Origin of the sequence: Streptococcus parasanguinis (genome assembly GCF_001069785.1) — a bacterium.
Classification (GTDB): Bacteria; Bacillota; Bacilli; order Lactobacillales; family Streptococcaceae; genus Streptococcus; species Streptococcus parasanguinis_T.
Window position 1 is genome coordinate 1 of sequence record NZ_JVSR01000093.1, and the last position, 57,671, is coordinate 57,671.

A 57,671-nucleotide genomic window follows, 5' to 3' on the forward strand; every position below is an offset into this window, starting at 1 on the left:
GTGGATAAGGTGATATCCTTTACCCCGACAGAAACAGGGGACTTTGAGTTTTCATGTGGAATGAAGATGCAAAAGGGTTCCTACACGGTTGTGGAAAAACGCCGTCGTGTCTTAAGTTTACGGGATCGCTTTTGGATTACTAGTATCTTTACCCTTCCTTTATTAATCTTGATGATCGGGATGTGGGCAGGATTTGTCTCCCATCCAGTCAATCGCTGGGGAAACTTTCTAGCGACAACGCCGATCATGTTGGTAGCAGGAGTTCCTTTTATCAAGAGTGCCTGGGCCTCATTTAAGAAGCACCATTCCAATATGGATACCTTGGTAGCTCTTGGAACCCTGGTAGCCTATGTCTATAGTGTATTTGCCCTTTTTACTGGTCAGCCAGTATACTTTGAGGCTGCGGGTTTTATCATCTTCTTTATCCTCTTAGGGCAAATCTTTGAAGAACGGATGCGTAACAATGCCTCCGAGGCTGTGGAAAAATTGTTGGATTTGCAGGCAAAAACGGCTCAAGTTCTCCGTGATGGGAACTATGTCGAGGTGGCGGCAGAAGATATCCAAATTGGTGACTTGATTCGGGTCCGTCCTGGGGAAAAGATCGCAGTTGATGGGACGATTGTAGAAGGAAGTACGACCATTGATGAGTCGATGGTGACAGGTGAAAGCTTGCCTGTGGAAAAATCAGTTGGTGATGCAGTGATCGGCTCCACTATCAACAGCAATGGGACCATTCTCTTTAAGGCTGAAAAAGTCGGTAGTGAGACCCTCTTATCTCAAATTGTGGACTTTGTCAAAATGGCCCAATCCAGTCGTGCTCCTATTCAAGATTTGACGGATAAGATTTCAGGTATCTTTGTTCCAGTGGTGACGATTTTGGCCATTGCGACTTTCTGGGTTTGGTCCGTGCTTCTGGGCGCGTCGCTTCAAGAGGCCATGCTCTATGCAGTCTCTGTCCTCATTATTGCCTGTCCTTGTGCCCTTGGTTTAGCAACCCCAACAGCCCTGATGGTCGGAACCGGCCGTAGTGCCAAGATGGGGGTTCTGATTAAAAATGGAACAGTTCTTCAAGAAGTGCAAAAGATTCAAACCGTTGTGTTTGATAAGACAGGGACTATTACTATTGGTCAACCACTTGTAACCGATGTTGTAGGAGATGAAGCGCGTGTCTTGACACTGGCTGCTAGTCTTGAAACTTTTTCAGAACATCCACTAGCCCAAGCGGTGTTATCCCAAGCAGAAGAAAAAGGTTTGGTGTTATCCCCTGTGGAAAACTTCCAAGCGATTGAAGGAAAAGGGGTCCAAGGTCAGATCGACCAGCAGTTGGTGACCTTGGGAAATGGCAAACTTCATGACGGGACAGCGATGGATCCGGAGCTTGAAAAACGGATGGTAGAGTTGCAAGAGCAGGCCAAAACAGTGATCAGTTTGTCTGTGGATGGGCAAGTGATTGGCTTGATTGCCATTCAAGATGCTCCGAAGGCCAGCTCAAAAGAAGCGATCAAAAAGCTCAAAGAACGGGGCTTGAAAACGGTCATGTTAACGGGGGATAATGAACGGGTGGCCCAAGCTATTGCTAAGCAAGTGGGAATTGACACCGTCATTGCTGATGTCCTTCCTCAAGAAAAAGCTAGCGCCATCCAAAAACTGCAAGAAGCTAGCAAGGTCGCGTTTGTTGGAGATGGGATCAATGATGCTCCAGCTCTCTCGATCGCGGATGTGGGGATCGCTATGGGATCTGGAACGGATATTGCGATCGAGTCCGGTGGCATCGTGCTCACGCAAAATGATTTGCTTGGCGTTGTGCGCGCCTTTGACATGAGTCAAAAGACCTTCCGCAGGATTTTACTCAATCTCTTCTGGGCCTCTATCTACAATCTCCTTGGGCTTCCAATTGCTGCTGGAGTCTTTGTAGGACTGGGATTGACCCTCAATCCAGAACTAGCAGGTCTTGCCATGGCCCTTAGTTCTTTGTCTGTTTTGATTAGCTCTCTGCTTCTCAATGTTGCGAAAATTGATTAAATGAAAATAAGAAGTGATACAGAATTCTGTATCACTCTTTTTCTCTTTTACCTAGAGCGACGAGGGAAAAGAGGAGGTATCAAATTATAGTAAAATACCCTATTGTAGGATAGTTTGTGAAAATTTCTCAAAAAGAGCATCTGTTATGGAATAGGGATTGAGCATCTCTGAGCAGATCCTTATACATGTGAATCTCTTTGTGATAAATTAATACTGTAATCGTTTTGTAAATCGTTTTCATGAGAAAAGTCAGAAAAAACTCATTTTCAAGGCGAGATGATCGCAAAGATGAAGTAGAAGCGCTATGCTGCATTTTAAGGGATCAAAATAGAATTAAAGGAGAGTTAGAATGACTCAAGGAAAAATTACTGCATCTGCAGCAATGCTTAATGTATTGAAAACATGGGGCGTAGATACGATCTACGGTATCCCATCTGGAACACTTAGCTCATTGATGGACGCTTTGGCTGAAGACAAAGATATCCGTTTCTTGCAAGTTCGTCACGAAGAAACTGGTGCTCTTGCAGCGGTTATGCAAGCTAAATTTGGTGGCTCTATCGGGGTTGCAGTTGGTTCAGGTGGACCTGGTGCGACTCACTTGATCAATGGTGTTTACGATGCAGCTATGGATAACACTCCATTCCTTGCTATCCTTGGATCACGTCCAGTTAACGAATTGAACATGGATGCCTTCCAAGAATTGAACCAAAACCCAATGTACAACGGTATCGCTGTTTACAACAAACGTGTAGCTTATGCAGAGCAATTGCCAAAAGTGATTGACGAAGCTTGCCGTGCTGCCGTTTCTAAAAAAGGTCCAGCAGTTGTTGAAATTCCAGTAAACTTTGGTTTCCAAGAAATCGACGAAAACTCATACTACGGTTCAGGTTCATACGAGCGCTCATTCATCGCTCCTGCTTTGAACGAAGTTGAAATTGACAAAGCTGTTGAAATCTTGAACAATGCGGAACGCCCAGTTATCTACGCAGGTTACGGTGGTGTTAAAGCTGGTGAAGTGATCACTGAATTGTCACGTAAAATCAAAGCACCAATCATCACAACTGGTAAAAACTTTGAAGCTTTCGAATGGAACTACGAAGGTTTGACAGGTTCTGCTTACCGTGTTGGTTGGAAACCAGCCAACGAAGTTGTCTTCGAAGCAGACACAGTTCTTTTCCTTGGTTCAAACTTCCCATTTGCTGAAGTTTACGAAGCATTCAAGAACACTGAAAAATTCATCCAAGTAGATATCGACCCTTACAAACTTGGTAAACGCCATGCCCTTGACGCTTCAATCCTTGGTGATGCAGGTCAAGCAGCTAAAGCGATCCTTGATAAAGTAAACCCAGTTGAGTCTACTCCATGGTGGCGTGCTAACGTGAAGAACAACCAAAACTGGCGTGATTACATGAACAAACTCGAAGGTAAAACTGAGGGTGAATTGCAATTGTATCAAGTTTACAATGCCATCAACAAATATGCTGATCAAGACGCTATCTATTCAATCGACGTAGGTGATACTACTCAAACATCTACTCGTCACCTTCACATGACACCTAAGAACATGTGGCGTACATCTCCACTCTTTGCGACAATGGGTATTGCCCTTCCTGGTGGTATCGCTGCTAAGAAAGACAATCCAGATCGCCAAGTATGGAACATCATGGGTGACGGTGCATTCAACATGTGCTACCCAGACGTGATCACTAACGTTCAATACGACCTTCCAGTTATCAACGTTGTCTTCTCAAATGGTAAATATGCCTTCATCAAGGACAAATACGAAGACACAAACAAACACTTGTTTGGTTGTGACTTCCCTAATGCTGACTATGCGAAAATCGCTGAAGCTCAAGGAGCTATTGGATTTACAGTTGACCGTATCGAAGACATCGACGCAGTCGTTGCAGAAGCTGTTAAATTGAACAAAGAAGGTAAGACAGTTGTCATCGATGCTCGCATCACGCAACACCGTCCACTTCCAGTGGAAGTTCTTGAGTTGGATCCAAAACAACACTCAGAAGAAGCAATCAAAGCCTTCAAGGAAAAATACGAAGCTGAAGAGCTTGTACCATTCCGCCTCTTCTTGGAAGAAGAAGGGTTGCAATCACGCGCAATTAAATAATTCCTCTCACGGAAATTAAAAAGATCGGAGTCATCCGGTCTTTTTATGGAGATAGTAAATGAATTTAAATCAAATAGATATCATCGTTTCAAATGTTCCCCAAGTCTGTGCTGACTTGGAGCATATCTTGGATAAAAAGGCAGATTATGCTGATGATAGTTTTGCTCAGTTCACGATTGGCAGTCATTGTCTAATGTTATCCCAAAATCATTTGATTCCTTTGGAAGATTTTCAGTCAGGAATCATTCTTCATATCGAGGTTGAGGATGTAAATCAGAATTACCAACGTTTAAAAGAGATCGGTGTCGAGATTTTACACGGTCCTTGTGAAACGGATTGGGGAACAGAGTCCTTATTAGTTAAAGGTCCTGCTGGTCTAGTCATTGATTTTTATCGTATGAAATAGGATGCTTAGTCATTTGAAGTTAACCATAATTATTCTTAAAACAGAATATGAACTATTAAAAGATCGGAGTCATCCGGTCTTTTTGTGTTGCATGAAAGCGATAGTTGCCTTAGAATAGGTTCGGTTTTTCCTAGGATCTTGTAAGACTTTTGGGTTAGAGAGGGGTATAATAGAACTATCAAATCAAGTGAGGTAGAGAGATGACCGACAAACTTCAATTTCCAGATGGTTTCCTTTGGGGTGGAGCGACGGCTGCTAACCAGTGTGAGGGAGCTTATAATGAAGATGGCCGTGGCTTGGCCAATGTGGATGTGGTACCAATTGGGCCTGATCGTCATGCGATTATTACGGGTCAGAAAAAGATGTTCGACTTTGAAGAGGGCTATTTTTACCCAGCTAAAGATGGCATTGATATGTACCATCGCTACAAGGAAGACATTGCCCTCTTTGGGGAAATGGGCTTTAAAACCTATCGCTTGTCCATTGCCTGGTCTCGGATCTTCCCACAAGGGGATGAATTGGAGCCAAATGAAGCGGGTTTACAGTTCTATGAAGACCTCTTTAAGGAGTGCCACAAGTATGGCATTGAGCCCTTGGTGACCATTACCCACTTTGACTGCCCCATGCATTTGATTACAGAGTACGGTGGCTGGCGTAGTCGCAAGATGTTGGAATGTTATGAACGTCTCTGCCGAACCCTCTTCACTCGCTATAAGGGCTTGGTCAACTACTGGCTGACCTTTAATGAAATCAATATGATCCTTCATGCGCCTTTTATGGGAGCGGGTCTCTACTTTGAAGAAGGGGAGAATGAGGAGCAAGTTAAATACCAGGCAGCTCACCATGAGTTGGTCGCTTCAGCCATTGCTACCAAGCTAGCCCATGAGATTGACCCTAACAATAAGGTCGGCTGTATGCTAGCAGCAGGGCAAAACTATCCGCATACCTGTGCTCCACGAGATGTCTGGGCTGGTCTAGAAGAAGACCGCAAGAACTATTTCTTCATCGATGTGCAGGCGCGTGGAGAATACCCTAACTATGCCAAGAAAGAGTGGGAGCGTCAGGGAATCACGGTCGAGATGACGGAGCAGGACCTGCAATTGTTGAAAGACCATACGGTGGACTTTATTTCCTTCTCCTACTATGCCAGTCGGGTCGCTTCTGGGGATCCAGCTGAAAGGGAGAAAACAGCGGGCAATATCTTTGCCTCTCTGAAGAACCCCTACCTAGAAAGCTCGGAATGGGGTTGGCAGATTGACCCTCTTGGTCTCCGCATTACCCTCAACACCATCTGGGATCGTTATCAAAAGCCTATGTTTATCGTAGAAAATGGACTGGGCGCCGTTGATACCCCAAATGAAGCCGGGGAGATTGAGGATGACTACCGGATTGATTACCTGGCTGCCCACATCAAGGCCATGCGGGATGCCATCCATGAAGATGGTGTTGTCCTCTGGGGTTATACGACTTGGGGTTGTATTGACCTGGTCTCTGCCGGGACTGGAGAAATGAAGAAGCGCTACGGTTTTATCTATGTCGACCGGGACAATGAAGGCAAGGGAAGCTTGGAGCGCTCACGTAAGAAATCCTTCTATTGGTACAAAGAAGTTATTGCGACCAATGGAGCTTCTGTTGAATAAAAGTTTTCGGTACTTGCTGGCCAACTCTCTCCTATAAACTAAAAAGCTTAGAATCCCAACCACAAGCTGGGGTCCTAAGCTTTTTGTATGTAGTTTAGCCAAGTCCTTACGGATTTACTGGTCGTAATCTAAGACATTGTTCTCGATGACAAACTTAGATTCAGCGGAAATGTTGGCTGCTCCTAGTTGCAACTGCGAACTTCCGTCTGGCTTCATGATGTGCCACTGACCGTCCTTGTGGGCAAAGATGGCCTCAAATGTGACGTTATTGCTCTTGTCTCGAATGGGTAGAACAAATGCTTGATCTGTATTCTCTAAGAGAATCTCTTCTTTTTTTTCAAAGTTATAGATATAAAATTGTCCAGTTCTTTGTCCCAAACCATGAAGTTCATCGACTTTTTGCCAGTTCTCAAATTTTGTCCGAACAAGGGATTCATTATAAATCTTGTTGAAGGTTTCGTTGCGTTTCTTCGTTTCTTCCTCGTCTAGTGTTTTCTGAAACTCTGCAACCTTTTTAGTCGTTTGGATGGTTTGTTTGTTTTGCTCCCTGATTTGTTGTCGGTGGATGACTCGCATCATTCTTGCAGCAACGCCCAGGATGACGAGGATGGATACAAGGCTGATTTTAGTTTTGGCGTTATTTTTCATAGATGATTCTCCCTATTCTATCATTGGTCCTATTATACCCTTTGAAAGAAAGGATAGTCAAGTTCATCTTGTGATGACCTAACATGCAGATTTGCAGGGGTACTATAGGATTTTATCAGATTTTCATTGACGAAGGTCCCTTTATTTGATAGGCTAGAGGAATAGAAATGATTTGGAGTTCAAAGGAAAAAGGAGTGAGGCAAGTGGCACGGGTTTTATTAATCGAGGATAATAATGATATCCAAGAAATTTTATACAGTCTCTTAGGTGAAGAACATGAGGTCCTTCAGGCTTTTTCAGGTACAGAAGGGCTGCGGGTCTTCCAGCAAGAAGCCATTGATTTGGTCCTTCTCGATATCATGCTTCCTGGGAAAAATGGGGATCAGGTCCTGGAGGAGATCCGTTTGCAGGGTCAGGTGCCAGTCATCATGATGACCGCTCTTGGAGACAAACACCTCATTAGCCAGTATCTCCTTGCAGGTGCTAATGATTATATCGTCAAGCCCTTTAATCTGGACGAAGTGGCAGCTCGGGTAACGGTGCAGCTGAGAAATAACAACACTCCGGCACAGGAACCTCCATCATCGAAAAAGCTGACTTTTAAAAATCTGGTCCTGAACCCAGAAACCTTTGAACTGGAATCTGGAGAACAGACGCTTCGCTTGGGCAAAAAAGAATTTCAAATTTTTGAGACCTTACTGGCGCATCCAAAGAAGATTTTTACCAAGGAAGAGTTGTATGAAGCAGTCTGGGAAGAAGTTTATCTGCCTGGAGACAATACGCTCAATGCCCAGTTGAGCAACCTCCGAAAGAAAATTGCTCAGCTCGATCCAGATGAGGACTATATTGAAACCGTCTGGGGCTTGGGAGTTCGCTTGAAAGGAGACAAGTAATGTGGGGATTGGTTCTAGTTCTAGTCGTCCTTGTCCTTCTCTTGGGACTAGGTTACCTTCGCCTACTCTCTGCCCTCAAAGATTTGCAGGAGCAAATTCAAAAGAAGCTCCAAAATGGGAGTGGGGTACGGTTGACCTCTCAGGTCTCAAAAAAAGAATTGGTCGCCTTGACCAAGCAGGTCAGTGATCTGTTTGAACAGATCGAGCGGACCAATCGGATTGCCTTTCAAGAGAAGAAAACCTTGGATATGGCCATCAGTAATATTGCTCACGATATCCGGACGCCTTTGACCATTGCTTCGGGCTATACCCAACAAATCATCAAAGGAGGGACGCAAGAAGAGGAAAAGCTGAAGAAAATTGCTTCCAATCTTCAAGTTGTCTCCAAACGCTTGGAATCTCTCTTGGAGTACAGACGCTTGATGGAGGGAGCCATCCTGCCTCGGATTTCAGACGTTCATCTCAGCCAAGTGCTAACCCAGCAGTTATTCCAGTATTATGATAGCTTGTCTGAGGCGGGGATTGCCTTAGAGGTAGAGCTAGAAGAGCATCTCCATTATGCTACTGATCCTGAGCTTTGGGAGCGCCTCTTGCAAAATATGCTCAGCAATGTCCTCAAGCATGGAAAGGAGCAGGCCCGTTTGACCTTGACCTCAGACGCGGACACGATTCGAGTCGAGCTGCGCAATATTGTGCAACAACCGATCCAGCACTTAGACCAATTGGCTAGTCGATTCTACTCTGAAAATCTCTCGGATACAGAAGAGTCATCTGGCTTGGGTCTCTATATCATTCAAAATTTTGTAGAGATCTTAGGCGGGGACTTGCAACTGGCAACGGAGGCAGACTGGTTTATCTTGACCATTACACTAAGAAAAAAGGCTTGAGCACTGCTCAAGTCTTTTTGTTATAAATCTTTGTGTTTAAAAGTAGCCAGTCCTAGGAAGCCGAAAACAAGGATGAATCCAAGAGCAATCGAGAGGGTGTTGGTTGTTGCTATCGTACTTTGGACCATGGAATATTGGAATTCCAAATTTAGATAGTGGAGAAGATCAATATCTTTAAAGAAGAGCGCCGGAAGGCTTAAGAAGATATTTCCAATGAAGTAGCCAACGAAGGCCAAGGTGATGGATTGGCTGGCATAAAGAAGGAAGGAAATGATGCTGACCCAAGCCAGGGTGGAAAGGAACTGAATCAGCACGGTCAGTCCAAAATGAGCAAGGAAGTGCTCTGGCATGGTGCCAAGTCCATTGTAGAGCGTCGCGATCAAGAAGACGAGACCATAAGAAACAAGAAATTGGAAGAGAGCAATGGTCAGAACAACGGCGCTTTTGGCAAAGTAGTAACTGGTGCGCGAAACGCCATAGGCCAGACTATTCTTGTATAAGTTTTGCGTTAAGTCTGTTCCCAGGACCAAGGTGATGACAATAATGGTAAAGAGGATAGTCACACTGATGCTGGAAGAGTAGTTGGTCAAAGCTTTAAAGCCTGTCCAAACTTCGGTCGCTTGGGGCAATTTGGATTCCGTATTGACGCCGACGTGGCCAGTAGCTCCAAAGATGACTCCAGACAGGATGTTGAGAACGAGAATGGCTTCTGTAATCCAAAAACCTTTGGAGCGAAAAAGTCTGTAAAAATCTGCTTGAATGGTATGCAACATGATAAATCTCCTAAATGAAATATGTGGGATAGGTAATAGAGGAAGACGGTGATTGGACTAGTCTACCAAGTCCGTAAAGAATTTTTCCAGATCTTGGCGGGCATAGTAGATTTCGTCCACGTCAATATCGGCTTGAACGAGGGCTTTGACAATGACTTTAATATCGTGAGTCTGTCCGAAGATATGGATTTCTCCATCCTTATCGATGACCTTGATGCGGTGATGGAGTTGATCCTGGATCAGTTGACTCGCAAGGGCTAGCTGACTTGTCTTGAGGATGATGTAGTCTTCTCCTTGTTCTTCGAATTCAGCCTTGCTAATTTCTTTGATCAGGCGTCCTTGGTCGACAATGCCAAAGCGATTGGCAACCAGATAGAGTTCGGAGAGGATGTGACTGGAAATGAGGATGGTCATGCCGAGTTCATCATTGAGGCGTTTGATCATCTGACGGAATTCCTTGATTCCGACTGGATCAAGGCCATTGATGGGTTCGTCCAGAATAAGGAAATCTGGCTTAGCAATGAGAGCAATCGCAATTCCCAACCGTTGTTTCATCCCGAGTGAAAAATCACGGAATTTCTTCTTACCCGTATTATTCAGGCCAACATAGTTCAAGGTTTCTTTGATGACCTGGTCGGGATTGGGAATATGGCGAGCCTTGCAATAGTAGACCAGGTTTTGATAGGCGGTCATATGCTTGTGAGCCACGGGACTTTCAATGACAGATCCAACCCGTTTCAAGGCTTGGGTCCACTGGGAGCGATTTGTAGAAGCAAAGAGAGAGACGCTTCCGTCAGTTTCCTGAATTAGTTGGGTGATGACCTTGATGAGGGTGGTTTTCCCAGCCCCGTTCTTACCGATGAGTCCGTAGACGTCGCCTTTGCGAATGGTGAGATTCACATCATTTAAGGCGTATTGTTGACCGAACTTTTTACTCAAATGGGAAATTTCTAATACTTTTTCCATGGTTTTCTCCTTCGTCCAAATGACTAGTTGTTTTCTTTACACTCTTAGTATACAGCTTGCTTTTCAAATAACTATCAAGCAATTCTCAAATATTTCTAAAAAATTGCGGTAAAGACTTCTTATAAAATAAAAATGTTGAATAGGTGACTCTACAAAGAAATAAAAAGAATTTCTAATGTTGAAATTCAATCCAAAATATATTAAAACTTTCCGCTGTGAGAAAAGTGCTAGAAACGATCATGTTTCTAGCACTCGGGAGTTTTGGAACCTTAGGTCCAAAACTAAGTCATGGAACTTCTTTGAAGTTCGCTGACGTCCGTCCTCACCTAAGGAAAGTTTTAAAAATGACTTTATATATATTAAGAGCAACTGTTCTAAAAGTTAGCCTCTTCATTTTAAAACCCAGCGACAAACTCCTTGATGGCTTGCGCGAGTTCATAGGGTTTCTCGGTATTGAGTAGATGACCTCCGTCTGCGATTTCTTGATAGCGGCCTTTTGGCAGGAGCTTGGCCAATTTTTTAGAAGAAGATTGATTGGCCCAATCTTTGCTACCACAAATCACCAAGCTAGGAAGAGGGCAAACTTTAACGGTATCGGTTAAATTGAGCCCTTTTAATTCCGTCAAGATTTGAAGCATCTGTTGTTTATTGGCATCTTGTTTTTCAAAGACATGCTTGGGAAGTAGACGAAAAAGGAGAATCTGGAGCCGATAGAGGGGATTGGTGTTGAGTTTGTATTGTGTTCCTGCAAGGACCAAGCCCTTGAGTTGCGGGAAGTCTTGTCTGGAGAGATCAAGAGCGAGCACGCCACCTAGTGAGAGTCCTACCAGAATAAAGGGTTCGCTTTCTTGCTGGAGGCGCTCCATCAACCTTTCTTTGACTTCCTGATAGCTTTCTTTTGGATGGGAGAAAATATCAAAAGTTTTGGAGTGCAAGGGTGAAAGTGCAAATTGGACTCCTTGCCAAGAGAGGACATCCTGCCCTAGTCCATGTAAAAAAATAAGTTTCATCAGGAATCCTTTCTTTGAAAATTGAGTTCGTAGAGACCACGAAGAGCATTGCAGGCATAAATACGATCAGCGTCTGTTAAATCGTTCAGAGTTAAGAGTTTTTCTTCCACCTGCTGGGTCTCAAGAAGATGGCGCCGATAAATGCCATCGAGTAAGGGGAGGTGAGCTGGTGGGGTATAGAGTTGTCCCTCTATCTCCAGCACCAGATTGCCAATCGTCGTCTCTAGTAAGGTTCCATCTGGCAGATGGAAAATTTGCTCGTGATCTGACTGGCTGAGATGGTCTCTCTGACTCGTTTTGAAATAAGTAAATGGCGTCGCTAAATCAAGCTTTTGCTCGGTCAGTTGGGCCTGTAGATAGCTAGCGGGCAAGTCTGTCAGCTCCGTGATTACTAGGTGGAAGGTACCGTTTTTTTGCAAGGCAATCCGACAACGATAGTCAAGGTTGGACTCCAAATGAGCAAGCTCTTCTTGAAGTTCTTTCAGGAGTTTTTGCTCATCATAAGGATAGGCAAAGTAGCGACTAGCCTCTCTCAAACGGGTTAGGTGTTGCTCCAGGAAAGTCAACTCTCCTTGGTGGATGTGGCCAGTCGTTAGGAGCTCAAAGCGAGGCTCTTGCCGGTAAAGAACAGCCGATTTTTGCTTGGTTTCCTGGTATTCACTTTCCCACTTACTGTCCCAAGTTATGCCTCCTCCTACGCCATAGATGGCTTGATTTCCTTGCATTTGAAGGGTCCGGATGGCTACATTAAAAATCCGTTTCCCTTTTGGAAGAAGGATGCCGATCGTACCACAGTAGACTCCACGAGGAGCAAGCTCTGTATTTTGGATGATTTCCATAGTAGAAATCTTCGGTGCGCCTGTGATCGATCCACAAGGGAAGAGGGCTTGGAAGGCTTGGACCAGATCGACTTCGGGTCGCAAGCGGCTTTCAATAGTCGAGGTCATCTGCCAAACGGTGGAGTATTGCTCGACTTGGCAAAGACGGGTCACCTGCTCACTTCCAATCTCCGAAATCCGGTTCATGTCATTGCGGAGGAGATCCACGATCATCATGTTTTCTGCTCGATTTTTTGGATCGGCTTCTAGCCAAGCAGCTTCTTGAAGATCTGCTTGGTTAGTGAGACCACGGCCCGTCGTTCCCTTCATAGGGCGCGTGGTCAGTAGTCGGTCGTCTTGCTCAAAAAAGAGCTCAGGACTGATGGAGAGGATGGAGACATCATCGTGCTGGATGAAGGCATTGTAATGGGCCTTTTGCTCAACCACTAAGCGGTTGTAGATAGCCAAAGGGTCAGACTTTAGCTCTTGAGAAAGCTGGACGGTGTAGTTGACCTGGTAGGTATCTCCCTGGCGGATATGGTGATGGATGGTCTCGATGGCTTCTTGATAAGCAGGTGCCTCTACCTCTTCCTTCCAATTGGCTGGAAGATCCACAGCTTCATAGTGCTCTGGGAAAGGAAGGGTTTCGACCTCCTCGTGGATAGTAAAATAGAGGAGATACTCTCCCATAAGAGGTGCTGGATGGACAGCAAACTTCTTCTCAAAAGCAGGAGCAGCCTCATAGCTGACATAGCCAACCGCATAAAAGCCTTGCTCCTGGTATGCTTCGACTTCTCTAAGAAGAGCCTCTACCTGGTCGAGGTTTCTAGTTTTTAATTCCTTTATGGGCTTGGTGAAAAGGTGTCGCAATCCAAGCTCTTTAAAATCAATAATGGTTTGTTTATGCATGCTTTGAGTATATCAAAAATAGAGGAAAAAAGGTAGATAAGGATGTAAGATTCCTTGCTTGGCCTTCCCTTTCATGCTAAAATAACCATAGAAACTGCTTTGGGCAAGGAGTAGGACTATGCAAAAGAATCCCCTCTATAACACCTCTAGTATCAGCTTTTTTCAATACCTCTTTGCGATTGCAGTGATTTTGGTGCATAGTGGTCGCTTGACCTCTTATGAGCCACTGCATTTTGGTCTCAAGAGTATGCTTGGCCGGCTAGCAGTGCCATTTTTTATCGTCTGTGCCAGCTTTTTCCTCAAGCAATCACTAGGGAATTCTAAGAAAATGAAGACCTATCTGGCCAAAATCGTAAAAACCTATTTGTTTTGGAGTTTTGTTTACCTTCCTTATGCCTGGCTCTTTTTCTCTAGTCTCCATCTTCCTATCTATCTTTTTCCAGCAGGTGTTCTCATTGCACTGATCTATCTGGGGATGTGCTACCAACTCTGGTATATCCCAGCCTTTTTGCTGGGTTTGTTTTTGGTCAATCAATTGGTCAAACACCTAGGTATGGTTTGGACGGGGGTGATCACCTTTCTTCTTTACTGCTGGGGCTTGATCGAGACCTATTCGGCTTATCTGGACACCACAAGTCTTCTCAAAGGTTACCAGCTCTACAGCAATTTATTTTTTACAGCGCGAAATGGTCTCTTTTACACGCCCATTTTTATTTATATGGGTTATTATCTGTATGACCATTTTCATGCACAAACTTTTAGAATTCACCGTTGGCAAAAGCTAGCTCTTGCCTTTGGATTGCTCTGTCTAGAAGGGATCATTATTTTTCAACACGAAGGAATTGATAAGAACTTTTTCTTTCTTCTTCCTTTTGTGACCGTTTATTTTGTCAATGCCTGCCTGCGATCGTCCTTTTTGAAAAGCTATAATTTACAGTATTTAAAGCAAATGAGTATAGCTCTTTACTTTTCGCATCCGATCTTTATCGAGTGGGCTCGCTATGGCTTTAGCAGCCTCCCTCTCTCTTATCCAGACAGGGGCAAGCTGATTTTTGTGACTGCCTTGTTTGGTAGTCACCTTTTTGGACTAGCTATGCTGTGGGTACGAGAGAGAAGGGAAAAACAAAAGATTCCTTCAAATGGTGAAGAGTTAGATAAAATAATCAACCAATAGTAGGGTGTACAAAACTCAAGCAGATGTGTTTGAGTTTTTTTGTATGAAGAAAATCAAGGAAGAATAAGAATTGGCAGACTGCTCCTCCTTGTTTATAAATGTTTTATTTTCTTGCCCTTGGATAGAAGAAAGGGGAAATCAGTACCAGATAGTGATTTATAATATAGACATCATTGCAAATAATGTCTATATTATTGAATAGTGATGATTTAATTTGAAAAGCAAAGGATATTTTAAAAAATAAGTGATAAAATTAAAGGGAGGGCCTTTTGTAAGGCTAACAAAAGTAAAGGAGATAAGACATGAAAAAGCTTCGTTCATTATGGAAAGACTTTTTGAAAAAAGGTTTTGCCATTTTAACAATTTTCATGATGCTAGGCCAGCTTGGTCAAGGGGCGATCACAGCCTTTGCCAATGAGCTAGCAGTCGGGGATAATGGGGCCTTGGATGTTACCCTTATGTATGGGGATAAACAGAACCATCCAGATGGGATGTCCTATTACACAGGGGATACCATGTCTGGTTATATCCAGATCACCCCTAAGAATTTGACAACGGATATTAATGAAGTAACGGTGACCTTGAAGGTTCCTGGAAAGTACTTACGAGAAGTTAGTTTCCCTGACTTCAATAGTGCTTCAGAGCATGACAAACCAACGGTTACAAAAGTTGGAGATGATTATCAAGTCACACTTCACTTTAACAATTACCAAAAGTCAGAGGTCCTGACTTTACCATTTATTGGAAAATTTAAAGTCGGTTATGCACCGACCAATTATTCATTGGATATTACGGGTACCTTGAATATCAATGGTCAAGAAGCAAAACTCAATGATATCATTTGGAAACCCAAGTACAATGACTATCGCTTAACCAAGTATATCAACCAAAACTTGAACGAAGCCATGTCCAAGGACTATGCGGAAGCCATGCCTGGTGTTGTCAAAGGGGCTGACGGAAAAAATTATATTGAAACCCCATCATCTGTTCCATTTGCATTTCAATTGGAGGGAATGCAAGGACAGTATGGGGGACAATATCGTCAATTAGAATCAGTAACGCTTACCGATAAGTTGCCAACCTATACAGATAAAAATGGCAATACCCGGACAGCAGTTTTAGATACAGCTAAGTCTGAAGGCTGGGTAGATAATGGAGATGGCACCGTTTCTAAGACGTTTACAGCAGATGCAAACGGTAATCCAGCAGCTTATCACCAAGAATTCATGGCAAAAATCAAGAATACAAGTTACCTTTACTTGAAGTTTCCTGATTTAGTTTTGGAAAAGGACCAGACTCTCAAAGACGTCCTTAGTAAGGATTTGACAAACTCAGGAAGTATTGTGGGAATTCCTGCCAATCGTGGAGAGGGAGAACCGGATATTACAGCTGAAGATTCTCTTATTTTCCGCTTGACCTCTCGTGACCTGGAAGGGGCTGGGAGTTTTGCCAAAAAAGCAGATGGTGATGTCTATGATTCAACTGAATATAAAGCAGCAAACTATAAATGGATCATCGCTTTTGATAATAAAACTCCTTCGACACAAAAGAATTTTGTTTTCTATGATGAGACAGTGGACTCTCGGTTAAAATTCACCAAGATTGATTACGCTCGTCTTATGCAAGGAAATTACGGTATTGGTGAGTATATTAGCAAATATGTGAAACGCATCATCCTTACTTTAGAAGATGGTAGTCAAAAAGAAGTTCAGCCAGAAACCGATAAAGACGGCAATGGTTTTATCGACTTAACCAAGTATGGAACCGTTGTCGGTTGGCGGATGGAAATGAAGGATGATTTTGTCCTAAAATCTGGTCAAGGAATTCGCCTCAATACCTATACAAGCTTCAAAGATCCAGAAAAGACTCGTTACGATGAAAATGATGCGACCAAGAATGAATTCAAGAATACAGGTCGTGTCACTTATCAAACACAATCAAATATTGCTAAAGACCAAACATCAGATTGGACCTTTAAGCTGATTCCTTTGAAGGAAAGCTTTGAGATTTCAAAAACGACGGATTACAATGATGTTCGTTATACTGATGGACAAAATATTCGTTTTGGTTTGATGGCAACGAAAGTGGTCTTGGATCCTGATAAGGATTATGGAGACCTGCGAATCATTGATCTTTATGATCCAAATACCCTTAAAGTCGACTATAAAGATTTTGAGAGAAACCTTGCCTCTAATGAAAAAGGGATGAAATTCTTAAAGAGCTACGATGTCATTGAAAACTACCACAATTCTGGACGGACAGCTCTCATCATGCATTTGGATCAAAAAGAGTTTATTAAAGCTTCTCTTCAAGATCTTAATCGCGTGCGTTTACCATTTATCGTGGCCGATCTGAAAGGGAAAGACGATGGTGGGACCTTCACCAATAAAGTTTATGTCGCTGGAAATGGGATCCACGATCTTGAAAATGCCAACCCTGATCGGGTCACGGAAGATGTGTATGATCTGAACGGAAATGGTTTAACAACAGATAAGATTCCATATGCCCAATCAAACTATACGATTGTTGCTGCTGAAGGAATCTATGCACGCAAATATATCGCTAAAAATGATGACCTGTCAGACGCTTCGATTGTGACACGTACCTTCAAACCAGGTGAAACCTTTAACTACAAACTCACCATTAAAAATAATACGGATAAGGCAGTAGAAGACGGAGTCGTCTATGATGTCCTACCAAAAGTAAAAGACGTTAACACACTAGACGGATCTGGTCGGATGACAGAATACACGGTCAGCCTTCGTGGACCAGTGACAGCTCCAGAAGGATGGACGGTCTACTATACAACTGATACAGGCGTTACGACAGATACCATGGCGCAAGCTGCTGACAAGGATATCTGGACGACAGCTGTGGCTGATTACAGTCAAGTAACAGGAATCAAGTTAGTTGCAAATGCTGGTGCTACGATTCCTGCGCGTGGCGAAGCAAGCTTTGGTGTCCCAGTTGTAAATCCAAGTGAATTGACTGATGAAGTCAAGGCTTTGATGCAAAAACGCACCAAAGATAATGAAGATAACGGCGGTCGTTCTGGTCTTGTTCAAGCCCATAACCAGTTTGGTTACAAGGCGAAAGGTCATGAAGGAAATCGTGAGTCTAATACCGTAACTGCACAAATCTTCTCGGCTGCTTTCCACGTCAAGAAGGTGGACAAGGATGATCCTAAGAAAGTTCTTGAAGGTGCTGAATTTACCTTAACTGATGCAAATGGCGCGGTTGTTGCGACGGAAACTTCTGATAAAAAAGGGGAACTTTCCTTTAACACCTTAACAGAAGGAACCTATACGCTCAAAGAAACCAAAGCACCTGAAAACTACAAGTTGGATGAAACAGAACATGCTGTGGTTGTCACCTATGATGCGGACAAACAAATCTACCACGTCACGGTGGATGGAAAATCAGTCGGATCAAAAGCAGTCCCAGTTGAGATCGCTAATGAAGCAGATATCAAGTATCTCGATCTTGAAGCTTCAAAAGTTTGGGATGACCAAGACAACCAAGAAGGGCTTCGCCCAGCAAGTGTGGAATTCCAACTCTATAAGAATGGCAAAGCTCAAGGGAAACCAGTCACGGTTTCAGCCGCAACAGACTGGAAAGCTCACTTTACGAATCTTCCAGATAAAGACAGTGACGGCAAGCTCAATACCTACACTGTTAAAGAAGTGAAAGTTCCGACTCATTATACGGTCGATACAGAAGAAGCCAGCTTCACAGATGGAAAAGCCACCATCACCAACAAGCGCACTCCTGAGACCACGACGGTAACAGTCAAGAAAGTCTGGGATGATGCTCAAAACCAAGATGGTCTTCGCCCATCTACCATCAAAGTTCACCTCTTGGCAAATGGAACAGAGGTGCAAGCACTTGACCTGACTGGTGAAGGAGATGAATGGACTCATACCTTCACAGACCTGCCAGTCTATAAAGATGGTCAAAAAGTTGTCTACACAGTGACAGAAGACAAAGTGGACAATTACACAACTAAGATTGATGGAACTACGATTACCAATACTTACAAACCAGGTAAGACAAGCCTTACTGTTACGAAAAACTGGAAGGATGCCAATAACCAAGATGGCCTTCGTCCAAAAACAATCAAGGTTCAATTGTATGCTGGTGATCAAAAGGTTGGTAAGGCGGTTGAATTGTCAGCAGATAATAAATGGACTCATACCTTCTCAAACCTAGACGAGAAGAAAGCTGGCCAAGTTATCAACTATACAGTAAAAGAAATCGATGTTCCAGAAGGCTACACACAAGCCTTCGAAGCTACGAACCCAGGTCAAGTAGTCGTGACCAACACGCACGAACCAGAAAAGACCAAAGTAGAAGTGAGCAAGAAATGGGAAGATGGAGACGACCAAGATGGTCTCCGTCCAGCCAGCATTCAAGTTCAATTGTACAAAGATGGCCTTCCAACAGACCAAGTATTAGAACTTTCAGCCGCGAATGACTGGAAAGGTGCATTTGAAAACCTTGATGCCAAGGCAGCTGGAAAAGCAATTGCATATACAGTCAAAGAAGTAACTGTCCCAGATGGTTACAAAGTAACGGTAAATGATAAGGACAAGGCTAATGTTGTCTTGACCAACACGCATGAACCAGCTCTTACAGAGATGAAAGTCACTAAGAAATGGGAAGATGCCAACAACCAAGATGGTCTTCGTCCAAAATCCATTAAGGTTCAACTCTATGCTGGGGATGAAAAAGTAGGAGACCCAGTTGAATTGTCAGCGGACAATCAATGGACTCATACCTTTAGCAAATTAGCTGAAAAGAAAGCTGGTCAAGCTATCAGCTACCGTGTGGAAGAAGTCTCTGTTCCTGAAGGCTACCAAGTCACTGCCGATACCTCTGACGCTGCTCATACGATCTTGACCAATACGCATACGCCAGCGGTGATCGATATTCCAGTGACCAAGATTTGGAATGACCAAGACAATCAAGATGGTCTTCGTCCAGCAAGTATCGTTGTGAATCTTCTTGCCAATGGTGAAAAAGTTGCTCAAAAAGAACTCACGAATGCGACAGATTGGAAAGAAAGTTTCACAGGTCTACCAAAATTCAAGGATGGAAAAGAAATCGTCTATACTCTTCAAGAAGAGAAGGTAGCTGAATATACGACTACAATTGATCAGGCTGCTTATACCATTACCAATACCCATGCACCTGGTAAGACAAGCGTCACGGTCACTAAGAAGTGGGATGATGAGAATGACAAGGATGGAATTCGTCCGAAGAGTATTCGCGTTCAACTCTATGCCAATGATCAAAAAGTCGGTCAAGAAGTAGAATTGTCAGCTGAAAACAAGTGGACCCATACCTTTGCAGATTTAGATGAAAAAGCAAATGGAAACACCATCACTTATACAGTGAGAGAAGTCAGTGTTCCAAAGGGCTATGAAGCTCGTAACGACGAGGATGGTAAAGGAAATGTTGTGATTACTAACAAGCATGTTCCAAAAGAAACTCCAAAACAACCAACTCCTCCAAGTTCATCTGAACCAAAGAAACCGGGTCAACCTGAACCTAAAAAACCAAGCCAACCAGAGCCGAAGAAACCAGGCAAGATCTTAGGATTCTTACCAAATACGGGTACGACCATCTCTATTATTAGCCTAGTTTTAGCCTTTTTCTTGGCAAGCATTGCAGCTTATATTTTGAAGAAAAAGAAAAAATAAGCTAGTGCTTCCTTTATAATATGAACAAACACCAGAGATGGTGTTTGTTCATATTAAAGACAAAGTCATCTTAGAAACTTTCCATAGGTGAGTGCGGACGTCAGCGAACTTCGAAGAAGTTCCATGACTAATTATTGAGCCTAAGGTCTCAATAATTCCGAGTGCTAGAAACATTATTGTTTCTAGCACTTTTCTCACAGAGGAAAGTTTCAGAAGATGGTCGAATAATACTAATAAATAAAACTTTATAGAAGTTATTAGATTTATATAAAAGAACAGTTTTTCTCTGTTCACAACAAACACCAGAAATGGTGTTTGTTTTTTTATAGTGGCCTCTTATAATTGTCTAGCGATCGTTCTCATGGGCGCTTGCTCTATTTTTCAATTCCCGAACGTTTTCAAAAAAAATTCAGAAAATTCTTGACTTCTATGAAAATCGGAGTATGATTAGTCGTGAACTGTTGAACAATCATTTTCAAGAAAATCCCTGATGTCGACTAAGGGATCTGTGAAAGGAGAAGCGGTTCAAATCAAAAATCTATAGAGCGTTGCGTCCGAAAGTCTAAACAGACACGGCTCTTTAAAAACAAAAGGAGAAGATTATGAAAACAGAACCGATTCATCGTACCAGTATGTGGAAATTTAAGTTAAGTGCTGCCACCATGACTTTGATTCCCGCTGCCGTGGGGATTAACTATGTTGCCAAAGCCTTGGCGGAGGGGTTAAAGTTGCCCGTTTGGCTGGGGTCTTTGGGAACCTTTCTTGCCAGCATGTTGGCTGGGCCGGTTGCCGGTGCCATCAGTGGTTTCATCAACAACGTGATCTATGGGCTGACCTTATCGCCAATTTCAACCGTGTATGCGATTACCAGCATCGGAATTGGGATTGCTGTCGGAGTTTTGCACGCCAATGGGTGGTTCTCGTCAGCGCGACGAGTATTTGTTTCTGCTATTATTATTGCCATCGTTTCAGCTGTCATTTCAACGCCACTCAACGTCATCTTTTGGGGTGGTCAGACCGGTATCGCTTGGGGTGACTCATTGTTTGCGGTAATGGTCGCCAATCATGCACCAGTGTGGCTGGCCTCATTTATCGATGAGTTTGTCTTGGATATTTTGGATAAAGTCTGCGTGGCCTACCTGGCCTTCTTCATCTATCGTCAGCTGCCGAAGCGGATGGTGCACTTCTTTAGCGGTGATAAATGATGACTGATCAAACATTGATTTCTGGAGCGCCACGGGTCAAGCTCAAGTGGTACCAGGTGATCGATCCGATTACTAAGCTCTTGTTCATCGTGGACATGACGTTGTTGAGCTTTGCCAGTATGAATTTATTGCTTCAGGCCGGATTAATTCTTGTCGCAACACTGCTATTGTTATTTTCCAAATTGAGTTCTACCATCTTTAAGGCGCTGGGATTCAGCTTGTTTCTGATTTGCACCATGCTGATCATCCAAGGGTTATTTTACAGTCGGAATCAAACTGTGCTGTTTTCTGTGCTTGGGGTGTCGTTCTACAAAGAAGGCCTGATTTACGCCACCACACTGGGTTGTCGAGTATTGGTGATTATTTTGACCAGTGGCTTTTTTATGGTGACCACGAGTATTTCAGAAAACGCGGCCTATTTGGAACTGTCCGGATTGTCTTATAAAACCGTCTACGTTCTGATGTCGGTGTGTTATATTTTGCCGGAAATGATGCGCAATATGCGGAAAATCCAGCAGGCACAAAAAGTTCGCGGAACCAATCCGCAAAAAACGTTGATTCAGAAATTAAAGTCAGTCCTGCCGGTTCTAATTCCATTGGTGATTAAGACCTTGGATCAATCGATGGCGCGGTCGATTTCTCTCCAACTGAGAGGTTTTGATAATCTCAACCGGACTGTCAGAACCTCCCAGCGCGTGTATCGCCTGTCGCGGACGCTGCACATTGGTCTGACTGGATTGGCAATTTTATTGATTGGGTGGAAGATATGGACGAAGATAAACGGATTGTAATTGAAAATTTGACCACCCGTTATCCGGGTACTGAGCAACCACAACTGCGTCAGATTAACGCGGAGGTTCATACCGGCCAGGTGGTTGGGATTATCGGGAATAGCCACTCCGGCAAATCGACTTTGTGCCATGTGCTGGCAGGGGTCATTCCCAAAATGGTGTCTGCTGAGATTGAGGGCGACTGGCACATGTTTGGCCAGCGAGTGTCCGACAATTGGCCCGTTTATAATGCCATGAATGGAGTTGTACTGCAAAATCCAGCTGGCCAACTAAGCGGGTTGGCAGACACGGTTGCCGATGAAATCGCCTTTGACTTGATTAATCAGGGAATGGCTGAAGGACTGATTCAAAAACGGGTTGAAGAAGTTGCCACGCAAATGGGGCTGATTGAACAGCTGAATTTGCGTCCCGAGAGCCTTTCCGGTGGTCAGATCCAGCGGTTGGCAATTGCCACGGCGATTGCGGCTAACCCGGCTGTTTTGATTATGGATGATCCGACCAGTCAGATGGATCCCCTTGGCCGCCGACAATTTTTCCAATGGCTGGCCCAAGTCAAAGAGACGACTGTCTTCATTGTCACCAGTGAAATTGACGATTTGTGCGAAGTCGCCGACGTTGTGTGGGTGCTGCACGAGGGTCAAATGGTAGCCCAGGGCAGGCCGGGTGAGGTGTTTAATCATTTGGCGGCTGACTGGCAGATTCCAGCCCCGACAATCCAGCAACTTGCTCAAAAAATGGATTGGCACTTGGCTGATGGCCGGTATCCGGTGAATGACGCTGAACTGAAGGAGGTTTTTTATGTCCACAATTGAACTGAATCACCTGACGTTCACTTATCCGGAACGGTCCTTTAGCTTGGATGTTGAAGACAAACACTTCGCCGATCCGATGGTGGCGATTGTCGGCCAAAATGGTGCCGGCAAATCAACGCTCTTCAAATTGTTGACGGGCTTGCTGACACCACAAACCGGTGTGATTAAGATCGATGGAGAAAATTTTAATGATCTTAAACCAGTCGAAAAGTTACTGAAGGTTGGGATTACTTTTCAGAATCCTGACGATCAGCTTTTCAACCCGACCGTTCAACGAGAGGTGGAGTGGAGTGTCGCGCAGGTCATGGATGACCGCGACACGATTACGAGGCGGGCTTTAGCGGCTCTAAAAAGAGTTGGCTTGGATGATAAAACAGCGGAAAGTCCATATGACCTGTCATTGTCGGAACGCAAGCTGTTAAGCGTTGCCACAGTTTTGGCAGTGGATCCGGCGATTTATTTATTTGATGAGCCGATGATGTCGCTTGATTGGGAAAGCCGTCGCAAGTTGACCGCAATTTTCCATCAGTTGGCTGATTCGGGCCACCAAGTTGTGACCATCACCCATGACATGGATTGGGTCGCCGCCGAGTTTGAGTCGGTGTATGTTATGGAACACGGGAAGTTTGGCTTCGCCGGCAGTCCACGGGAATTGTTCAGCGATCACGAACTTGTCCAGCGAGTGGGATTACTACCACCGCGGATTATGGACATAGCGGAGTCGCTGGGTGATTCACAGACATATTTATCGGTTAATGATTATTACCAGAAAAATCGAGATGTATAGAAAAAGTCACCTCTGCGGGTTTTCCAGGTTGAAGGATTAACTTCAGCTTCTGGCAAGAACTCACATGGGTGACTTTTGTGTTTAATAACGTTTCATGATCATCGGGTGCTTCCTCAGATCACTCGGTTTGATTTTACTTTGTTTCATGGTCATAATCATATACCATTTCTTTTGGATCTTTTGTTTGACTAATACAAAATAGGTCTTCATAGGTCTTCACATTTTTAGCGCCCATTAGGATCATCAGTATAATTTTCTGAATTAGGAGACTGTCCCATCACTATTCGAACTTTGTCTCCCAACTTACGCTGTTCCCATTCATCCGTGAATCCTTTAAATCGCAATTCTGGAACTTTCTTTTTAACTGAATCATCTATTTTCGCCATAGTCCCCACCATTTTATTGGTTTTTCTTGATTTTCTTTATCAACAGTCTCGTTGGTTGGTACCAATGGAGTAAGGCAGCTAAGAAGGGGTATTAGTGACAATTAATAAAATGCATGAGGTTGGGCATGTTGCCCCACCTCTTTTTATGATATACTAGAGTAGTTTTTGAGACTTGTAAAAAATGTTTTTTTTTAGTTCAAATTTAAAAAAGAAAAGGGGAGAACATGGACATCTTTTTGAGGAGCATATCAGGGATTCTCGTCATCCTGGGCATGATTTTAGTGGGCTTTATCATTGGTGAAAAAGGCTGGTTCGATGACAAGTCGCGTGGCCTACTCGCTAAATTGGTCATTCAAGTTGCTCTTCCCTGCTATATGCTCTACACCATTACGCAACGCTTCACAGCAGCAGATCTACTTAAAATGTTGCCAGCCTTGCGATTTCCTGCCCTGTCTATGGTTATTTTACTTGGCATCGCGACAGGGGTAGCAAGGATCTTTGCAGTAAGACAGGACCGTCGTGGCCTCTTTATTTCCATGTTTTTTAACTCCAATACCATCTTCGTGGGACTCCCCATTAACCAAGCCCTCTTTGGAGATGCCAGCATTCCCTATGTTTTGATCTATTACATGTGTAATACGACCTTTTTCTGGACTTTGGGGACCTATCTGATTCAGCGGGATGGTGAGGGAGAAGCGCAGTTTGATCTTAAAACCAGTCTGAAAAAAGTCTTTTCTCCGCCCCTGATGGGCTTTCTCTTAGGGTTAGTCTTTGTGATGCTGCAGATCAAGATGCCAGCCTTTCTAGCCAGTGATTTGCAGTATCTGGGCAATTTAACGACCCCCTTATCCATGATATTCATCGGTTTGTCAGTGTCTCATGTAGGTGTGAAGCAGTTGGTTCTGGGAAAAGATCAGCTACTCATTCTACTAGGTCGCTTCGTGGTTGCCCCTCTCTTGATGGCTTCCATCGTCTACTGGTTGCCTCTTCCAAACCTGATGAAGCAAGTCTTTATCATCCAGTCCGCCATGCCTGTGATGACCAATGCGCCAGTTGTTGCCAGACTCTACGGAGCTGATAGTGATTATGCAGCGGTCATGGTGACAGAGACGACCCTTGCAACCATGGTGGTGATCCCTATTCTCATGCTGTTGATGGCTTAATAAATAAAAAGAGCTCAAGTTTTCATTGAAAAAACCTGAGCTTTTTTATATGAGAGCTAACAAGATGGTAAGGAACAGAGCGATACTTACTCGAATAACATGATGAACTGGTTTGAAGTTTTCTTTGTGCTTGCCATTCCAATAGGCCCCGTAGCAAATCAAACCACAGCCAATCATCCAAAGAACTAGAGCGACAATCGGTAAAAAGAAGTAGAGGATGAGAGATACAGTCGCAAGGCAACTTCCGATGAGGAGAAATGTATTTCCTAGAGTGTGATTCCCTTTTTTAACTTCAGTAAGAGAAGCTAATAAGTGAAGAAGAGCAAAAGCAAGGGCAAATAAGGCTGTCAAAAAGCCGAGAAGAATGGGGAAGAACATAGGGTTTCCTTTCTAAGATATGATTGCCTGAGTACTATTTTTTATGACTGATTTTATGAAGAATCATAAATGATACTACAAGATTTAAAATAATAACCAATAAGGTAAAAAGAGAGTAACCATAAAGTTTAATTGGAAATTCATTTTTGAGATTGTAAAGAGCAAACAAACTCGTTAGAATCCCCGTCAACAATCCAGGCACATATTTTCGAATAACGACTGTCTGAATCAGATGTCCTAAGACATGGTAGATATAAGCGATTATGATGCTTGCGTAAATGCTATAGTTGTTAAACTGGTAACTAAGATATAGCGATGTCATTAGGATGAGAAATTGCTCCAAGACAATGGCATTGAAAGCAAAAGGAGTGTAATAAGATAGGATTCGATTGTTTGGATACTGGATTGATATTTTTTTGACAAAGGATGGCATCCAAACGATTTCTTCCAGTTCGTGAAGCATGAAGAGTGATGGAAATAGAAAGTAAAATTGCACGCTGGACATTGAAAATACTCCCTTCTAGTTCGAGCTCACTTTTAGAATCTCCAAATAAAACTCGATCACTTCTTGTTCGGTGTAGGACTTGCCTTTTTTCAACCACCAGCTGAGGGTTTCGATGAAATGGCTGACGACCAGGTGTTTGAGATAGGAGTGGGGAATGTTAGGGTACGATTGGATGAGTTCGTCGGCTACCATTGGGTAGACATCGTGTTCTAGTTCTTTTCGCAGTTGCCGTATAAAATAATCGTTTTTAGAGAGCAAGAGACTGGTTACATGGTCTTGATTTTTCTTGAAATGCTGAAAGATATGGGCCAGGTAGTCTTGTGGGGAGAGGTGTTCAGCACGCTCAAAGAGATGGTGAAAGAGTTTTTGACAGAGTTCATCTAGCAATAATTCCTTGCTCTCGTAATGGCTGTAAAAGGTCGAACGCCCCACATCAGCAAGATCAATGATTTCCTGAACCGTGATGGCTTCGTAGTCTTTTTGGTTGAGTAAGTGTAAGAAAGCCTGATAGATGGCTTTTCGAGTTTTGGTGATGCGACGATCCTGTGCTGTCATATGGACACTTCGAACAAACTGTTCAGTAACGTACACCCTAAACGGTTTGCCCCTATCCTTTCTGTTGTGAATGTTAGATAATGATAATGAACATGATGTTCATGAATCTATTATAACAAAGGAAATAGGATTATGAAGACAAAACATGCGGTCTGGATCGCTTTTTTCTTGAATTTGAGTTATGCCATTGTTGAGTTTATTGCAGGAGGGATTTTTGGATCCAGTGCGGTCCTTGCGGATTCGGTCCATGACTTGGGGGATGCGATCGCTATTGGGATCTCCGCCTTTTTGGAGAGTATTTCCAATCGTGAAGAAGATAGCCGCTATACCTTGGGCTACAAGCGTTTTAGCCTTTTAGGGGCCATGGTAACAGCTGTGATTCTTATGACAGGGTCCGTTCTGGTTATTTTGGAAAATATAACGAAATTGGTTCACCCACAACCTGTCAACGATGAGGGCATTCTCTGGCTTGGAATTATTGCCGTCAGCATCAATGTGCTAGCGAGTCTCGTCATTCGCAAAGGGCAAACCAAGAACGAATCCATTCTCAGCCTGCACTTTCTGGAAGATACCTTGGGTTGGGTGGCTGTCATCTTAATGGCCATTGTTCTCCGATTTACCGATTGGTATATTCTGGATCCGCTCTTATCTCTTGCCATTTCCATCTTTATTCTGTCAAAAGCCATTCCACGTTTTTGGAGCACGCTCAAGATTTTCCTGGATGCTGTGCCAGAAGGAGTGGATATCCAGCAAGTCAAGAGTGATTTGGAGCAGTTGGACCATGTCGCTAGTATTAACCAGCTCAATCTTTGGACCATGGATGGCTTGGAAAAAAACGCCATTGTCCATGTTTGTCTAGAGCATGTCAACCACATGGAGGTTTGTAAAGAAGCGATTCGTACCTTGCTCAAAGATTGCGGCTTTCAAAACGTCACTATTGAGGTTGACGAAGACTTAGCAACTCATCGAGCCCACAAGCGCAATATCGAGGAGCTGGAAGTGGATCAACATCATGGGCATGATCATCACCATCATTAATGACGACTTGGTATAAGTAGAAGCTCGATAAAAAGTGTATACTATAGATAAGTAAGCAATAGAAGGTAGGTTAATCCTATGAAGAAAACAGTCTATACAAAAGCTGGGCAAGTGGGTCTAGTAGAAGTAGAACGTCCACACATCGAAGCGCCAGATGACGTCATTCTCCGCATCGTTCGCACCTGTGTCTGTGGATCCGATCTCTGGAGTTACCGCAATCCTGATATTGAAGCGGGGCATCAAAATAGTGGCCACGAGGCTATTGGGATTGTCGAAGAAATCGGTGAGGCCATTACCACGGTCAAACCAGGAGACTTTGTCATCGCGCCTTTCACCCATGGTTGTGGGGAGTGTGATGCCTGTCGTGCTGGCTATGATGGGACTTGTGACCGCCATATCGGCACCAACTGGTCTGATGGGGTTCAAGCAGAGTACATGCGCTTTGAGTATGCTAACTGGGCCCTTGTCAAGATTCCAGGTCAACCATCTGATTATACAGAAGCCATGCTCAAATCCTTCTTGACACTAGCAGATGTTATGCCGACGGGCTATCATGCGGCGCGTGTAGCAGATGTGCAAAAAGGTGACAAAGTCGTGGTCATTGGGGACGGTGCCGTGGGTCAATGTGCGGTGATCGCAGCTAAGATGCGTGGTGCATCGCAAATCGTCCTCATGAGTCGCCACCAAGACCGTCAACAAATGGCCTTGGAGTCAGGTGCGACAGCTGTTGTGGCTGAGCGTGGTGAAGAAGGGATTGCCAAGGTCCGTGAAATCCTCGGCGGCGGAGCAGATGCGGCTCTTGAATGTGTGGGTACCGCAGCAGCCGTAGACCAAGCCCTTGGTGTTCTTCACAATGGAGGGCGCATGGGATTTGTCGGCGTTCCTCACTACAATAACCGTGCCCTTGGTTCGACCTTTGCCCAAAACATTTCGGTGGCAGGTGGAGCAGCCTCAGTTACTACTTATGATAAACAAGTTTTGTTAAAAGCAGTTCTTGATGGCGATATCAATCCGGGTCGTGTCTTTACTAATAGCTACAGCTTGGATGAGATTAATCAGGCTTATAAAGACATGGATGAACGCAAGACTATTAAGGCTATGATTATCATTGAGTAATGAAAAAGTCTAGTAGAAATGAAACTACTAGACTTTTCTTTTATTGTGAAATAAATTCTTATTTCAAATCCGACATCACTTGTTTCTTGGAGAAGGTACGCTCTTGTTTGTTAGCTAAGGCCTTGATGCGAGCATCTAGGAGAATGGCGCGACCTTCCGCACTTCGGGTATAGACGAGATCATACTTGCCCAGACTCTTTCGGATTTGCTCCACAAAGGCTTGGGCATCCTCTTTCCGTTTGTCAAAGAGGCTTGGTACAGCGAAATATTCTGTTTGATCGGATACCTTTTCCTGTGCTTTCAAGATATAGCGCTGATTTTCAATCGGTGCGAAGAATTCGATTATGGTTTGCGAGAAGAGTTCCTTCTCCCGCATGGTTCCGCCCTTCAAATAAATCAGCGTGTTGATGGCATCCTTTCGATCTCGTACGACTTGGATGCGGGTTGCTTGAGTCTGGATCTGCCCAGAAAGAAGCAGGGCTTGGTGAATGGCCTGGCCAAAAACTTCTAATCGTTTATAAGGACTCTTATAGAGATAGTAGCGGAGCCAAGCAAGGAGTGCGAGAACAGCTAAGACGACTATAAGAATTAGAGACGCTGTATTCCCTCCTCTATGTGAATAGTAAATCAGGTTGGCGAAAGCATCGGTCAAAGCGGCGGCCGTCAGCCAACGAGCTAGCTTTCTGGCGTCAAAAAATAGGGCCAGGGGCAGGAAGTGTTTATCCACTTGGACCTCATTTGCAATCTCCATATTCTCCAGAATCGGCAGGGCTTTTTGCCAGCCGTCTCGGAGCTCTTGACGATGAGTGGAGCGCTCTAAGGTTTCTTCATTGAGTTTTTGCAACTGTTTTTTGGTATAGCGGATATTGTCAAAGGCTAAACGTTCGATACCGGATTCGATGAAGGGCTCCTTGTAATGGAGACCTAAAAATTGCTTCATCCGTCTTTCTAAGAGCTCCAGATCAGGACTGTATTCTTTCAACTGATCAGTGATGGCTTCGATTTCTTCCTTTTCAAGATCGGACTTTTCATACCATTTCTTTAGAGAAAGATTGATGGAGACTAGATGCCAGATATTACTGGTCTTATTTGGATCTTGGGGCCACACTCGGATGGCACGACCTCGCATTTGGTTGCTGAGCATAAAACTGCCGACAAAACTCGCTAGGATTAGGGAGTTGACGCAAGGAGCATCCCAGCCTTCTCCTAGAAGTGACTTGGTTCCAATGACGACTTGGATAAGCCCTTCTTGAAAGAGCTGGGTCACAGCTGTCACCAAATCATGTTGAGAACCGATCAAGCGAACCTTGAGAAAGTCATCAGGAGATAATTGGCCGACACTTTGGTAAGTCAATCGATTCTCTCCTAGAAGCTCTTCTAATCTAGGCTTAGCGACCGTCGGGATGATGATGCTGCTGCCTGTTAAGACAGCGATGGCAGGAGGAGTTGCTTGCTCTAAGCTTTCCCTGCGAATGGATTCGAAATAAGAGAGTACTCCCAATTGAGTAAATTGGGTGTCCTTATCCCCGAGATGAACTTCAAAGTCTTGGCGGATATAGTCTGTTAGGACCAGTTGGCGTAGTCGGCTTCCAAGCGCCTGGTATTCCGCCTTGAAAATCTCACGAACGGCATTGAGTTTTCCGAGGGATTGGTTGAGCAGAAGGTCTTGTTTTTTGTTGCGGACAAGTTTAACTTGTTTTCGATCGATCAAGCTGGCTGCTTTTAGTTCATGGAGGACTTGCTTCTCGTATTCCTCAGGTAGATTGTACCAGTGAGGCACTTGAAAGAGCAGACCTTGCAGGAGAATTTCAAGCCAGTCCAGGGTGAAAGTAGGTAGTTTCTTGGCTCCTAAAAGGTCCTGGAAACGTTTGGGAAAGGCGATTCCCTTGCTTCGAAGAAAGATCAGGGTAGCAGAGAGATACTTGGGCTCATTGAGTAGCTCATCATCACTGATCTGACCAGATAAGGCCTGGCAGGTTTGGAGGTATTGGCAAAAGAGAGGATCTGAAGTCAGTTGCTGCAAGAGAGCATTCTTTTGTTGGCTAAAAGCATCCAACTGCTCTTGCTCTTCCTTGGTTGGAAAGGCAAAGTAGACATAGTCTTGGTGGGGACAAAGGGTGTCTTCCTTGACCAATTCGGGAACCGTAATTTCCTCATCGATCTCACCACACATGCGGATATAGCGATCCCAAAGGGCAGGGTCTCCTTCATAGGGAGGGGTAGCGGTGAGGGAGATCATCTTTAAGTCAGGGAAGGCTTGACGAAAGGCTTCCAAACTCTTCCACCATTCATTGCGCAAGTGGTGACACTCATCTAAACAAAGGGTCCCGAGTGAGATGTCTTTGAAAGTAGTAAAGATATCAAAGCCTTTGAAATCAAATGTTTCAATCTCTGCCTGGTCATCGGTATCCTCAGCTTGCGATTGACCGACGACTTGGTTCATGGCACTGTGTAGAGCCTGATAGGTAGCCACTGTAATTAGCTTAGGATGTTTGAGGTCCTGAGAGATCAGTTGCTCTGCCTGGCTTTCATCTTTCAAGAATGCTTGGATAATCCGGTCCACCCATTGTTGACGAATGGTGACCGTAGGAGCTAAGATCAGGGTTGGCTGGCCGAAGCGTCTGATAAATTCGATTCCCAGGGTTGTTTTTCCAGAGCCAGGCGCTGCTACCAAATGCAGATGGCCATCCGCCATAAAAGCGTCACTCTTATCGAGAACGCGTTTTTGATAGCGTCTCCATTGGCCTGTAAAGGCTAGTTCTTGTAACATTGGTTTCCTCCCTTGTACTGTCCCCATTATATCATAGCGGAGGACAAGAATTTCTTGGTAGAAGTTGAAGATTTCCGCTTTCTAATGAAAATAGCAAAGGGGAAATTTTGAGTGATAAAAAGCCCAATCAACGGATTAGGCTTTTCATGTTAGTCTTTCTTTGTTTTACGAGAGAGGCCAAAGGCAGCACCCATGCTAAGAAGACCAAGACCTAGAGTCGTCAAAGCAATTGAGGTCTTGCTTCCTGTATTTGGAAGGCTTGCTTCTTTTTGAGGAAGAGCTGCTGGTGCGATATAAACTTCCGTTTTCACAGGCTCGTTTTTAGCCGGTGTGAATACGGTCGGTTTCGCAGGGGTTACAACAGCCGGTTTTTGAGGAGTAGGAGTCGGTGTTGCAGGCGTTTGGATGCTAGGTGTTTGTGGTTTTGCTTTCGCCACACGATGAGTTTTTGAGATCAACTCATACTTGTCTGTTTGTACCTTGAAGACACGACCTTTTTGGACGGTTTCAACGACTTTATTGGCAAATTGAACGTTCAACAAGTTAGCAAAGTTTTTGTCGATATCTAGGTAGAGACCATTTGTTCCATTGACCAATGGATCAAAGTCTTTTTTTTCACGTGTTTCACCAACCACTGTCAAAGAGATACCAGCATCTTGAAGGGCTTTCAGTGTCGCTTCTTTTGTTGGTGTATCCTTTGTAAGATCAATGTCCTCATCTGTAATCAAGAAAGCAAAGCGATGGTTGTTTGCCCCAGTCCCCCAGTTGTAGTCTCCTGAAGTAGCGATATGATGCAATGGAACAGTAGCATTTTCATAGTAGCCTTTAGTTTTGATGGTTTTCAAAGCAGAAATGAAACTTTCTGGATCACTTGTGAACTTAGATCCATTGAAATCATGGTATTTAACTTCACTAGCTCTTTCGTATTCAACCAATCCTAAACGAGCTTGAATATTTTTTGCCGATAGATTACGAACGAAGGTCTCGACATTCTTCATCGTATCCCTGATGTGAGAATCCATTGAAGTTGATTTGTCAATGACAAAGACGATGTCTGATGTTGCTTGAACTTCTTTTTTATTGACCACATCGGCTTCTTTTGTCACTTCGACTACAGTTGTTTTATTAACTGTTTCAGTTGTTGTCTCAGTGTAGTCCGCTGTTTCCTTGGTTGATGTAGCTGTCTTAGTAGATGAGACCGGTTTTGAAGTGCCAACAGGTGTGTTTGGATCTGCTAAGCTAGTCGTTTTGATGGTTGCTGTTGAAGTAGTGGTGGTGTCTGCACCGTCTGTTTTAGCAGATGGGCCAGTTTTTTTGACGTCCACAGCGATGATATCCCCAGTTTTTGCTTTATCAGCAGGAACAACTGGTGTATTGGCTTTGGCGTTGATTTCTTCTGTTGCAGCCGTGATAGGTGATTTTGTGGCTGTAGTAGCTGCAGGAGCAGCTTGGGTTGTGCTAGGTGCAACGTCATCAGCTGAAGCAATAGTCGTTCCTGTGAAGACAGTTCCTAAAACAACGGATGCTAAAGTTAAAGTTTGTTTACGTGAAATAGTATATTTTTTCAAAATACGTCCCCTTTTTAATAAACTTTTTTCTATCATACAGGTTTTTGAAAAACTTGTCAACGGTATAATAATCAAGGCTTTTGCCGACTTTTATATCTCTAGTTATTGATAAAAAGCCGAACAAGAAAAATATTCACATAATAATTTAAATATACAAAACATGCAAAAGAAAATAGGATTCCCACAAATTTGCAGGAATCCTTATTTTATCGGCATTTCTACTCTATTTTTTAGTCGTAAAAAATACTAGCTAGTCACTTTTTTATGTTTCTGCATTAGCACTAAGAACAAAGACTACGATTAGTTTAGTAATTTTTCAAAGAATTGGATGACCTCTGGTTTGAGATTACTTTCCTTCGGTTCAACTAGTGAAACGTAAAAACTAATCCGTTCACTTTCTGCCATCGGAATCGCGATCAGTTCTTCTTCACCATCTGCTAGTAAACTGATCCCCACTTGTTTACGAAGGAGTTGTTTTAGAAGCTGAATATCATCCGTCTGAAAGAAGGGTGTAGCCTCATGGTGATAGCGCTCATTCAACTGTTCAAAGGCTTTTAAATGAACAAAGTGCTCATCTGGAATGATAAAATCTTCATCGATGACGTCTGAAAATTGTAATACTTTTTTGGAGGCTAGTGGATGGTTATGATGAAGGATATAGAAGAGATCTCGTTTGGCTATTTCTCTTACCTGGAAGCGATGATCTTTAATCGGTTCCAAACTCCCTAAAAAACTAGCATCTAGTTCCCCTTTGGAAAGCATTTCTAAAAGTTCGACAGATCCTTCTTGGACAGGATGGATACTTTGAAGAGCTGCAACATTACTGATAAAGGCGGGTTGTTTTCGGACAAGATAGTCAATGATGATTGGTGGGAAACCAACCGTATTGAATTGAGAGAGACTCCGGAGGATCTCTTTTTTGGCCCCTTGAATCTCAGGTAAGACCTTTTGAATATGTCGTAGCAAGATTTCTCCTTGGGGCGTCAATTTGAAAGTACGATGAGAAGGATCGTGCGCGATTAATGGACAGTGAAATTCCTTTTCTAGTCGTTTAATCGCATAGGAAACGGATGGTTGACTGATCCCGTGTTTTTGGGCAACCCCAGTAAAGGATTGCTGTTGACTAAGATCAAGAAAATAATAAAAGTCCTTAAGATTCATTGGGCTCCCTCTTCAAAATAGACAGACATGGATAAGCAAAAATTATCCGTGATAGCTAATTTGACTATATGATTTTTTGTTTGTTACAATCTGAGGTGAGTCAGAGGACAATTAAAGGCTATCTAAAAGATCTTCGAAAATCGTTAGGATCTTCTCCCTTTTTCCAACTGGAAGTTGCTTAATTTTCATATTTACTCTCTTAAGTGAAAGATTGTCGTTAGGATCTGAAGATGATTCAAGTGAATTAAAATTGAAGAATTCTTCAGGCGTTAACTCAAGAGCAGAAATGACTTTTTCAAGACTGTGAATGGTCAGATTCACGTTTTGATTTTCCAATTGATTGATGTATTTTAATCCAAGATCTGCCCGTTCCGATAGCTCCTCTTGACTCATGTTTTGTTTTTTTCGCAAATATTTGACCTTTTGCGCTATATACCGTTGTAAATAATGTTTTGTTTTCATGTAACCAGAATACAAGTTTTAAATGACAAAAATAACACCTTAAACAAAACAAAGTATCTTATAACAAACATATTTTGGATTTATTATCTATGGCTTTTATAGGTATTGATCATCATAAGTAGAAAAAAGAATACCTGAAAACAGTGGATCTTTGGATGAGAATAACCTTCTAAAAGGTGGAAAGGAACAGGCTTTTTTAAGAGATGACTATGACGATCTAGGAAGTGATGGATAAGCCTATTATTTTGTTATCTTTTGAAATCGCATCATTTTCGGTTGTATCGCCTGAACTTTCATTGACTGATTTATTCATATTGTATCATATAGATAACAAAGTGTCATTTAAAGAAAAAGTGTTATAATAGAATAAACTAAATAAGGAGGTCACATGATGACTGCACATGATATTTTAAACAACCCTTTCCTCAATAAAGGAACTGCCTTTACTTTAGAGGAACGTAAGCAACTAGGTCTCATTGGCCTCCTGCCACCTTACGTCCAAACTATTGAAGAACAAGCAGCGCAAACTTATGCGCAAATGCAAACAAAGGTTAATGATTTGGAAAAACGTTTGTTCCTAATGGAAATTTTTAATACAAATCGTACTCTATTTTACTACCTATTTGCTCAACATTTGGAAGAGTTTAATCCAATTGTCTATGATCCAACTATTGCTGATACCATTGAAGGGTATAGCGATCTCTTTGTAGATCCACAATATGCCGCATATCTTGATATCAATCATCCTGAAAATATCGAAGCAACTTTGAAAAATGCAGCAGGGGACCGTGAAATTCGTCTTATTGTTGTGACAGATGCAGAAGGTATTCTCGGTATTGGTGACTGGGGTACAAATGGTGTTGATATTTCTGTTGGGAAATTGATGGTCTATACTGGAGCTGCAGGAATCGATCCTTCAACGGTGCTTCCTTTGGTCATTGATGCAGGTACCAACCGTGAAGAATTGCGTAACAATCCTAATTACTTAGGAAATCGTCACGAACGTGTGCGTGGAGATCGTTATTATGATTTTATCGATCAATTTGTTCAAACTGCAGAACACCTCTTCCCTAAACTCTATCTGCACTGGGAAGATTTTGGTCGCTTAAATGCTGCTAACATCCTTGAAAAATACCGGAAGCAAATCCCAACCTTTAACGATGATATCCAAGGAACTGGTATTGTTACCCTAGGTGGGATCTTTGGGGCATTGGATATTACAGGTGAAAAATTAACGGATCAAGTTTATCTCTGCTATGGTGGTGGGACTGCTGGTGCAGGGATTGCTTCTCGTGTCCTTCGTGAAATGGTTAGTGAAGGTCTACCTGAAGAAGAAGCTTATAAACGCTTCTTTATGGTCGACAAACAAGGTCTCCTTTTTGATGATATGGATGACTTAACGCCGCAACAAAAACCATTTGCTAAGAAACGTTCTGATTTTGCCAATGCAGATCAGTTGACGGACCTTCTTGAAGTGGTGAAGACGGTTAAGCCAACCATTCTTGTGGGAACTTCAACTCAGCCAAATACTTTCACAAAAGAAATTGTAGAAGCTATGTGTGAAAACACTGAACGTCCTATCATTTTCCCATTGTCAAACCCAACCAAACTAGCTGAAGCAAGTGCCAAAGATTTGATCGAATGGTCAGACGGAAAAGCATTTGTTGCAACAGGAATTCCAGCTGGTACGATTTCCTATAAAGGGGTGGACTACGTGATTGGTCAAGCGAATAATGCCCTGATTTACCCAGGTCTTGGACTTGGTATGCTAGCTTCTGAAGCGAGTCTGTTGACGGATGAAATGATTGGAGCAGCCGCACATTCATTGAGTGGTATTGTCAATCCAGGCGAACCAGGAGCACCAGTCTTGCCTCCATTCAAGTATGTAGCTGATGTTTCTATCAAAGTAGCAGAAGCAGTTGCTAAAAAAGCGCAAGAACAAGGTCTTGCGCGTGCTCAAGAAACAGATATGGCTAAAGCAGTTCGTGATTTGAAATGGTATCCAGAATATAAATAAGTAGATTTAATGGAGGTGTACGAGTGCGACTGGATGCCTCGTACACCTTTTCTTGTATGTCCTGTTAGATAGAAAGGGAGACTATGGAAATCTTTTTAACGTCAATTCAGAGTATTGTACCCATTATCGTCATCATCATTCTTGGTTATTTCTTGCAAGTCCGCGGTTGGTTTCAAGAGAGCTTCGGAAATGACCTATCTAAACTGATTATGAACGTGGCCATGCCTGTTGCAATTTTCACCTCTGTTCTTAAATATTTAACTTTAGATAAGCTGATTAGCTTGTCTGGCGGTTTGTTGTACACGTTTATCGCCTTCATTCTTGGTTACCTAGCGGCCTTTATCGCAGTGAAAGTTTTTAAAGTGCGCCCAGGTCGTCGAGGGACTATGATTAATACCTTTGTTAATGCCAATACCATATTTATTGGTTTGCCTTTAAATATCGCTTTGTTTGGAAATCAAGCCCTTCCTTACTTCTTGGTTTATTATATTACAAATACAGTATCTACTTGGACATTAGGTGTCTATCTGATGACTTCTGATAGTAAAGAAGGGGCTTCAAAACAGGCTCAAAAATTTAATTGGAAGAAGCTTTTCCCAGCTCCTTTATTAGGTTTTCTCGTAGCCCTCGTCTTTTTGGTGTTGCGTATTCCTGTTCCAAGTTTTGCGGAAAGTACCTTGACTTATATTGGTAGTTTAACAACGCCCTTATCTCTTGTCTATATCGGTATCGTCCTAGCTAAGGCAGGACTTAAGACGATTCGCTTTGATAAAGATACCATTATCACACTGGTTGGTCGTTTTATTCTTGCACCAGTCATCATGCTCTTGGTTCTGAAGTTCTTCTCTCCAAATATGGTGGCACCAGAATTTAGAACCTTTATGATTCAATCAGCAACACCAGCCTTGGCAGTTCTTCCTATCCTTGCCAATCAAGGTAAAGGCGATGTTGAGTTTTCAACGAATGTGGTCACTCTCAGCACAGTCTTATTTGTGATTGTGGTTCCAATTCTGCAGACATTGTTGGGATAGCATTTATATGAAAAGGATGTAGTTTTAGTGCTATACATTCGTTAAAAAGGACGTCGGGTATTATACTCGACGTCCTTTTTAAACGGATGACTAGATCAACACATAGGTTTCAACCGCTTGCCCAGCCCCGTTTTCATTGTTGGTCTTTGTCACGACTGCTGCTCCGTCTTTCACCTCTTGCGGAGCGTTGCCCATAGCGACACCGATGCCTGCTTTTTTGAGCATAGGAAGGTCATTGAAGTTGTCCCCCAGGGTGAGGACTTCTTCTAAGCTTAAGTGGTAGTGATTGGCGAGCTCAACCAGAGCATCTTCTTTAGAGACGTGCTTAGCAGTAACTTCTAGGTAGTTGGCTTTGGAGAGATAAAAGGCGGTAGAAGGGAAGTCGTTGGTAGAAATCGTGCGATAGAGGGCTTGGATCTCTTCTGGTTCTCCAATTAAGAGCAATTTGTGGAGGGGCTTTGTCGTATCCAGCAAAGGATCCAATAGGGGGAGAATATGAGGTTTTTCCCCTGTAATCCGGGCTTCCTCTTGGCTCCATTGGTCGAGATGATCGGTCATCCAGTCTTTTCCACTATAGAGGTTGATCGAAACTTGAGGGAAGTGTTGGTTGGCCCAATCAATAAATTGACGGGCTTCAATCTTGTCTAAGGGATGCTCAAACAGAACCTGCTCTCCTTTTTGGATTAAGGCTCCATTGTAGCAGGCCATAGGACAGTCTTCTATGCCGAGCTCTTTGGCAATGGGTGCCATCCCTTTTGGAGAGCGAGCAGAGGCCAGCACGAAAGGAATCTTTTCACGCTTTAAATCCGGGATCAATGATGCTAACTGTGGATCGATCTGATGGTGGTCATTTAAGATGGTGCCATCGATATCGCTGATGATGAGACGAATGTGAGACATAAAGATTACCTCCTAATAGAGAATAGTGGTTTCGTTGCCGACTTGTTTCAGGATTTCAGGGCTTGGTTTTTGGTCGGTAATCCAATAATCAAATTGCTTGAGACGAGCAAGATAGTAGTTGGCATTTTTCGTCCATTTAGAAGTTTCTGCCACAAGGATCTTGGTGCGAGATCGTTCAAAGACGAGGGATTTGACTGCAACGTCTTCAGCATCCTCAAAGGTGACTTCACCATTGGCTAAGCTACTCGCTCCAAAAAAAGCGAGATCAAAGCGAAGATTGTCCAGTATTTGTGCTTGATTCGCGTCATAGTAAAAGCGGTTTTTAGGGTAGAATTTTCCTCCTAAAAGATGAAAGTCAACCTGGGAATGGCTACTGAGCTGGATGGCATTGTCAAGGGAATGCGAATAGACTGTGACTTCCTTGTTAAGCAAGCCAGCAAGCAGGGTCATCGAGGTGGAAACGTCGAGAAAGATCACTTGTCCATCTTGGATCAATTGCAGGGCCTTTTGAGCCATGGTAGTCTTTTCCTTGTTAGCCTTTTGACTACGGTCTAGATAAGAAGGGCCAGGTTCTTTGTTTAAGGGAAGGAGCCCACCGTGGGTCCTGCGGACCAGCTGGCGTTGGCTAAGGAGAGCGAAGTCTCGACGGATGGTATCTTTTGAGACCTTGAAATAGTCGACCATTTCTTTAGCCGATAGCTGTTTTCGCTCTTCTAAGAGTTCTAATATTTTTTCGAGTCGTTGTTCCTGATACATGAGATCGCTCCTTGTTTCTGTTCTTGCCTATATTCTACATCATTTATTAAGTTAATGCAAGTGTTTTTAATTATCTTTAAGTATTTATGATCGTTTTTCTTGTAAAGCCTTATTCTGACGTTTGTTTTAAAGGGGAAATTCTGCTATAATATGTCAAAATAACGTGGAGGTTTCCTTATGGCCAGTGAATATGAAAAAATGATTGCGGGTGACTATTATAGACCTGCGGACCCTGAATTACGGGCTTTGGCAAAAGCCTCTCGGGAGAAACAAGAAGCTTTTAACCAAGAGGTGGATCCTAAAAAAGGGGCAGCTATCATCAAAGAGTGGTTTGGTTCAACCGGTGAAAACCTCTATCTTAATCGACAGGTTCTTGTAGATTATGGGGTCAATATCCATCTGGGAGAAAATTTCTATGCCAATTACAATTTGACCATGTTGGATATCTGTCCCATTACGATTGGAAAGAATGCCATGATTGGTCCCAATTGCCAATTTTTGACACCCTTGCACCCACTGGATCCAGACGAGCGCAATTCTGGTCTCGAGTACGGAGCTCCGATTACGATTGGGGACAATTTCTGGGCAGGAGGAGGGGTCACCATTCTCCCTGGTGTCACGCTGGGTGACAATGTGGTCGCTGGCGCAGGAGCAGTGGTCACAAAATCCTTTGGAGACAATGTGGTCCTTGCAGGAAATCCAGCCCGTGTCATCAAAGAAATACCCGTCAAAAAGGAGAAACGATGATCCATAAACATGAAATTCCTATTTTAGAGTTTGATGACAACCCGCAGGCAGTCATTATGCCGACCCATGAGGGACTTGATCTGCACCTACCTGAAAAATGTGTGTATGCTTTCCTGGAGGATGAGATTGAGCGCTTTGCCAAAGCTGTCGGAGCCAAACAAGTAGCTAGCTTTGTCTCAGCTACCAAGACCTATCCGGTCTATGTCATGGAGCACCAAGGAGAGGAAATCTGCTTGGCCCAAGCGCCAGTTGGATCTGCAGCTGCTGCCCAATTCATGGATTGGTTGATTGGCTATGGGGTGAAGAAGATTATATCGGCAGGTAGCTGTGGGGTCTTGGTGGACATAGAAGAAAATGCTTTTTTAATCCCGACCAAGGCCTTGCGAGATGAGGGAGCTAGTTACCATTATGTAGCGCCTTCCCGTTATATCGAAGTGGATAGTCGTGCACTGACCGCTATTGAAACGGTCTTGAAAGGAAAAGAAATTCCTTATCAAGAGGTCATGACCTGGTCGACCGATGGCTTTTATAGGGAAACGCCTGACAAGGTGGCCTATCGGATTGAAGAAGGGTGTAGTGTGGTGGAGATGGAGTGTGCATCGCTTGCAGCAGTCGCCCAGCTTCGTGAGGCAATTTGGGGCTTGCTTCTCTTTACCGCAGATTCTCTTGCAGATCTGGAAAATTATGACCAGCGTGACTGGGGCTCTGAAGCATTTGAGAAGGCCTTAGAATTATGCCTAGAAATGGTTCATTACTTGTAGGTCTATTCTCTTTTTATGATACAATGAAGCTATGTTAGTGAAATCATATTTTAAACAATGGCGGGCCAAATTGACTCGCTTGTCTCCAGCAAGGCGGATCTTTCTCAGCTTTGCCTTGGTTATCCTGATAGGCTCTCTCTTACTGAGTTTGCCCTTTGTCCAGCAAGTAAGCTCAACAGCAGGCTACATCGACCACCTCTTTACCGCGGTCTCTATGGTCTGTGTGACAGGGCTCTTTACCCAGTCGGTGGCTTCGACCTATAATGGCTGGGGGCAATTGATTTGTATGCTCTTGATTCAGATTGGGGGCCTAGGGATTTTGACCTTTATTGGTCTCTTCTTTATGGAAAGTCGCCAAAAGCTCAGTTTCAAGGACCGGCAGACTATTCGGGACAGCTTTAGCTTTAGCAATAATCAAAGCTTGACCCGTTTTGTCCGCTCCATCTTTATTACCACCTTTACCATCGAAGGTGTCGGGGCCTTGCTCCTCATGACTCGCTTTATTCCTCGCTTTGGCTGGGGCCATGGGATCTTTAACTCCATCTTTGTCGCAGTTTCCGCCTTTTGTAATGCAGGCTTTGATAATTTTGGGGGCGATAGTATGATGAGTTTCCAGACCGATTGGTTGGTCAATCTGACCTTATCTGCTCTGATCATTACCGGAGGCTTGGGCTTCATGGTCTGGTTTGACCTAGCCACCAAGGCCCGCAACCAATCGGGACGACGGACTCTTCGCTTTCATACCAAGGTGGTTCTCTGGTTAACAGCTGCGATTCTCCTCTTTGGGACAGTAACCAGCCTCTTGACCGAGTTTAATAATCCGGCAACCATTGGGTCCCTTCCATTGGGAGAGAAGATCTTGGTCAGCTTCTTCCAAACGGTCAGTATGCGGACGGCTGGCTTTGCCTCACTGGATTATACAGCAGTCCGACCTGTGACACTCTTTGTCTATATCCTCCAGATGTTCTTAGGTGGTGCACCAGGTGGGACAGCAGGAGGGATGAAGATCACCACCTTCTTGGTCTTGATCCTCTTAGCGCGCAAGGAATTGCTGGGGTTGCCACATACCAATTTAGGAAAACGAACCATCGCACCAGACTTGGTCCAACGTTCTTTGGGCACAGCAGTGATTTTCCAGTTGACCTTTATCCTGGGTCTCTTTGGTCTTTGTCTTGTGACGCCGGATGGTCAACGTTTTCTGTACCTGGTCTTTGAGGTGGTATCAGCTTTAGCGACAGTGGGCGTAACGGCCAATGTGACCTCGACCTTAAATGGAGCGGGACTTGGCATCATCATGGTGCTCATGTTTATCGGTCGGATCGGCCCCTTGACCCTTATGGTCAGCTTGAACAATTACAAAGCCAAAAAAGCAGATGCCTTGCAATATGCCAAGGCAGACATCATTATCGGATAGGAGAGACTTATGGCAAATCGAACCATTGGAATTCTGGGATTAGGGATTTTTGGACAGAGTGTCTTAAAAACCCTGCAGGACCAGGATGTGGATATCATTGCAATTGACGATCATGAAGATGTGATCAACCAGTATGAACCTATGATTACAACTGGGATTGTTGGAGACATTACGGAAATGGACCTCTTGGATGCGGCAGATATTGGGAACTGTGACACAGTCGTCATTGCGACGGGAGAAAACTTGGAATCAAGTGTCCTGGCGGTCATGCACTGTAAGGCACTTGGCGTCGAGCACGTCATTGCCAAGGTCAAGAATGAAGTGACCAAGGAAGTCCTTGAGAAGATTGGAGCTGATTTGGTCATCCTACCAGAGGTAGAAGCGGGGATGTCTCTAGCTAAGATGATCCTCTTCCAACACGGGATTGAAGTCTTCCAGTTGGATGAAGCAGTGGTGGTGGCTGAGTTTACGGTTCCAGCTAGCTGGGTAGGAAAAAGCCTTCAGGACTTGGCTGTCAGAGAGGAGTACCATCTCAATATTATCGGCTATCGAGATGCGGAAGACCAACCGCTTCATATTCAGATTGGTCCCGACTTTATCTGGCCTGAAGGGGTGCGCGTGATGGCAGTGACAGACAACCAATATTTAGATAGAATCCAAGATTTGTTAGACTAATAGTGTAATGGAAACGGCCCAAAGGTCGTTTTTTTCTTCTCTAGGTTAACTCTTCTTTAAGTATTGATTGCTAAAGTAAGAGAAACAAAAATACTTCCATTGTGGGAATAGAAGGATGAAAGATGATATTTTTTAACAGAATACGACCCAAACAGCCCTTAAAAGAACTCAAATGGTTTGATATTGGTATTGTGACAGCCATTCTTTTTGGGCAATTCATTATCCGCTCGACCCAGCTGTTTTTAGCCAGTTTTCAGCCAGTCGCGCAGACTGCAGTAGCCACAAACAGTAGCAATACTGCAAGTGAAGGAGCTGCTTATTCGAGCAATATGACCTTGCAGTTGATCTTACTGGCTCTAGCTCTTCTTTACTTGCTGCTTCGTCGCTTTGATTTTAAACAATTGCCGATCCGCTTTAAGTGGTCCACCTTGATCTGGGTGCCCCTGCTCTTTGCAGCGATGGGACTTTTTGGGGATGTGATTTCAACAGTCTCGGGTGAATACAATTACCTAAGTCCGAGTCTTTGGCCCTATATCGATCCCATGCAGATCCTCCATAAGTTCATGGCTCTGAGTCCCATGGCAATTGCTTATGGTTTGCTCAATGGATTTTATGAAGAATTTTTCTTTTTGGGCTTAATGACTTCGGTAAGTGAGAAGAACAAATGGAAGGCGCTGGCCTTTTCAACCCTGATCCGTTTTTCTTTCCACACCTATCAGGGGCTTCTCTGGGCCCTTGTGATTGGCGTCATTTATGGACTCTTTTATTACTTCATGTACAAGAAGGTCGTCAAGAATCTCTTGCCATTTTTCCTCATGCATGCCTTGGCAGATATGTTTGGCTCGAGTCTTATGTATCTCTTGATCAATTGGGGAAGTTGATCTTATAAAATTTTAGGAAAGGCTCTGTCAAGTGTTGACAGGCCTTTTTTTGAGTGCTATAGTAAAATCGTAAGCGCTTACCTAGTGAAGCGAAGCAGATGAAAAGAGGGCGAGTCAGATGCCCTATAAAAAGAGGAGGACAGACAAATGGCAGGACCAGTCATAGAGGGAGAAAACTACCGAATCTCCGTATTAACGGAATCTTTGGTGCGCTTGGAATATTCAGAGGATGGTGTTTTTGAGGATGGTCAGACGCAAGTTGTGCAAAACCGTGATTTTGGACCTGTTGCCTGTGAGGTCGTAGAGACAGAAGAGGTCCTCGATCTTCATACGGAGCATCTCCACCTTCATTTTGAAAAGGGACCTTTTACATCGGATAGGCTTTTTATCGAGCTCAAGGGTCAGTATGCAGTCTATGGTAGCCGGTGGCACTATGGAGATCAGCCTGAGACCTTGAAAGGGACCAGTCGGACGCTTGACGAGGTCGATGGAACTATGGAGTTGGAAGATGGGATCTTGAGCAAGGCCGGTTATGCTCTTTTGGACGATTCCGGTTCCTACTTGTATGATGTCGAAAGCGGATTTAGAGCACGGTCCTATCCAGAAGTGGATCTGTATTTCTTCGGTTATGGGCGCGATTATCTAGGGGCCTTGAAAGATTTTTACCATCTGACGGGACACCCCCCCCTCTTGCCACGTTATGCTCTGGGAAACTGGTGGAGTCGGTATTGGCCTTATACCAGTCAGGAGTACACAGATTTAATGGATCGTTTCAAAGCTGAAGGGGTACCTTTGGCTGTCAGTGTGATCGATATGGACTGGCACAAGACAGCAATTCCTGCTCGCTTTGGAAGTGGTTGGACGGGCTATAGTTGGAACCGGGACTTGATTCCTGATCCAGCTGCCTTCTTACATGGTCTTCATGAGCGTGGTTTAAAGGTGACCTTAAATGTCCATCCAGCAGATGGCATTCGCGCCTTCGAAGATGCTTACCCTATGGTCGCAAAACGCTTGGGATTAGATGTGGAAAAAGAAGAAGCGGCTAGCTTTGACTTTTACAGTCCAGCCTTTCGCGAAGCTTATTTCGAAGATGTCCACCATCCCTTAGAAAATCAAGGAGTCAACTTTTGGTGGATTGATTGGCAACAGGGAAGTCATGGCAAGATGGATCCCCTTTGGTTGTTAAATCACTATCATTATCTAGACAATTGCCGAACAGGCCAAGCTGGTCTCATCTTATCGCGTTATGGGGGTCCTGGCAGCCACCGGTATCCGATCGGTTTTTCAGGGGATACCATTGTGACTTGGGAATCCCTAGCCTTTCAACCCTATTTTACCAGCACAGCTTCAAATATCGGTTATACGTGGTGGAGTCACGATATTGGTGGCCATATGCGGGGTTACTATGATGAAGACTTGGCTCTTCGCTGGTTGCAATTTGGGGTCTTTAGCCCGATCAATCGTCTCCATAGTTCTTGTAATGCCTTTAACAGCAAGGAACCGTGGTTTTACTCGTCTGAGACCTGTCGCTGGATGAAGCAGTATTTGCGCCTGCGTCACAGCTTACTGCCTTATCTTTACACCATGAATGTAGCGACGCATGAAGAAGGACTGCCTTTGGTTCAGCCCCTCTATTACCATTACCCAAACGAAGAAGAGGCTTATGAGGCTAAAAATCAATATTTCTTTGGTAGTGAACTCATGGTGGCCCCAATTACCGAATCGCTGGATCCGGTCTTTCATAGTGCTTCTGTGAGTGTTTGGTTCCCAGACGGAATATGGTATGATTTCTTCCATGATTGGAAATATGAAGGAAAAGGCAAGCTCATGGTCTTTAGGACCAGCCAGGATATTCCAGTCTTTGCGCGTGCAGGAGCCATCATCCCTATGGATGCACAACCGCAGACAGGAGTGGACCTTCCAGAAATGCTGGACTGGCATCTTTTCCCAGGTGACAATCGTTCCTTCGTACTCGTTGAAGGAGAAGGAGATAACAGGGTTGAAACCCGCCTAACTGTCAATTGGGATGAAAGAAAGATTAGGCTGGATGTAACAGGTGATCGAACGCTGCTTCCTGAAAAGAGACAGCACCATTTCTTCCTCCATACCTTTGAGACAGCCCCTATCTTAGTGGACAATCACAGTCAGGAGATTGCGATGGGTGAGCTGCAATCGCGTCCTACCGCAAAAGAAGAACGGATGTTTGAGCTCTTGAAATCTGCCAACCTGGCCTACGATAGAAAGAATGAATTATTTGCGGCTTGTTCAACAGCCAAGGATTGGAAACAGTTGATGAAGATCATCACGCCTTTAGAGGAAGGTTTGCGTCAACGTCTCTTTGAAGTGATTTATTCCAGTGAAGAGAATGAAGACTTGTAAATTCTTGCAATTTCACCCCTATTTTTGTATGATGAAAGTGATTTCACAATCATAAAGGAGAAGAAAAAAATGGAACAAAAATGGTGGCATAATGCCGTGATTTACCAAGTTTATCCAAAGAGTTTCAAGGATAGTAATGGCGATGGCATCGGGGATCTCAAGGGGATCACGAGCAAGCTAGACTACTTGGAAAAATTAGGGATTACAGCGATCTGGCTCTCACCAGTCTACAAGAGTCCCATGGATGATAACGGCTATGACATCTCGGATTACGAGGATATTGCCTCCATCTTTGGTAGCATGGAAGATATGGAAGAATTGATCGCAGAAGGCCATAAACGCAAGATCAAAATCATTATGGACTTGGTAGTCAACCATACCTCTGATGAGCATGCTTGGTTTATCGAAGCACGTGAAAATCCAGATAGTCCAAAGCGGGATTTCTATATTTGGCGCGATGAGCCCAATGGCATTATTTCTGCTTTTAGTGGCTCTGCTTGGGAATTGGATGAAGCATCAGGCCAATACTACCTGCATAACTTCAGTAAGAAGCAACCAGACCTCAACTGGGAAAACGAGGAGCTTCGTCATCAGATCTATGACATGATGAATTTCTGGATTGACAAGGGAATTGGTGGCTTCCGTATGGATGTCATCGATATGATCGGTAAGATCCCAGATCAGGAAATCATCAGCAATGGCCCCATGCTCCATCCTTATTTGAAGGAAATGAATCAAGCTACCTTTGGCGATAAGGATCTGCTCACAGTGGGAGAAACTTGGGGGGCGACTCCAGAGATTGCTAAGCAATATTCCAATCCAAAAAATAAAGAATTATCCATGGTTTTCCAATTTGAACACATTGGTCTTCAATACCAACCGGGTCAACCAAAATGGCACTACGCTAAGGAATTGGATGTGCCAAAATTGAAAGAAATTTTCACCAAGTGGCAGACGGAATTAGGAAAAGACGAAGGCTGGAATTCCCTCTTTTGGAACAACCACGATCTCCCACGGATTGTGTCAACTTGGGGGGATGATGGTGACTACCGTGTTAAATCTGCCAAGGCTTTGGCGATTCTGCTTCACTTGATGAAGGGAACTCCGTATATCTATCAAGGGGAAGAAATTGGGATGACCAATTATCCATTTAAGACCCTCGAGGATGTAGAAGATATCGAGTCAATCAACTATGCCCATGAAGCCTTAGAAAAAGGAGTGCCACTCGAAGTGATCATGGATCAGATCCGCCATATTGGTCGGGACAATGCGCGGACACCGATGCAGTGGAATGATGAAGCAGAAGCTGGCTTTACGACAGGTCAACCATGGCTTGCGGTCAACCCAAACTACAAAGAGATCAATGTTGGGGCTGCCCTAGCAGATCCGGACTCCATTTTCTATACCTACCAAGCTCTGGTGGCCTTGAGAAAAGAGCATCCTTGGCTTGTGACGGCTGATTATGAATTGGTGGACGCAGTAGACAAGGTTTTTGCTTACAAGCGGGTAGAAGGAGACCAAGCCTATTTGGTTGTTGTCAATCTTTCAAGCCAAGAGCAAGACTTACCGCTTGTCAATGGGGTTGAAGAGGTTCTCATTGCCAATACCAAGGTGGAGCAAGTCCTCGAATCGGGCAAGTTAGCCCCTTGGGATGCCTTCTGTGTCAAATTAGCCTAATGAAGCAAATGAAAAATTAAGGAACGAACCTCCTTATAAAAGCAGGTCTTTCTCAATAGAGAAGGCCTGTTTTGCTTTTTAGGGGTTGTTCTTCTAGCAGAATCCGCTCAAAAATGGTTCGGTAATGCATGGGCTATAGGAAATATTTATAAGCAGTCCTAGTTTTTGCTTTTGATCTCTGGTCCCAAGGCCTATTAAATCCGTGTTATAGTTTTTACCTATATCAAAATTCGTGTAAAAGCAATTATACAAGATGGCTATCTTCTGATATGATAGTGTCAATTAGAATTTTTGGAGGACACAACATGTCAACTACAATTATCGGTTTCCCACGTTTGGGTGAATTCCGTGAATTAAAATTTACAACTGAAAAATACTTTAGAAAAGAAATCTCAGCAGACGAGCTCTTGGCAGCTGCCAAAGACTTGCGTGCAAAACACTGGAACATTGTCAAAGAGCAAGGCATCTCAGAGATTCCTTCAAATGACTTCTCACATTACGACAATTTTCTTGATGCAGCCTTCCTTTTCAACGTCGTGCCTGCATCTGTTCAAAACTTGGATTTGACAGACCTTGAACAATACTTTGCTTTGGCGCGTGGTTATCAAGGTGAAAAAGGGGATGTGCGTGCCCTTCCAATGAAAAAATGGTTCAACACGAACTACCATTACATTGTTCCTAAATTTGAAAAAACAACAGAAGTGAAATTGGCTGGTCACAAGATTTTTGATGAGTACCAAGAAGCTAAAGAATTGGGAATCAACACTCGTCCAGTAGTCGTTGGACCCTTCACATTCCTTCAATTATCTGACTTTGAAGATGGTGTGAAAGCGGAAGACTTCGTCGACAGCCTGGTTGCTGCTTACCAAGAAGTCTTTGCAAAATTGGCAGAGCTTGGTGCGACTCGTATCCAACTCGATGAGCCAGCTCTTGTCAAAGATTTGTCAGCTGAAGAAAAAGCCCTCTTCTTGAACCTCTACAACAAACTCTTGGCGGACAAGAAAGGCCTTGAAGTCTTGATTCAAACCTACTTTGGTGATGTTCGTGATGTCTACGCTGACCTTGTGAACTTGCCAGTAGATGGTATTGGTCTTGACTTTGTTGAAGGGAAGAAAACACTTGAATTGGTGAAAGGTGGCTTCCCAGCTGATAAGACCCTTTATGCTGGTATTGTCAATGGGAAAAACATCTGGCGCAACAACTATGAAAAGAGCTTAGAAATCTTGGATCAAGTTCCAGCTGAAAAGGTTGTCTTGACTACTTCTTGCTCCCTTCTTCATGTGCCATTTACAACTGCTAATGAAGATTTTGAACCAGCTATTTTGGACCACTTCGCCTTTGCGGTTGAAAAATTGGGTGAATTGCGTGACTTGGATGCCATCCGCAATGGTCAAGGTGCAGAAGCTCTTGCTGCTAACAAAGAACTCTTCGCAACCGAACGTGTCGGAGCAAATGCTGAACTTCATGCTCGTATCGCAGCGTTGACAGAAGCAGACTACACTCGTTTGCCAGCTTTCGCAGAACGGGAAGAAATCCAAAAAGAATCCTTCAAGCTTCCAGCGCTTCCAACAACTACCATTGGTTCATTCCCTCAAACCAAGGAAGTACGTGCTAAACGTTTGGCCTTCCGTAAAGGTGAATTGACTCAAGAAGAATATGATGCCTTCCTTGCTGAAACAATTGATGAATGGATCAAATGGCAAGAAGAAGTTGGATTTGATGTGCTTGTACACGGTGAATTTGAACGGAACGACATGGTTGAGTACTTCGGTCAAAACTTGTCAGGTTACCTCTTCTCTAAAAACGGTTGGGTACAATCATACGGTATGCGTGGGGTAAAACCACCAATTATCTGGGGTGATGTCACTCGTCTCAACCCAATCACTGTGAAATGGTCTAGCTACGCACAAAGTCGTACGGATAAACCTGTTAAAGGGATGTTGACTGGACCTGTTACTATTCTTAACTGGTCATTCCCACGTGAAGATATCTCTATCAAGGATTCTACTCTTCAAATCGCTCTTGCCATTAAGGATGAAGTTCTTGACCTTGAAGCTGCAGGCGTGAAAATCATCCAAATCGACGAGGCTGCTCTTCGTGAAAAATTACCACTCCGTCGTAGCGACTGGTATGAAGACTATCTTGATTGGGCGATTCCAGCCTTCCGCTTGGTACACTCAACTGTAGCGCCAGATACACAAATCCACACGCACATGTGTTACTCAGAATTTACAGATATCATCCCAGCTATCGACAACTTGGATGCGGACGTTATCTCATTTGAAGCTAGCCGTTCAAACCTTGAAATCTTGGATGAGTTGAAAGCCAAAAACTTCCAAACAGAAGTTGGACCTGGGGTTTACGATATCCACTCACCACGTGTCCCACAAGACGGTGAAATCGATCACACTATTGAAGCAATCTTGGCAAAAGTACCAAGTGGCAAAGTTTGGATCAACCCTGACTGTGGTTTGAAGACTCGTGGAATTAAAGAAACAAAAGAAAGCTTGATCAAACTCGTTAATGCTGCTAAAGAAGCGCGTGAACACTTGTAAGAACTGTTTCGAGGACCTTCTATCATTGTGTAGAGGGTTTTCGAATCGTTCCCTTATCCTAGAAATAGTGGCTCAGAGTTCTTGATCAACGAAACAAAAGAAAAGGATAGAATATGTCACAACACACACCGTCTCTGTCATTTGAAGTTTTTCCTCCAAATCCTGAAGTAGGCAATGCCAAACTCTTACGTGCCTTGGCAAATATGCAGGAGCTAGCTCCTCACTTTATTAGTGTGACCGCTAGCAATAATAAATACAATATCAAAGAGACGACGGTTGCTTTAGCCAATTATATTCAAAATGAATTGTCTATTCCGACAATTGCTCACTTACCAGCCGTCTATTTGAGCAAGGAAAAAGTGGCCGATACTCTTCATGAGTTAGATGAAGTAGGGGTTCATCGGATTTTGGCTCTGCGTGGGGATATTATCCCGGGTGTGGAACCTTTAAAAGACTTTCGTTATGCAACGGATCTGATTGAATTTATCAAAACAGAAGCGCCCCATTTTGAGGTAATTGGTGCCTGCTATCCTGAGGGACATCCGGATTCGCCCAACCAAATTTCAGATATTCAAAATCTTAAAAAGAAGGTAGATGCAGGGTGCTCTAGCTTGGTCACTCAACTTTTCTTTGACAATGAGCGTTTCTATGATTTTCAAGATAAGTGTACCTTGGCTGGGATCAATGTTCCTATTCATGCAGGAGTGATGCCGATTCTCAATCGCAATCAGGCCCTTCGTCTCCTTAAGACTTGTGAAAATGTTCATATCCCACGGAAGTTTAAAGCCATTCTGGACAAGTATGAGCATGATCCAAAGTCTCTTCGCGCAGCTGGCTTGGCTTATGCAGTCGATCAAATCGTTGATTTGGTTACTCAAGATGTGGCAGGTGTCCATCTTTACACCATGAACAATGAAGATGTCGCTTACCACGTCTACCAAGCAACAAAGGCGTTATTTGCTCATCAACCGAATTTTGAAGGGAATTAATCAACACTTTTAGTAGGAAGTGTAGAGATTGAGAAAGAATCGTTCTCAGTCTCTTTTTATTTGGATAAATTACTTGCTAAAAGCCAACTTTTTTTTTATAGTATTAATATGAAGTTTTTGGAGGCGCTTGCAATGAAGAAAGATCTCACGTTAAAGTTATTTGGACCCCCTAAGGTTGTTTTCAATCAGAAAGATATTCGATTTTCTTTCTCGAAGATGGAGGCCTTGCTTTATTACTTGGCAGTCATGGGGCAAGTTAACCGTGATGAAATAGCCGGTATCCTTTGGGGAGATAAGGAAAACCAAGTGGCTCGCAAAAACTTACGGAATACGGTTTACCAAGCCAATAAAATCTTTGAAGGAGATATCATTGTCTCACCAAGCCGAAGCAGTTTGGCTCTTAATCCTGAGTTGAGTCTTTCTTTGGATGTTCAGCTCTTTGAAAGAGACCCAATAAGTGCCTTGGATCTCTATCGGGGAGACTTTCTAGAGGGCTTCTATGTTAAGGATGATGAAGACTTTGATCAGTGGGCTTCTCGCAAACGAGATGCTTATAGGAAGCTCTATGTCGAAAGTTGCTATCAAAAAATTGAGCAGGTCGGTTTTGGAGACTCTAGTATAGAACTCTTGCTCCATCATTTGGTAGAGCTGGATGAATTTGAAGAGAAAAACTACCAGCTCTTGATGGAATATTATAGCTTTCATCATCAGCTAGGAAAATTTTTTGAGACCTATTATAAGCTAGTCGATTTATTGGATCGCGAGCTCAGTGTGCGTCCCAGTCGAGCGATTGAGGAACTTTATCACTCGGTTTTGGAAGCCAAACGAACTCATAAACTGAGTCATCGCTTAAATATCCATGAACTTCCCTTTTTTGGTCGGAAACAAGAACTCTCACAACTCGAGGAATACCTCTCTTTAGTCGAGACGGGTGAAGCGGTTGGTCCTTTTCTCGTGATGGGGCAATCTGGAACAGGCAAGAAACGTCTCTTGCGGCAGTTGGTCTTGATGTCCAATCGCAGTTTTAATTTTATCAAGGTGGAGGGAAAAGCTACTAGTCAGCGCTACGAAGGAAGCAGCTGGAATGATCTCAGACAAGCGCTAGAGAAACTGGGGGATGAGATGGGGATTTCCCTTCTGGAAGAGGAGGATGATCTCATTTCGGTATGGAATCAGCTTCAGGGCCTTAGCAAAGAAAAACCGCTCCTGATCCTGCTTGAAAACGCCCAGTGGATTGATGCAGTGTCTCTAGAAAAAGTGAAACAACTAGAGGAAAGAAGAAACCAGGAGAAATGGCAACTAATTTTTACAGCTGAAGAGCCTCTGCCAGCTTCCTTCGTCAACTTCTTGGGGAGCTTAAAGGTAGAGAAACGCTTGTCTCAACTAGAGTTGACCAATTTTGATCCAAGTGAAAGTCGTGCTCTCTTGAAAGGGGAACTGGGGGCAATAGAGCCGGCAGTGATGGAGCAGATGGTCGAATGGAGTGAAGGTAGTCCGTTCTTGCTGTCCAGCTATATCGAAGAGTGGAAAGAAAATGAAAATTTAGAACCCTTACCTGATATCATTCAAGCCTATCTTTCTCAGGAACTTGGGGATATGAGCAGTGAGGAAGAGGCTCTTCTACACTACCTATCTTGTTTTCATAAGCCAATTTCTCTGTCTATCTTGGCAGAATTGACAGCTACAGAGCTTCCTGTTTTGACAGAATTAATCGAGCCTTTATCTGAAAGAGCGATCGTTTCAATCGTAGAAGAAGGAGAGGCTCTCATGGTTCAATTTTGCAAGCAATTGGTAGCCATGTACTTTTACCATCTCCTCTCGCCAGCTAGACGGCGACTCTTCCACCAACAAATTGCGCAAAAATTGGAAGAAAGCTTAGAAGATGCGACGGACCTTCTTCTTTATAAGGAAATTGCCTACCAATACAAGCAATCCGAAAATCTTTTGCGTTCCATATCTTTTGAGTTGACCTACTTAGAAGAAATCCTTCAGCTGGAGCATGAGCTGTTTCCGATTTATTCCAAGGCAGATGAGGGATTTCTATCAGATGGTACAAATATTCATTTGGACATTTTTGGAGAGCTATCCCGTATACGCCAAGAATTAGATAACCTCTTTTCAAGGCACCAAAGAGATAGAGAATACAAGCATTTACAACTGCGTTACTTGTACCTAGAAGGTCGCTATTTTATTCGAAGTGGGGAGTATCAAAAGGGGATTCATGATATCCAAAAAGTCATCTCCTATGCGCGGGAACTCAAGCAATCCGACTTCCTCTTAGAGGGTTATCGGCAAATCATTTATTATTGCATTCAAACGGAAAATATCTCTGAGATGGCCTATTATACAGATTTGGCTTTGGAAGATGCCATCCAAGCTAATAATCATGAGGTCATTGCGATCCAGTTGCGTTTGAAGGGCTTGTATCACCTGATGGTTGGGGATGAGGAGCAGGCGACCCGGCATCTGTATCGCTCCATTGATTGCTTTAGTTTGACCAATAGCATGCAGGCCAAGTATGCCATTCAAATTGCAGCTTCTTTGGCCTACCTCGCTGAAATCGAGCAAGTGAGAGGGCATTTCCAAGTAGCGGTCACCCACTTAGAAGAGGTTCTGCGTTTGGTGGGAGATCAAGCTGTTGATTCTGTCCGTGTCGTCTTTGATATTGATCTTGGGATCGCCTATTATTGGAAGGGAGATTTGATTCAAGCTCGCCGCTGTTTTGACAGAGCTCAGAAGATTTTGTCCAGTGTTCGCTTCCCTTGGAAGGAAGAATTGCTCGAATTTTATCAATCCTTGATCGCCTGTCAGCAAGGAGATCAAGAAAAGGTTGCGGATTATCTGGCTCGAAAAGAAAGGACGATGAATCCATCTGCCAATTCACGGGATAAGGGGATGGTTCATTATCTATTGGCTTTCTTATCTAATCAAAAGGAGAAGGGAGAAGAGCTCGATCCTGCCCTGAGGACCTTCTTGAAAGAAGATAAGAATTACTACAAGAAGGTGGCAGAACAACACTTGAATCCTTACAGAGATCGTCAGTTTCTTAAGAAATTAAAAGACCTGTAGTGTCTCTTATCTAAATCATAAGTGAAGGATAAGAGGCCATGCCTCCTTTCAGGCAAAGATCATTGTGCTGAAAATGAAAAAAGCATAGAAATACCCAAGCAATGAGTGTTTCTATGCTTTTTACGTGTGTAGAAATCTTCTTAGTTCAGTTTTTGTTGCGCCAATATTTGGGTCAAGTAAAAGATAAAGGTCGCAGCAAGGTTTGAAGTATGGTTGTCAATGTCATGAGGAGGAGAAACTTCCACGACATCAAATCCGATTAGCTTACCACTAGCAGCAATGTGTTGGAGAAGCAGGAGGGCTAGTTTAGGATCGACACCAAGTGATTGGATGGCGCTAACACCAGGAGCAGAGCCGACCGCAAAGCAATCCATATCAATAGACAGATAGATCGCGGTTTGGTTTTCTAAAAATTGATCGATTCGATCCAGAATGGCTTGGTGGCTCATCTGGAAGAGATCTTGGCCAGTTAAAAAATCAATGCTTGGTGTTTTAGCAACGTAATTAAAGAGGAAGAGGTTATTATTGTGCTCTTGGATCCCCAGGATGAGGTAAGGGAAGTCCTGCCCTTTTTCTTTAGCATGATCAGCCATTTGACGAAAACCTGTTCCAGAATTGGGACCGGTTTGGTCGTAAGGTCGCAAATCAAAGTGGGCATCCAGATTGATCACAGCCAGTTGTTCATCTTTTTCTAAACTGGATTGAATCCCTAGATAGTGGCCGTAAGCAGTTCCGTGACCGCCTCCTAGGACAATGGGTTGGATCCCTAATTGGTACATGCGCTGGATCGCTTGTGAGAGGCTTTCTTGGAGTTCTTCTAGTGAATGGTTAGGCCCGTCAATATTTCCCACATCATACACTGTCACATTGGTTCCCCAGTGCCATGGAAGTTTAGCGATTTGAGAACGGATGGCTGTAGGACCCTCGACTGCTCCTACACGCCCATTATTGATATAGACTCCTTTGTCGCTCTTAAAGCCGATGATCCCAAAGGTCATACCCTCAAATGGAGTGAGGGTCTCGTCGTTTAGGTCTAAAAATTTGGTGACCATTCCCCATTTGGCCGTGTAGGGATTGTCCTCGATGCTACCTTGGTAGTAGCTGTAGGTCATTGGATAGTAGTTTGTGAGCAAGCTTGTCGCCTCCCTTATTTTTCTGAAAGCAGGCAGAGGCTGAGAAGATCGCCAGCCTCTGTTTTGCTTTATTCTTACTGTATCAGTATTGAATGCTTAAGTCAACTGCTTTTTCGATGGTTGCTAAGAATTCTTCGCTTTCGACAACAGCAGATGCTTTATTAAGTTCTTCAAAGATTTCGATATCTTTGTCAAATTCAATGAAGTTCAGTTTTTGACGAATCAGCTCATAAGCTGGTTTTGTACCTTTACCAAGTTCATGATTTTCTGGCTTGAGATCCAAGGCTTGGCAAGCTGCCATGATTTCAGTAGCAACGATGCGACGTGAGTTTTTAAGAATTTCTGCTGCTTTACGAGCGGCAGTCGTTCCCATGCTGACGAAATCTTCTTGGTTTTCACAAGATGGAATAGAATCGACACTAGCAGGGTGAGCCAAAATTTTATTTTCCGATGCAAGGGATGCACAAGCATACTGGGTAATCATGAAGCCTGAGTTGAGTCCAGGGTGTTTGACCAAGAAGGATGGTAATTTACTGAGTTGGCTGTTGACCAAGCGTTCCACCCGACGTTCAGATACGTTCCCAATTTCAGAAAGGGCAATGCCTAAGAAGTCAAATGGTTGCGCCATTGGTTCACCGTGGAAGTTCCCGCCGGAGATGACGTGTCCTTCTTTGGTAATGATTGGGTTATCTGTGACAGAGTTGATTTCGATTTCAACTTTTTCTTTTACGTAAGCAATAGAATCCTTGCTGGCTCCATGTATTTGAGGGATACAGCGAAGTGTATAAGGATCTTGTACCCGTTGTTGAGTCGCAACAGTGGTATTCTTGCTTCCTTCAAGAAGGTTACGGATGTTGCGAGCAGTTGCCAATTGTCCACTTTGTGGGCGGATGGAATGAAGGTCTTCTTCGAATGGACTGGTAATTCCATTGTGAACTTCCATTGAGAGAGCACCAGCGATATCAGAGAGTTTGAGCAATTGGATACCATCATAAGTCGCAAGAGCACCGATACCGGTTAGGACAGTCGTACCATTGATCAAGGCAAGCCCTTCTTTGGCAGCCAATTGGATCTTTTCAATTCCAGCACGATCTAAGGCTTCTTGACCACTGAGAAGTTCTCCTTTGTAGTAGGCGCGTCCAAGACCCAACATTGGTAAAACCATATGAGCAAGTGGTGCTAAGTCTCCAGAAGCTCCGAGAGAGCCTTTTTCAGGGATATAAGGAGTGACTCCTTTGTTGAGCAATTCTAACAGTTTTTCAACAGTTGACAGACGAATGCCAGAATAACCTTTCAAGAGTGAGTTGATACGGATCAGCATGATGGCACGAACGGCATCTTCAGGAAGTGGATCACCGAAGCCAGATGAGTGAGTTCGGATCAGGTTTTCTTGCAGTTGAACAGTATCTTCTGGAGAGATGCTGACATTACAGAGGGAACCAAAGCCAGTGGTTACACCATAGACGACTCGTTTTTCCCGGACAATGTCATCAACGATTTTACGGGATGCGATAACGGCTTCTTTGGCTTGTTCATCAAGCTCACATTGGGCACCGTGCCGAGCTACAGCGATGACTTCTTCGAGTGTTAAGCTATTACCATCTAAATGAATCAATTGAGTCATATAAAACCTCCGATTATGAATAGTTGTTCTGTGGAAGTAGTGTTGTTTACTTCGGTTTGAATACCAAACATGGGCCCATTGTCTATTGATCTAAAAAAATTGAAAGGAGTCATAGAGAAAAGGGCTCAGGTTTGACATTCGTGGAGTCCTAGATGGGTTAGGGAGCAAAACCGAGCTTCACTCCCGTCTCTGTTCCCATCTAGTGTGTAAAGAAAATTAGTGAGGAAGGGTTTTCGATTTATGTAGTTTATCGCCGTGGAAAACAAAGTAGAGTCCACTTGCGATCACGAGACCGATGGCACCCCAAACAAAGTTCATTAGGTTGTCCCCTGCAATCATCAAGATACTGATCACAACAGCTAGAACTGGGATAACAGGACCAAATGGTACTCG

The 57,671-nt window shown here is 43.7% G+C and carries 46 protein-coding genes (1 of these 46 running past the window's edge); 27 read left to right on the forward strand and 19 right to left on the reverse strand.

Features of this window, described 5'->3' with window-relative positions:
- From ADG03_RS08410 to ADG03_RS08425, 4 genes are all read left to right on the forward strand, one after another.
- Positions 1–2,022, forward strand: a 2,022-nt coding sequence (locus ADG03_RS08410) for a heavy metal translocating P-type ATPase (protein ID WP_049520980.1), incomplete at its 5' end; no start/stop codon positions are given.
- 349 nt (positions 2,023–2,371) lie between these two features.
- Positions 2,372–4,147: a pyruvate oxidase gene (gene spxB / locus ADG03_RS08415; protein ID WP_049471881.1), complete on the forward strand. Its 1,776-nt coding sequence runs from the start codon at positions 2,372–2,374 to the stop codon at positions 4,145–4,147.
- 58 nt (positions 4,148–4,205) lie between these two features.
- On the forward strand, positions 4,206–4,553 hold the full coding sequence (locus tag ADG03_RS08420; protein ID WP_049471880.1) for a VOC family protein: 348 nt from the start codon (positions 4,206–4,208) through the stop codon (positions 4,551–4,553).
- A gap of 200 nt (positions 4,554–4,753) precedes the next feature.
- Complete coding sequence (locus ADG03_RS08425; protein WP_049471879.1) at positions 4,754–6,193, forward strand: 6-phospho-beta-glucosidase; 1,440 nt, start codon at positions 4,754–4,756, stop codon at positions 6,191–6,193.
- 114 nt (positions 6,194–6,307) lie between these two features.
- Here the strand turns inward: ADG03_RS08425 and ADG03_RS08430 are convergent, their stop codons facing one another.
- Entirely contained in the window at positions 6,308–6,841 is a 534-nt protein-coding gene (locus tag ADG03_RS08430) for a hypothetical protein (protein WP_023919090.1), read from the reverse strand.
- A 203-nt stretch (positions 6,842–7,044) separates the two neighbouring features.
- Here ADG03_RS08430 and ADG03_RS08435 point away from each other — a divergent pair, with 203 nt between their 5' ends.
- Positions 7,045–7,734, forward strand: a complete 690-nt coding sequence (locus tag ADG03_RS08435) for a response regulator transcription factor (protein ID WP_037615952.1) — start codon at positions 7,045–7,047, stop codon at positions 7,732–7,734.
- Complete coding sequence (locus ADG03_RS08440; protein ID WP_049471878.1) at positions 7,734–8,621, forward strand: sensor histidine kinase; 888 nt, start codon at positions 7,734–7,736, stop codon at positions 8,619–8,621. Before ADG03_RS08435 ends, ADG03_RS08440 begins: the two co-directional genes overlap by 1 nt.
- A gap of 20 nt (positions 8,622–8,641) precedes the next feature.
- Here the strand turns inward: ADG03_RS08440 and ADG03_RS08445 are convergent, their stop codons facing one another.
- The 4 genes from ADG03_RS08445 to pabB form a co-directional block, all read right to left on the reverse strand.
- Positions 8,642–9,394, reverse strand: a complete 753-nt coding sequence (locus ADG03_RS08445) for an ABC transporter permease (protein WP_049471877.1) — start codon at positions 9,392–9,394, stop codon at positions 8,642–8,644.
- Between the two features lie 57 nt (positions 9,395–9,451).
- Positions 9,452–10,360: an ABC transporter ATP-binding protein gene (locus ADG03_RS08450; protein WP_049471876.1), complete on the reverse strand. Its 909-nt coding sequence runs from the start codon at positions 10,358–10,360 to the stop codon at positions 9,452–9,454.
- 395 nt (positions 10,361–10,755) lie between these two features.
- Positions 10,756–11,370: an alpha/beta fold hydrolase gene (locus tag ADG03_RS08455; RefSeq protein WP_003008726.1), complete on the reverse strand. Its 615-nt coding sequence runs from the start codon at positions 11,368–11,370 to the stop codon at positions 10,756–10,758.
- Positions 11,370–13,097, reverse strand: coding sequence for an aminodeoxychorismate synthase component I (gene pabB / locus ADG03_RS08460; protein ID WP_049471875.1), 1,728 nt, complete (start codon positions 13,095–13,097; stop codon positions 11,370–11,372). The genes ADG03_RS08455 and pabB overlap by 1 nt, the downstream gene beginning before the upstream one ends.
- 118 nt (positions 13,098–13,215) lie before the next feature.
- On the opposite strand from pabB, the gene ADG03_RS08465 reads away from it, so the two are divergent.
- From ADG03_RS08465 to ADG03_RS08490, 6 genes are all read left to right on the forward strand, one after another.
- On the forward strand, positions 13,216–14,271 hold the full coding sequence (locus tag ADG03_RS08465; protein WP_049471874.1) for an acyltransferase family protein: 1,056 nt from the start codon (positions 13,216–13,218) through the stop codon (positions 14,269–14,271).
- A gap of 302 nt (positions 14,272–14,573) precedes the next feature.
- The gene (locus tag ADG03_RS08470; protein ID WP_049471873.1) at positions 14,574–19,973 is read left to right on the forward strand and encodes a Cna B-type domain-containing protein; all 5,400 of its coding nucleotides are present in this window, start codon (positions 14,574–14,576) and stop codon (positions 19,971–19,973) included.
- Between the two features lie 602 nt (positions 19,974–20,575).
- Positions 20,576–21,178 carry a hypothetical protein gene (locus ADG03_RS08475; protein ID WP_003008715.1) on the forward strand — a complete coding sequence of 201 codons (603 nt, stop codon included), beginning with the start codon at positions 20,576–20,578 and terminating at the stop codon, positions 21,176–21,178.
- The gene (locus ADG03_RS08480; RefSeq protein WP_192832128.1) at positions 21,178–21,969 is read left to right on the forward strand and encodes an energy-coupling factor transporter transmembrane component T; all 792 of its coding nucleotides are present in this window, start codon (positions 21,178–21,180) and stop codon (positions 21,967–21,969) included. The genes ADG03_RS08475 and ADG03_RS08480 overlap by 1 nt, the downstream gene beginning before the upstream one ends.
- A complete protein-coding gene (locus ADG03_RS08485; RefSeq protein WP_049471871.1) occupies positions 21,945–22,781 on the forward strand; it encodes an ABC transporter ATP-binding protein in 837 nt (278 codons plus the stop codon). The genes ADG03_RS08480 and ADG03_RS08485 overlap by 25 nt, the downstream gene beginning before the upstream one ends.
- Positions 22,768–23,568 carry an energy-coupling factor ABC transporter ATP-binding protein gene (locus tag ADG03_RS08490; protein WP_049471870.1) on the forward strand — a complete coding sequence of 267 codons (801 nt, stop codon included), beginning with the start codon at positions 22,768–22,770 and terminating at the stop codon, positions 23,566–23,568. Before ADG03_RS08485 ends, ADG03_RS08490 begins: the two co-directional genes overlap by 14 nt.
- Before the next feature lie 81 nt (positions 23,569–23,649).
- Here ADG03_RS08490 and ADG03_RS11940 read toward each other — a convergent pair whose 3' ends face one another.
- Complete coding sequence (locus ADG03_RS11940) at positions 23,650–23,778, reverse strand: hypothetical protein (protein WP_002878297.1); 129 nt, start codon at positions 23,776–23,778, stop codon at positions 23,650–23,652.
- Between the two features lie 14 nt (positions 23,779–23,792).
- Positions 23,793–23,954, reverse strand: a complete 162-nt coding sequence (locus ADG03_RS11710; protein WP_173018768.1) for a hypothetical protein — start codon at positions 23,952–23,954, stop codon at positions 23,793–23,795.
- A gap of 224 nt (positions 23,955–24,178) precedes the next feature.
- Here ADG03_RS11710 and ADG03_RS08500 point away from each other — a divergent pair, with 224 nt between their 5' ends.
- Entirely contained in the window at positions 24,179–25,117 is a 939-nt protein-coding gene (locus ADG03_RS08500) for an AEC family transporter (protein ID WP_049471868.1), read from the forward strand.
- Positions 25,118–25,162: 45 nt separating this feature from the next.
- On the opposite strand, the gene ADG03_RS08505 is transcribed toward ADG03_RS08500, so the two are convergent.
- Genes ADG03_RS08505 through ADG03_RS08515 form a run of 3 tightly spaced genes read right to left on the reverse strand, consistent with a single transcriptional unit; the run spans position 25,163 to position 26,555 of the window.
- Positions 25,163–25,495, reverse strand: a complete 333-nt coding sequence (locus ADG03_RS08505; protein ID WP_049471867.1) for a hypothetical protein — start codon at positions 25,493–25,495, stop codon at positions 25,163–25,165.
- Positions 25,496–25,529: 34 nt separating this feature from the next.
- Positions 25,530–26,000 (reverse strand): HXXEE domain-containing protein, encoded by a 471-nt coding sequence (locus ADG03_RS08510; RefSeq protein ID WP_049471866.1) that lies wholly within the window; start codon positions 25,998–26,000, stop codon positions 25,530–25,532.
- Positions 26,001–26,015: 15 nt separating this feature from the next.
- Positions 26,016–26,555, reverse strand: a complete 540-nt coding sequence (locus tag ADG03_RS08515) for a TetR/AcrR family transcriptional regulator (RefSeq protein ID WP_239667168.1) — start codon at positions 26,553–26,555, stop codon at positions 26,016–26,018.
- A 132-nt stretch (positions 26,556–26,687) separates the two neighbouring features.
- Here ADG03_RS08515 and ADG03_RS08520 point away from each other — a divergent pair, with 132 nt between their 5' ends.
- Both ADG03_RS08520 and ADG03_RS08525 read left to right on the forward strand, forming a co-directional pair.
- Positions 26,688–27,593, forward strand: coding sequence for a cation diffusion facilitator family transporter (locus ADG03_RS08520; RefSeq protein WP_024054599.1), 906 nt, complete (start codon positions 26,688–26,690; stop codon positions 27,591–27,593).
- 78 nt (positions 27,594–27,671) lie between these two features.
- A complete protein-coding gene (locus tag ADG03_RS08525) occupies positions 27,672–28,709 on the forward strand; it encodes a zinc-binding dehydrogenase (RefSeq protein ID WP_049471864.1) in 1,038 nt (345 codons plus the stop codon).
- 58 nt (positions 28,710–28,767) lie between these two features.
- Here ADG03_RS08525 and ADG03_RS08530 read toward each other — a convergent pair whose 3' ends face one another.
- The 4 genes from ADG03_RS08530 to ADG03_RS08545 all read right to left on the reverse strand — a co-directional run bounded on the left by ADG03_RS08530 (position 28,768) and on the right by ADG03_RS08545 (position 34,670).
- Complete coding sequence (locus ADG03_RS08530) at positions 28,768–31,479, reverse strand: DEAD/DEAH box helicase family protein (protein WP_049471863.1); 2,712 nt, start codon at positions 31,477–31,479, stop codon at positions 28,768–28,770.
- 149 nt (positions 31,480–31,628) lie between these two features.
- Positions 31,629–33,047 carry a VWA domain-containing protein gene (locus ADG03_RS08535; RefSeq protein ID WP_239667167.1) on the reverse strand — a complete coding sequence of 473 codons (1,419 nt, stop codon included), beginning with the start codon at positions 33,045–33,047 and terminating at the stop codon, positions 31,629–31,631.
- A 300-nt stretch (positions 33,048–33,347) separates the two neighbouring features.
- Positions 33,348–34,208, reverse strand: coding sequence for a LysR family transcriptional regulator (locus ADG03_RS08540; RefSeq protein ID WP_049471861.1), 861 nt, complete (start codon positions 34,206–34,208; stop codon positions 33,348–33,350).
- A 111-nt stretch (positions 34,209–34,319) separates the two neighbouring features.
- A complete protein-coding gene (locus tag ADG03_RS08545) occupies positions 34,320–34,670 on the reverse strand; it encodes a helix-turn-helix domain-containing protein (protein ID WP_003008684.1) in 351 nt (116 codons plus the stop codon).
- Between the two features lie 391 nt (positions 34,671–35,061).
- Between ADG03_RS08545 and ADG03_RS08550 the strand changes: the two genes are divergently transcribed.
- Entirely contained in the window at positions 35,062–36,687 is a 1,626-nt protein-coding gene (locus ADG03_RS08550; protein WP_049471919.1) for a malolactic enzyme, read from the forward strand.
- Positions 36,688–36,770: 83 nt separating this feature from the next.
- Positions 36,771–37,718 (forward strand): AEC family transporter, encoded by a 948-nt coding sequence (locus tag ADG03_RS08555; protein WP_023919058.1) that lies wholly within the window; start codon positions 36,771–36,773, stop codon positions 37,716–37,718.
- Between the two features lie 90 nt (positions 37,719–37,808).
- Here ADG03_RS08555 and ADG03_RS08560 read toward each other — a convergent pair whose 3' ends face one another.
- A complete protein-coding gene (locus ADG03_RS08560) occupies positions 37,809–38,618 on the reverse strand; it encodes a Cof-type HAD-IIB family hydrolase (protein ID WP_049471860.1) in 810 nt (269 codons plus the stop codon).
- A gap of 12 nt (positions 38,619–38,630) precedes the next feature.
- Complete coding sequence (locus ADG03_RS08565) at positions 38,631–39,374, reverse strand: DeoR/GlpR family DNA-binding transcription regulator (protein ID WP_049471859.1); 744 nt, start codon at positions 39,372–39,374, stop codon at positions 38,631–38,633.
- 177 nt (positions 39,375–39,551) lie between these two features.
- On the opposite strand from ADG03_RS08565, the gene ADG03_RS08570 reads away from it, so the two are divergent.
- The 10 genes from ADG03_RS08570 (at position 39,552) to ADG03_RS08615 (ending at position 54,521) form a co-directional block, all read left to right on the forward strand.
- Positions 39,552–40,121, forward strand: a complete 570-nt coding sequence (locus ADG03_RS08570; RefSeq protein ID WP_024055061.1) for a sugar O-acetyltransferase — start codon at positions 39,552–39,554, stop codon at positions 40,119–40,121.
- On the forward strand, positions 40,118–40,882 hold the full coding sequence (locus ADG03_RS08575) for a nucleoside phosphorylase (RefSeq protein WP_049471858.1): 765 nt from the start codon (positions 40,118–40,120) through the stop codon (positions 40,880–40,882). Before ADG03_RS08570 ends, ADG03_RS08575 begins: the two co-directional genes overlap by 4 nt.
- A 31-nt stretch (positions 40,883–40,913) precedes the next feature.
- Positions 40,914–42,296 (forward strand): TrkH family potassium uptake protein, encoded by a 1,383-nt coding sequence (locus ADG03_RS08580; protein WP_049471857.1) that lies wholly within the window; start codon positions 40,914–40,916, stop codon positions 42,294–42,296.
- 9 nt (positions 42,297–42,305) lie between these two features.
- Positions 42,306–42,971, forward strand: coding sequence for a potassium channel family protein (locus ADG03_RS08585; RefSeq protein ID WP_049471856.1), 666 nt, complete (start codon positions 42,306–42,308; stop codon positions 42,969–42,971).
- Between the two features lie 122 nt (positions 42,972–43,093).
- Positions 43,094–43,852: a CPBP family intramembrane glutamic endopeptidase gene (locus ADG03_RS08590; protein WP_049471855.1), complete on the forward strand. Its 759-nt coding sequence runs from the start codon at positions 43,094–43,096 to the stop codon at positions 43,850–43,852.
- A gap of 147 nt (positions 43,853–43,999) precedes the next feature.
- Positions 44,000–46,231: a glycoside hydrolase family 31 protein gene (locus ADG03_RS08595; RefSeq protein ID WP_049471854.1), complete on the forward strand. Its 2,232-nt coding sequence runs from the start codon at positions 44,000–44,002 to the stop codon at positions 46,229–46,231.
- A gap of 69 nt (positions 46,232–46,300) precedes the next feature.
- The gene (locus ADG03_RS08600; protein ID WP_049471853.1) at positions 46,301–47,908 is read left to right on the forward strand and encodes an alpha-glucosidase; all 1,608 of its coding nucleotides are present in this window, start codon (positions 46,301–46,303) and stop codon (positions 47,906–47,908) included.
- Between the two features lie 305 nt (positions 47,909–48,213).
- A complete protein-coding gene (gene metE / locus ADG03_RS08605; RefSeq protein ID WP_049471852.1) occupies positions 48,214–50,463 on the forward strand; it encodes a 5-methyltetrahydropteroyltriglutamate--homocysteine S-methyltransferase in 2,250 nt (749 codons plus the stop codon).
- A 113-nt stretch (positions 50,464–50,576) separates the two neighbouring features.
- On the forward strand, positions 50,577–51,452 hold the full coding sequence (metF, locus tag ADG03_RS08610; RefSeq protein WP_049471851.1) for a methylenetetrahydrofolate reductase [NAD(P)H]: 876 nt from the start codon (positions 50,577–50,579) through the stop codon (positions 51,450–51,452).
- A 132-nt stretch (positions 51,453–51,584) separates the two neighbouring features.
- On the forward strand, positions 51,585–54,521 hold the full coding sequence (locus tag ADG03_RS08615) for an ATP-binding protein (protein ID WP_049471850.1): 2,937 nt from the start codon (positions 51,585–51,587) through the stop codon (positions 54,519–54,521).
- A gap of 140 nt (positions 54,522–54,661) precedes the next feature.
- On the opposite strand, the gene hutG is transcribed toward ADG03_RS08615, so the two are convergent.
- The 3 genes from hutG to ADG03_RS08630 all read right to left on the reverse strand — a co-directional run.
- Positions 54,662–55,654, reverse strand: a complete 993-nt coding sequence (hutG, locus tag ADG03_RS08620; RefSeq protein WP_024054987.1) for a formimidoylglutamase — start codon at positions 55,652–55,654, stop codon at positions 54,662–54,664.
- Positions 55,655–55,736: 82 nt separating this feature from the next.
- Positions 55,737–57,278, reverse strand: a complete 1,542-nt coding sequence (gene hutH / locus ADG03_RS08625; RefSeq protein ID WP_003008651.1) for a histidine ammonia-lyase — start codon at positions 57,276–57,278, stop codon at positions 55,737–55,739.
- Between the two features lie 216 nt (positions 57,279–57,494).
- Positions 57,495–57,671 carry the 3' portion of an APC family permease gene (locus tag ADG03_RS08630; RefSeq protein WP_049471849.1) on the reverse strand. The gene runs 1,167 nt beyond the window's last position, so only the last 177 of its 1,344 coding nucleotides appear in the window; the start codon falls outside the window, past its right edge; its stop codon occupies positions 57,495–57,497.

What these genes read in the sequence shown, in the direction of transcription:
- ADG03_RS11710 (WP_173018768.1), bottom strand. Translation starts at nt 23,954, where the DNA reads ATGGCGAAAATAGATGATTCAGTTAAAAAGAAAGTTCCAGAATTGCGA.
- metE (WP_049471852.1), top strand. Translation starts at nt 48,214, where the DNA reads ATGTCAACTACAATTATCGGTTTCCCACGTTTGGGTGAATTCCGTGAA.
- ADG03_RS08420 (WP_049471880.1), top strand. Translation starts at nt 4,206, where the DNA reads ATGAATTTAAATCAAATAGATATCATCGTTTCAAATGTTCCCCAAGTC.
- ADG03_RS08515 (WP_239667168.1), bottom strand. Translation starts at nt 26,555, where the DNA reads ATGACAGCACAGGATCGTCGCATCACCAAAACTCGAAAAGCCATCTAT.
- ADG03_RS08500 (WP_049471868.1), top strand. Translation starts at nt 24,179, where the DNA reads ATGGACATCTTTTTGAGGAGCATATCAGGGATTCTCGTCATCCTGGGC.
- ADG03_RS08595 (WP_049471854.1), top strand. Translation starts at nt 44,000, where the DNA reads ATGGCAGGACCAGTCATAGAGGGAGAAAACTACCGAATCTCCGTATTA.
- pabB (WP_049471875.1), bottom strand. Translation starts at nt 13,097, where the DNA reads ATGCATAAACAAACCATTATTGATTTTAAAGAGCTTGGATTGCGACAC.
- ADG03_RS08445 (WP_049471877.1), bottom strand. Translation starts at nt 9,394, where the DNA reads ATGTTGCATACCATTCAAGCAGATTTTTACAGACTTTTTCGCTCCAAA.
- ADG03_RS08525 (WP_049471864.1), top strand. Translation starts at nt 27,672, where the DNA reads ATGAAGAAAACAGTCTATACAAAAGCTGGGCAAGTGGGTCTAGTAGAA.
- ADG03_RS08440 (WP_049471878.1), top strand. Translation starts at nt 7,734, where the DNA reads ATGTGGGGATTGGTTCTAGTTCTAGTCGTCCTTGTCCTTCTCTTGGGA.
- ADG03_RS08510 (WP_049471866.1), bottom strand. Translation starts at nt 26,000, where the DNA reads ATGTCCAGCGTGCAATTTTACTTTCTATTTCCATCACTCTTCATGCTT.
- ADG03_RS11940 (WP_002878297.1), bottom strand. Translation starts at nt 23,778, where the DNA reads ATGAAGACCTATTTTGTATTAGTCAAACAAAAGATCCAAAAGAAATGG.
- ADG03_RS08555 (WP_023919058.1), top strand. Translation starts at nt 36,771, where the DNA reads ATGGAAATCTTTTTAACGTCAATTCAGAGTATTGTACCCATTATCGTC.
- ADG03_RS08475 (WP_003008715.1), top strand. Translation starts at nt 20,576, where the DNA reads ATGAAAACAGAACCGATTCATCGTACCAGTATGTGGAAATTTAAGTTA.
- ADG03_RS08465 (WP_049471874.1), top strand. Translation starts at nt 13,216, where the DNA reads ATGCAAAAGAATCCCCTCTATAACACCTCTAGTATCAGCTTTTTTCAA.
- ADG03_RS08450 (WP_049471876.1), bottom strand. Translation starts at nt 10,360, where the DNA reads ATGGAAAAAGTATTAGAAATTTCCCATTTGAGTAAAAAGTTCGGTCAA.
- ADG03_RS08540 (WP_049471861.1), bottom strand. Translation starts at nt 34,208, where the DNA reads ATGAATCTTAAGGACTTTTATTATTTTCTTGATCTTAGTCAACAGCAA.
- ADG03_RS08530 (WP_049471863.1), bottom strand. Translation starts at nt 31,479, where the DNA reads ATGTTACAAGAACTAGCCTTTACAGGCCAATGGAGACGCTATCAAAAA.
- ADG03_RS08550 (WP_049471919.1), top strand. Translation starts at nt 35,062, where the DNA reads ATGACTGCACATGATATTTTAAACAACCCTTTCCTCAATAAAGGAACT.
- ADG03_RS08455 (WP_003008726.1), bottom strand. Translation starts at nt 11,370, where the DNA reads ATGAAACTTATTTTTTTACATGGACTAGGGCAGGATGTCCTCTCTTGG.
- ADG03_RS08575 (WP_049471858.1), top strand. Translation starts at nt 40,118, where the DNA reads ATGATCCATAAACATGAAATTCCTATTTTAGAGTTTGATGACAACCCG.
- spxB (WP_049471881.1), top strand. Translation starts at nt 2,372, where the DNA reads ATGACTCAAGGAAAAATTACTGCATCTGCAGCAATGCTTAATGTATTG.
- ADG03_RS08505 (WP_049471867.1), bottom strand. Translation starts at nt 25,495, where the DNA reads ATGTTCTTCCCCATTCTTCTCGGCTTTTTGACAGCCTTATTTGCCCTT.
- hutH (WP_003008651.1), bottom strand. Translation starts at nt 57,278, where the DNA reads ATGACTCAATTGATTCATTTAGATGGTAATAGCTTAACACTCGAAGAA.
- ADG03_RS08430 (WP_023919090.1), bottom strand. Translation starts at nt 6,841, where the DNA reads ATGAAAAATAACGCCAAAACTAAAATCAGCCTTGTATCCATCCTCGTC.
- ADG03_RS08590 (WP_049471855.1), top strand. Translation starts at nt 43,094, where the DNA reads ATGATATTTTTTAACAGAATACGACCCAAACAGCCCTTAAAAGAACTC.
- ADG03_RS08615 (WP_049471850.1), top strand. Translation starts at nt 51,585, where the DNA reads ATGAAGAAAGATCTCACGTTAAAGTTATTTGGACCCCCTAAGGTTGTT.
- ADG03_RS08520 (WP_024054599.1), top strand. Translation starts at nt 26,688, where the DNA reads ATGAAGACAAAACATGCGGTCTGGATCGCTTTTTTCTTGAATTTGAGT.
- ADG03_RS08545 (WP_003008684.1), bottom strand. Translation starts at nt 34,670, where the DNA reads ATGAAAACAAAACATTATTTACAACGGTATATAGCGCAAAAGGTCAAA.
- ADG03_RS08570 (WP_024055061.1), top strand. Translation starts at nt 39,552, where the DNA reads ATGGCCAGTGAATATGAAAAAATGATTGCGGGTGACTATTATAGACCT.
- ADG03_RS08580 (WP_049471857.1), top strand. Translation starts at nt 40,914, where the DNA reads ATGTTAGTGAAATCATATTTTAAACAATGGCGGGCCAAATTGACTCGC.
- ADG03_RS08565 (WP_049471859.1), bottom strand. Translation starts at nt 39,374, where the DNA reads ATGTATCAGGAACAACGACTCGAAAAAATATTAGAACTCTTAGAAGAG.
- ADG03_RS08600 (WP_049471853.1), top strand. Translation starts at nt 46,301, where the DNA reads ATGGAACAAAAATGGTGGCATAATGCCGTGATTTACCAAGTTTATCCA.
- ADG03_RS08585 (WP_049471856.1), top strand. Translation starts at nt 42,306, where the DNA reads ATGGCAAATCGAACCATTGGAATTCTGGGATTAGGGATTTTTGGACAG.
- ADG03_RS08480 (WP_192832128.1), top strand. Translation starts at nt 21,178, where the DNA reads ATGACTGATCAAACATTGATTTCTGGAGCGCCACGGGTCAAGCTCAAG.
- ADG03_RS08425 (WP_049471879.1), top strand. Translation starts at nt 4,754, where the DNA reads ATGACCGACAAACTTCAATTTCCAGATGGTTTCCTTTGGGGTGGAGCG.
- ADG03_RS08485 (WP_049471871.1), top strand. Translation starts at nt 21,945, where the DNA reads ATGGACGAAGATAAACGGATTGTAATTGAAAATTTGACCACCCGTTAT.
- ADG03_RS08490 (WP_049471870.1), top strand. Translation starts at nt 22,768, where the DNA reads ATGTCCACAATTGAACTGAATCACCTGACGTTCACTTATCCGGAACGG.
- metF (WP_049471851.1), top strand. Translation starts at nt 50,577, where the DNA reads ATGTCACAACACACACCGTCTCTGTCATTTGAAGTTTTTCCTCCAAAT.
- ADG03_RS08470 (WP_049471873.1), top strand. Translation starts at nt 14,574, where the DNA reads ATGAAAAAGCTTCGTTCATTATGGAAAGACTTTTTGAAAAAAGGTTTT.
- ADG03_RS08560 (WP_049471860.1), bottom strand. Translation starts at nt 38,618, where the DNA reads ATGTCTCACATTCGTCTCATCATCAGCGATATCGATGGCACCATCTTA.